44 protein-coding genes, 1 tRNA gene, 2 pseudogenes and 1 riboswitch (1 of these 48 running past the window's edge) are annotated in these 57,671 nt (G+C 61.9%); of the genes and pseudogenes, 17 read left to right on the top strand and 30 right to left on the bottom strand.

Going from position 1 to position 57,671, the window contains the following annotated elements; translation table 11 throughout:
- Nucleotides 1-1,305, top strand: partial view of an ABC transporter substrate-binding protein gene (locus AAFH49_RS12440; RefSeq protein WP_342298516.1) — the 3' portion only. It extends 456 nt beyond the left edge of the window; the window shows 1,305 of its 1,761 coding nt (coding positions 457-1,761); its start codon lies beyond the left edge, outside the window; the stop codon is at nt 1,303-1,305.
- Nucleotides 1,306-2,965: 1,660 nt separating this feature from the next.
- Here the strand turns inward: AAFH49_RS12440 and AAFH49_RS12435 are convergent.
- Nucleotides 2,966-3,172, bottom strand: a complete 207-nt coding sequence (locus AAFH49_RS12435) for a hypothetical protein (RefSeq protein WP_342298515.1) — start codon at nt 3,170-3,172, stop codon at nt 2,966-2,968.
- Nucleotides 3,173-3,541: 369 nt separating this feature from the next.
- Between AAFH49_RS12435 and AAFH49_RS12430 the strand changes: the two genes are divergently transcribed.
- Nucleotides 3,542-5,071: a hypothetical protein gene (locus AAFH49_RS12430; RefSeq protein ID WP_342298514.1), complete on the top strand. Its 1,530-nt coding sequence runs from the start codon at nt 3,542-3,544 to the stop codon at nt 5,069-5,071.
- An 813-nt stretch (nt 5,072-5,884) separates the two neighbouring features.
- Here the strand turns inward: AAFH49_RS12430 and AAFH49_RS12425 are convergent.
- The 6 genes from AAFH49_RS12425 to AAFH49_RS12400 all read right to left on the bottom strand — a co-directional run bounded on the left by AAFH49_RS12425 (nt 5,885) and on the right by AAFH49_RS12400 (nt 12,127).
- Nucleotides 5,885-7,555 carry a molybdopterin-dependent oxidoreductase gene (locus AAFH49_RS12425; protein WP_342298512.1) on the bottom strand — a complete coding sequence of 557 codons (1,671 nt, stop codon included), beginning with the start codon at nt 7,553-7,555 and terminating at the stop codon, nt 5,885-5,887.
- Nucleotides 7,556-7,598: 43 nt separating this feature from the next.
- Complete coding sequence (locus tag AAFH49_RS12420) at nt 7,599-7,982, bottom strand: cupin domain-containing protein (protein WP_342298511.1); 384 nt, start codon at nt 7,980-7,982, stop codon at nt 7,599-7,601.
- Between the two features lie 142 nt (nt 7,983-8,124).
- The gene (locus AAFH49_RS12415) at nt 8,125-9,171 is read right to left on the bottom strand and encodes a tellurite resistance/C4-dicarboxylate transporter family protein (RefSeq protein ID WP_342298510.1); all 1,047 of its coding nucleotides are present in this window, start codon (nt 9,169-9,171) and stop codon (nt 8,125-8,127) included.
- A gap of 101 nt (nt 9,172-9,272) precedes the next feature.
- The gene (hmpA, locus tag AAFH49_RS12410; RefSeq protein ID WP_342298509.1) at nt 9,273-10,478 is read right to left on the bottom strand and encodes an NO-inducible flavohemoprotein; all 1,206 of its coding nucleotides are present in this window, start codon (nt 10,476-10,478) and stop codon (nt 9,273-9,275) included.
- A 56-nt stretch (nt 10,479-10,534) separates the two neighbouring features.
- Nucleotides 10,535-10,978, bottom strand: coding sequence for an RrF2 family transcriptional regulator (locus AAFH49_RS12405; RefSeq protein WP_342298507.1), 444 nt, complete (start codon nt 10,976-10,978; stop codon nt 10,535-10,537).
- 288 nt (nt 10,979-11,266) lie between these two features.
- The gene (locus AAFH49_RS12400) at nt 11,267-12,127 is read right to left on the bottom strand and encodes a polysaccharide deacetylase family protein (RefSeq protein ID WP_342298505.1); all 861 of its coding nucleotides are present in this window, start codon (nt 12,125-12,127) and stop codon (nt 11,267-11,269) included.
- A 260-nt stretch (nt 12,128-12,387) separates the two neighbouring features.
- Between AAFH49_RS12400 and AAFH49_RS12395 the strand changes: the two genes are divergently transcribed.
- From AAFH49_RS12395 to AAFH49_RS12380, 4 genes are all read left to right on the top strand, one after another.
- Nucleotides 12,388-15,855, top strand: coding sequence for a trifunctional glycoside hydrolase family 18/polysaccharide deacetylase/glycosyltransferase family 2 protein (locus AAFH49_RS12395; protein ID WP_342298504.1), 3,468 nt, complete (start codon nt 12,388-12,390; stop codon nt 15,853-15,855).
- A gap of 184 nt (nt 15,856-16,039) precedes the next feature.
- Nucleotides 16,040-16,615, top strand: coding sequence for a TIGR03118 family protein (locus tag AAFH49_RS12390; RefSeq protein ID WP_342298503.1), 576 nt, complete (start codon nt 16,040-16,042; stop codon nt 16,613-16,615).
- Between the two features lie 433 nt (nt 16,616-17,048).
- Nucleotides 17,049-17,291, top strand: coding sequence for a hypothetical protein (locus AAFH49_RS12385; protein WP_342298501.1), 243 nt, complete (start codon nt 17,049-17,051; stop codon nt 17,289-17,291).
- A 36-nt stretch (nt 17,292-17,327) separates the two neighbouring features.
- Nucleotides 17,328-17,633, top strand: coding sequence for a hypothetical protein (locus AAFH49_RS12380; protein WP_342298499.1), 306 nt, complete (start codon nt 17,328-17,330; stop codon nt 17,631-17,633).
- A 179-nt stretch (nt 17,634-17,812) separates the two neighbouring features.
- Here AAFH49_RS12380 and AAFH49_RS12375 read toward each other — a convergent pair whose 3' ends face one another.
- Nucleotides 17,813-18,205 (bottom strand): hypothetical protein, encoded by a 393-nt coding sequence (locus tag AAFH49_RS12375; protein WP_342298497.1) that lies wholly within the window; start codon nt 18,203-18,205, stop codon nt 17,813-17,815.
- Nucleotides 18,206-18,299: 94 nt separating this feature from the next.
- On the opposite strand from AAFH49_RS12375, the gene AAFH49_RS12370 reads away from it, so the two are divergent.
- Together AAFH49_RS12370 and AAFH49_RS12365 are read left to right on the top strand one after the other, a co-directional pair.
- On the top strand, nt 18,300-18,620 hold the full coding sequence (locus AAFH49_RS12370) for a hypothetical protein (RefSeq protein WP_342298495.1): 321 nt from the start codon (nt 18,300-18,302) through the stop codon (nt 18,618-18,620).
- Between the two features lie 76 nt (nt 18,621-18,696).
- On the top strand, nt 18,697-19,185 hold the full coding sequence (locus AAFH49_RS12365; protein ID WP_342298494.1) for a hypothetical protein: 489 nt from the start codon (nt 18,697-18,699) through the stop codon (nt 19,183-19,185).
- A 168-nt stretch (nt 19,186-19,353) separates the two neighbouring features.
- On the opposite strand, the gene AAFH49_RS12360 is transcribed toward AAFH49_RS12365, so the two are convergent.
- The 7 genes and pseudogenes from AAFH49_RS12360 to AAFH49_RS12330 form a co-directional block, all read right to left on the bottom strand.
- A complete protein-coding gene (locus AAFH49_RS12360) occupies nt 19,354-20,631 on the bottom strand; it encodes a dihydroorotase (RefSeq protein WP_342298492.1) in 1,278 nt (425 codons plus the stop codon).
- A gap of 95 nt (nt 20,632-20,726) precedes the next feature.
- Nucleotides 20,727-21,707: an aspartate carbamoyltransferase catalytic subunit gene (locus AAFH49_RS12355; RefSeq protein ID WP_342298491.1), complete on the bottom strand. Its 981-nt coding sequence runs from the start codon at nt 21,705-21,707 to the stop codon at nt 20,727-20,729.
- Between the two features lie 56 nt (nt 21,708-21,763).
- Nucleotides 21,764-21,970: a hypothetical protein gene (locus tag AAFH49_RS12350; protein ID WP_342298489.1), complete on the bottom strand. Its 207-nt coding sequence runs from the start codon at nt 21,968-21,970 to the stop codon at nt 21,764-21,766.
- A 304-nt stretch (nt 21,971-22,274) separates the two neighbouring features.
- A pseudogene (locus tag AAFH49_RS12345) lies at nt 22,275-23,309 on the bottom strand (quinone-dependent dihydroorotate dehydrogenase).
- Between the two features lie 196 nt (nt 23,310-23,505).
- Nucleotides 23,506-23,916, bottom strand: a pseudogene (locus AAFH49_RS12340) (recombinase family protein); the annotation flags it as partial.
- Between the two features lie 12 nt (nt 23,917-23,928).
- Entirely contained in the window at nt 23,929-24,024 is a 96-nt protein-coding gene (locus AAFH49_RS12335; RefSeq protein WP_342298488.1) for a recombinase family protein, read from the bottom strand.
- Between the two features lie 205 nt (nt 24,025-24,229).
- Nucleotides 24,230-24,302: transfer RNA gene (locus AAFH49_RS12330), tRNA-Gly, on the bottom strand.
- A 103-nt stretch (nt 24,303-24,405) separates the two neighbouring features.
- Here AAFH49_RS12330 and AAFH49_RS12325 point away from each other — a divergent pair.
- The 3 genes from AAFH49_RS12325 to AAFH49_RS12315 are packed head-to-tail and all read left to right on the top strand — an operon-like array spanning nt 24,406 to nt 26,321.
- On the top strand, nt 24,406-24,675 hold the full coding sequence (locus AAFH49_RS12325; protein ID WP_342298487.1) for a hypothetical protein: 270 nt from the start codon (nt 24,406-24,408) through the stop codon (nt 24,673-24,675).
- 29 nt (nt 24,676-24,704) lie between these two features.
- Nucleotides 24,705-25,250, top strand: a complete 546-nt coding sequence (locus AAFH49_RS12320) for a GNAT family N-acetyltransferase (protein WP_342298485.1) — start codon at nt 24,705-24,707, stop codon at nt 25,248-25,250.
- Nucleotides 25,251-25,274: 24 nt separating this feature from the next.
- Nucleotides 25,275-26,321 (top strand): dienelactone hydrolase family protein, encoded by a 1,047-nt coding sequence (locus AAFH49_RS12315; protein ID WP_342298484.1) that lies wholly within the window; start codon nt 25,275-25,277, stop codon nt 26,319-26,321.
- 78 nt (nt 26,322-26,399) lie between these two features.
- On the opposite strand, the gene AAFH49_RS12310 is transcribed toward AAFH49_RS12315, so the two are convergent.
- A complete protein-coding gene (locus AAFH49_RS12310; protein ID WP_425293330.1) occupies nt 26,400-28,826 on the bottom strand; it encodes a B12-binding domain-containing radical SAM protein in 2,427 nt (808 codons plus the stop codon).
- Between the two features lie 137 nt (nt 28,827-28,963).
- On the opposite strand from AAFH49_RS12310, the gene AAFH49_RS12305 reads away from it, so the two are divergent.
- Nucleotides 28,964-29,479 carry a DUF1440 domain-containing protein gene (locus AAFH49_RS12305; protein ID WP_342298483.1) on the top strand — a complete coding sequence of 172 codons (516 nt, stop codon included), beginning with the start codon at nt 28,964-28,966 and terminating at the stop codon, nt 29,477-29,479.
- Here AAFH49_RS12305 and AAFH49_RS12300 read toward each other — a convergent pair.
- The 4 genes from AAFH49_RS12300 to AAFH49_RS12285 form a co-directional block, all read right to left on the bottom strand.
- Nucleotides 29,476-29,673 (bottom strand): hypothetical protein, encoded by a 198-nt coding sequence (locus AAFH49_RS12300; protein ID WP_342298481.1) that lies wholly within the window; start codon nt 29,671-29,673, stop codon nt 29,476-29,478. The genes AAFH49_RS12305 and AAFH49_RS12300 overlap by 4 nt on opposite strands.
- 94 nt (nt 29,674-29,767) lie before the next feature.
- Nucleotides 29,768-30,340: a helix-turn-helix domain-containing protein gene (locus AAFH49_RS12295; RefSeq protein ID WP_342298479.1), complete on the bottom strand. Its 573-nt coding sequence runs from the start codon at nt 30,338-30,340 to the stop codon at nt 29,768-29,770.
- Nucleotides 30,341-30,345: 5 nt separating this feature from the next.
- Nucleotides 30,346-30,705, bottom strand: coding sequence for a hypothetical protein (locus AAFH49_RS12290; protein ID WP_342298477.1), 360 nt, complete (start codon nt 30,703-30,705; stop codon nt 30,346-30,348).
- A 54-nt stretch (nt 30,706-30,759) separates the two neighbouring features.
- Complete coding sequence (locus tag AAFH49_RS12285; protein ID WP_342298475.1) at nt 30,760-31,368, bottom strand: thioredoxin family protein; 609 nt, start codon at nt 31,366-31,368, stop codon at nt 30,760-30,762.
- Nucleotides 31,369-31,535: 167 nt separating this feature from the next.
- Between AAFH49_RS12285 and AAFH49_RS12280 the strand changes: the two genes are divergently transcribed.
- Nucleotides 31,536-31,808, top strand: a complete 273-nt coding sequence (locus AAFH49_RS12280) for a hypothetical protein (protein ID WP_342298473.1) — start codon at nt 31,536-31,538, stop codon at nt 31,806-31,808.
- A gap of 98 nt (nt 31,809-31,906) precedes the next feature.
- Here AAFH49_RS12280 and AAFH49_RS12275 read toward each other — a convergent pair whose 3' ends face one another.
- The 5 genes from AAFH49_RS12275 to AAFH49_RS12255 form a co-directional block, all read right to left on the bottom strand.
- Nucleotides 31,907-32,962 carry a DUF5074 domain-containing protein gene (locus tag AAFH49_RS12275; RefSeq protein ID WP_342298471.1) on the bottom strand — a complete coding sequence of 352 codons (1,056 nt, stop codon included), beginning with the start codon at nt 32,960-32,962 and terminating at the stop codon, nt 31,907-31,909.
- A gap of 63 nt (nt 32,963-33,025) precedes the next feature.
- Nucleotides 33,026-34,990: a TonB-dependent receptor gene (locus tag AAFH49_RS12270; protein ID WP_342298470.1), complete on the bottom strand. Its 1,965-nt coding sequence runs from the start codon at nt 34,988-34,990 to the stop codon at nt 33,026-33,028.
- Between the two features lie 161 nt (nt 34,991-35,151).
- Nucleotides 35,152-35,366, bottom strand: a riboswitch (cobalamin riboswitch).
- A gap of 28 nt (nt 35,367-35,394) precedes the next feature.
- Nucleotides 35,395-36,258: a transporter gene (locus AAFH49_RS12265; protein ID WP_342298468.1), complete on the bottom strand. Its 864-nt coding sequence runs from the start codon at nt 36,256-36,258 to the stop codon at nt 35,395-35,397.
- Between the two features lie 68 nt (nt 36,259-36,326).
- The gene (locus AAFH49_RS12260) at nt 36,327-38,756 is read right to left on the bottom strand and encodes a TonB-dependent receptor (RefSeq protein WP_342298466.1); all 2,430 of its coding nucleotides are present in this window, start codon (nt 38,754-38,756) and stop codon (nt 36,327-36,329) included.
- A gap of 222 nt (nt 38,757-38,978) precedes the next feature.
- A complete protein-coding gene (locus AAFH49_RS12255) occupies nt 38,979-40,340 on the bottom strand; it encodes an Nramp family divalent metal transporter (protein ID WP_425293329.1) in 1,362 nt (453 codons plus the stop codon).
- 275 nt (nt 40,341-40,615) lie between these two features.
- On the opposite strand from AAFH49_RS12255, the gene AAFH49_RS12250 reads away from it, so the two are divergent.
- Nucleotides 40,616-41,611: a cation diffusion facilitator family transporter gene (locus tag AAFH49_RS12250; protein WP_342298465.1), complete on the top strand. Its 996-nt coding sequence runs from the start codon at nt 40,616-40,618 to the stop codon at nt 41,609-41,611.
- Between the two features lie 229 nt (nt 41,612-41,840).
- On the opposite strand, the gene AAFH49_RS12245 is transcribed toward AAFH49_RS12250, so the two are convergent.
- Nucleotides 41,841-45,914 carry a fibronectin type III domain-containing protein gene (locus AAFH49_RS12245; protein WP_342298464.1) on the bottom strand — a complete coding sequence of 1,358 codons (4,074 nt, stop codon included), beginning with the start codon at nt 45,912-45,914 and terminating at the stop codon, nt 41,841-41,843.
- Nucleotides 45,915-46,480: 566 nt separating this feature from the next.
- Here AAFH49_RS12245 and AAFH49_RS12240 point away from each other — a divergent pair.
- A complete protein-coding gene (locus AAFH49_RS12240; RefSeq protein WP_342298463.1) occupies nt 46,481-49,483 on the top strand; it encodes a T9SS type B sorting domain-containing protein in 3,003 nt (1,000 codons plus the stop codon).
- A 109-nt stretch (nt 49,484-49,592) separates the two neighbouring features.
- Here the strand turns inward: AAFH49_RS12240 and AAFH49_RS12235 are convergent, their stop codons facing one another.
- Entirely contained in the window at nt 49,593-50,990 is a 1,398-nt protein-coding gene (locus AAFH49_RS12235; RefSeq protein WP_342298462.1) for a PQQ-dependent sugar dehydrogenase, read from the bottom strand.
- Between the two features lie 134 nt (nt 50,991-51,124).
- Between AAFH49_RS12235 and AAFH49_RS12230 the strand changes: the two genes are divergently transcribed.
- On the top strand, nt 51,125-51,583 hold the full coding sequence (locus AAFH49_RS12230; RefSeq protein WP_342298461.1) for a GNAT family N-acetyltransferase: 459 nt from the start codon (nt 51,125-51,127) through the stop codon (nt 51,581-51,583).
- Between the two features lie 4 nt (nt 51,584-51,587).
- Here the strand turns inward: AAFH49_RS12230 and AAFH49_RS12225 are convergent, their stop codons facing one another.
- From AAFH49_RS12225 to AAFH49_RS12215, 3 genes are all read right to left on the bottom strand, one after another.
- Entirely contained in the window at nt 51,588-52,199 is a 612-nt protein-coding gene (locus tag AAFH49_RS12225) for a DNA-3-methyladenine glycosylase (RefSeq protein WP_342298459.1), read from the bottom strand.
- A 5-nt stretch (nt 52,200-52,204) separates the two neighbouring features.
- Complete coding sequence (locus tag AAFH49_RS12220) at nt 52,205-54,154, bottom strand: carboxypeptidase-like regulatory domain-containing protein (RefSeq protein ID WP_342298458.1); 1,950 nt, start codon at nt 54,152-54,154, stop codon at nt 52,205-52,207.
- Between the two features lie 119 nt (nt 54,155-54,273).
- Nucleotides 54,274-55,272, bottom strand: coding sequence for an aspartate-semialdehyde dehydrogenase (locus tag AAFH49_RS12215; protein ID WP_342298455.1), 999 nt, complete (start codon nt 55,270-55,272; stop codon nt 54,274-54,276).
- Between the two features lie 119 nt (nt 55,273-55,391).
- Here AAFH49_RS12215 and AAFH49_RS12210 point away from each other — a divergent pair.
- Nucleotides 55,392-57,671 (top strand): lamin tail domain-containing protein (locus AAFH49_RS12210; RefSeq protein WP_342298453.1); only part of this gene is annotated, 2,280 nt, incomplete at its 3' end.

Below are 57,671 nucleotides of genomic sequence, written 5' to 3'. Positions count from 1 at the left end.
GACGCACGCCGGTTCACACTCGTCTGCAAAGGCAAAGCCCCGGATTACGTGCAGGCCTCCGGCGATTTTCCCGTGGTCCCGGAGGCCGCCCTCGACCCGGAAGGCCGCCTGCGAAAGTATTCATTGGCCGAAATTCAGGGCCGGGCCAGTGCCAGCCGGCGCGCGGAGCTGGCCCAGGTGCAGCAGCTTATAGCCACGCGGTACACTGCCGCCAGCCCGGCGCAGCACCCGCAGGCCCTGGGCGGGTGCGGCCCCTATGCCCTAAAGGAATGGAGCCGGGACCGGCAGGCAATCTTCACGCGCAAGAAAAACTGGTGGGGCGACAAAGCCGGCAATTCCGTTTTGTTTCAAGCCAAAGCATCCCAGCTGGCGTACGTCATCATCCCGGACGAATCTGCGGCCGCGCTGGCGCTGCGTAGCGGGCAGCTCGACGTATTCCCCAACGTACCGGCCCGGGTATTCGAGCGCCTGAAAAATTCTTCGACAGCACAGCAGCAACTCGCCTTCTACACCTCCCCCACCTACGAAGTAATGACGGCGGGCTTCAACACCAGCCGGCCGGCCCTGCACGACGCGGCCACCCGGCAGGCCCTGAGCCGGCTCTTCGACGCCGAACAGCTGCGCCAGGCCAGCCAGCTGGGCAAAGGCTTCCGTACGGTCGGCCTCATCAGCCCGCAGGAGAAAGGCAAGTATAACGACAGCCTGAACCTGATACCCTATAGCCCAAGCGCGGCCGCCGAGCTGCTAACAAAAGCCGGGTGGCACCGCAGCCCGGCTGGGTGGAGCCGGCAGCTGGGCAAAAGCCCCGCGCAGCAGCTAAGCCTGCAGCTGCGCTACCGGGGCAGCGATACCAATTACGAGCTCGTGGCCCTGCAATTTGCCAGCGCCGCCAAGGCCCTGGGCATCCCGGTCGCCCTGGCCCCCACCGAGTCGGGCGTGCTGCGCGGCCTGCTGCAAAGCGGCGACTTCGATATGTACGTGCAGAGCATCAAAGGCAACCCCTTTCTATTCAACTTTTTGCCCATCCTCGGCACCGCTGGCATTGGCGAAGGCAACCTGACCCGGTTTGCCTCGCCGGCCGCCGACCAGCTCATGCAGCAGGTGGCCGCCGCCGAATCGTCGGCCGAGCGCGATGTGCTGCTGCGCCGGTTTCAGGCCCTGATGCAGCAGCAGCTGCCGCTGGTACCGCTGTACTTCGTCGCCAACCGTGTTATTGCCAGCAAAGACGTAGCCGGCGTAAACGTCATGAGCCTAAAGCCAGGCTACCTGGCCTCAACCATTTACCACGTAGTCCCGGCTAAATAACGGTCTACGGGGCACCCATGCAAAGGCCTGACTACTGCGCAGTAGTCAGGCCTTTGCATGGGTGCCTATCGGCTGTTGGGCCAGAAGCCCAGTTCATATGTCTTCCAGGCGAGCCTCCAGTTTAACTGATTTGAGTTGCGCACCGAAGCCAAGCTTCCTTACCCGAGAAATCAAACTGCCCAAAAACTCACTTATAATCAGCATTTTATAAACAACATAATACGAGCATTTTCTTCAGCTGCTGTTCAAATCATTGCCAGGTTTCTTTTTCGTTTAACGTCGGCAGAAAGCGTTTGATATGTCACAAAACATCGCATTCAGTGTAAAATCCATCGACCTATCTTTAATTTATTTTGTTGAAAACCAATTAATTATTAATTCATATCGCAATATTATCAATAAATTCATTGCCATATCAATAATAACAGCATCACAAACATATTCCTTTTACACGGATTATGCCCCGGGTATTTTTGCGATGAAAAGCAGCTCCTATATCAAAATTACTGGCTGTTTGCCAAAGAGTTATTCTAATACGCATAGCCCAATCAGGTGCTATGCATTTGACAATATAGCAAAATCACTCTTTCCACTTTTCAGCCTACCGAGCCGTATTGTGAACATGGACCCTTTCCGTCCAGTCAGGCCCTTCCAGTTTGACTAACAATGCGGCTCGCAATTTAAAAAAAGGCCCAACGCATGCGTTGGGCCTTTTTTTTTAAAGACAGTAAGTCATCGGGAGCGGGCAGGGTGCTATACCTACACAAAAAAGGCCGCTGCATTAATGCAACGGCCTTCTAAGTAGCAGGTTTAGCCTAGAGGTGTCTACCCCACCTGTTCAACTAAACCATGCGGCACGAGAAGGTCCTTCCTTTCCACATTTCCAGCCCGTGCGGGTTACTTATGGGTCAAAGATAGCAAAATGGTGAGCGGTACCACCGAATAATTTATGCAGATGGGGGCATTTACTCGCCTAACAGCCACCAATAAACGACGAACGCTGCTTCTGCCGGGGAAGGATATACCAACCCGGCGAGGCTTTTTATAGAATTGCCGCACCATTAGTCAGGGTGAGGAAGGAAAGATATGCCCCTGCCGAAGGGACTTAGGACGTTGCAAAAGTGTATAGCCCCAACAATGATGGTGTGTTTTCCGGGCTAAAATTCATTTTGCTGGCCTATAGCCACGCCAAACGCTTGAAGACCTTGCGAGGGCTAACTCCGCATGAATTTGTCTGTGCCCAGTAGCCAAACAACTCCTCTATTTTTATCCGTTATCCGTGCCCCGCTCCACTTTACACTGGAGCTATACAAGCGGTATAATCTGCACCCTGATAATAATTATGCATTCTGATAATCAGGCACTCTGCGCACCTTGCGGTGCTCAGAAACTACCGCCGCAGTGCTAATTCCCCCCAAACCTTGGTCATGCGTCAAGCACCTGCACTGTTGAGCCCAACAGCCGGGCCTCGGCCGATGCGGTGAGGGTACTGAGCGAGGTACCGCCCGCTTCGGACGCGGAGGCCCGTGAGGCCACCTCGCCTTCCCTTCCCAGACGGAGCACCGCCCATGGCCATGCCGGCCACCGTACAGCAGCCACCACGCGGGTTGCAGTGCTGCCCGTTTCGGCGCGCGCCGTGCGGCGAAGGGGCAGCAGCTTATTATTTACCAATAACGTCGTTGCCCCAGCCGCCGCTGCCGACAGTCGTATCGTTGCAGGTTACATCGTTGCCCCAGCCACCGCTACCCACCGTTCCATCTGCCGCTATTACGGAGGAAGTCGATTCGTTGGCATTCAGTTGGTCCGTGGGAGCGTAACCAAATACGGTGGCTAGCTGGAACAGGGCGATGGCGAAGAAGTCGAACATGGTCGATGGGGTGTAAGTGTTTGTGTATTAATTAAGAACACAACAAAATTAGGGCACCCCCCGAGGCTAAAAAAGGACACTCTCACCCTAAATCAGACCATGAATAATACAAGTAATTCTTTAATATTCTTAAGAAGATAGTAAACACACCCTCAAATGCATTAAGCCCACCGGGTTTTTATTTTCGTATTTCTACAAAATATCGTCAATTTGCGACATATCAGCCGATTATTGGCTGTAAAATCACGGTACAAAGGTGAGTGGTGCCCACGAATGAAAAAAGGAAACATTCCTCGTTTTTAAGACACGGGGTTTTGCAGATTACCAAGGCTGAAAATGCCAATTCCAGCCCGTTATGGCTGTTTTTACATGAATGATATTTCCAATCTTGCGCGAATTGTGACATCGCGGGCGCTGCATTCGGTGCCGGTGCTGGACCTGTCCGCCGAGCATAAAACCAAGGAATATCAATTGGTGCAAGCACTAATTGATGCACCCGACGCTACGCAAAACCAACTAGTTAAGGCCTTATACGGTAAGGCATCAGCGCCCAACGTTCGGGCATTGCAGAAGCTCCAATCGCGGGTACGCGGCAAATTGCTCAATCACCTTTACTTCCTCGACCACTCCGATTCGCGCCACCTGGTTTCGCGGCGGTACCAGAGCGAATGCCTCGATTTGCTGCATAAAATCAGCATTCTCTTCGCCGAGGGCGAATACGTGCTGACCGAGCAGTTGCTCAAGCGCTGCCTGAGCATGGCCCAAAAAGGGGAATTCACGCAGTACGTCGTGCAGTGCGCGCGGATGCTGAGCACGCTCTACGCGCAGATGCGCAAGGCCCACTTGTTTGAGAAAATGGATAAGGTGCTCCAGCAGGCTCAGCACATCCAGTCTCTGGAAGACGAGGCCGAACGGCTGCACGCCCAGACGCAACTAGCCCTGGCCAGCACGGTGAGCAGCCGGCGGGCCGTGCTGCCCCTGCTGCCGGCGCACCTGGAGAAACTGGAGGCGCTGCATCGGCGGGCCAAAACATTCAATACCTACAACTACCTCTACCGGCTGCGCCTGGCCATCCACGAGCTGCAGGGGAACTACGCGGAGATTATTCGCCTGACCGCGCTGGCCACCAAGCAGCTGCGCGAGGGCAAGCTCAATGAGCGCCGGTTCGACAAGCGCTACAATCATTTCATGACCGTTTTTGCGCACTTGCGCAGCCGCCAGCCTACCAAGGGCCTGAAATTAGCGCAACTGGCGATGTCGGACTTCCATCCGTCTTCCAGTAACTGGCTGTTTTTTCAGGAAAACCACGTGCTCCTGGCCCTGCACGCCCAGAACTACGAATACGCGCAGCAGCTATTCACCACGGTGATGAAAAACCCGGCTTTCTCCAAGCAGCGGCCGGCGGCTTTGGAACGCTGGGATTTGTACAAGGCTTACAACGACTTCGTGCATCCGACGCAGCGGATGGGCCCCGCGCGGCGGGTGCAAATGGCCCGGTGGGCGCTTATGCTGCCGGAGTTCAGCCGCGATAAGAGCGGGCTGAACGTTGCCATCCTGGTCCTGCAAATGCTGGTTTATATGCGTGAGCGCAATTTCGAGGAAATCATGGTGCGCCTGGAGCGCCTGCGCAAGTACCAACAGCGGCACATGGTGGGCAGCGGCATGATACGCAGCAAACTGTTTCTGCGCCTGCTGCGCATCATGGTGGACAAGGGATTCAATTCGAAACAGGCCGCAGAAGGCGGAAAGGCCATTTTGCAGCAGCTGCAAAGCACCAATCCTCCTGGTGAAGCCTACGCTGAAATTGAAATCATTCCGTACGAGCACCTGTGGGCGCTCATTTTGGAGATGCTACGCGACCAATTCCCCGTACCGACGGCCTTCGGAGCGCAGGGCTAGCCATAGTCCCCCATTCCCGGTTCGAATTTCGGCCTACCTCATCATGGAGCGGATAGAATTGCTCATACGATTCAGAAAGCCATGTCTCCTCCAGTGGAGCCAATAGCCAGGAGGTGTTAACAATGGCTATTACCCTGGAGCATGGGAACACGGCTCGCCGACGCGCAATGGGCGCGGTTGGTGCCACTGTTGACGGGTCGGGAAGGCACGAGTGGGGGTCGCGACTGCACCAAACCTGTTGAGGCACCGATGGAGTTGAAGCGGTGATGACTTTGCCAAGACATTCATTGAGCCAGGCCCTCACCACACACAGCATTGAGAGTAGCTATTTTAGGGTTACAACCCCTCCTGATTGTGCCGTGCGTTTGTTTGAACCAGCGCTTAAGCCAAAACAGCCACCCAGCTTATTAGTTAAATAACTGTTCATCAATGAGCAAGGAACGAGACTCGAACTCTCGACCCTCAGCTTGGGAAGACACGAGACGGGGGTTATCAGCAGTTACTAAAACTGCCTTAACGCTATCAAAAACACGGTTTTTACCTCTCTCAACTTATCGTCATTTATCGTTGTTACCCCCTTCTACTACATTGGTTTAAACAAACGATGGTGGCTGTTGCAGAAGCCATGGATTCGCTCCCCTATCGGCGGCCTTGCGCATTGGGTCGTCCAGAATAGCCTTTTCATCCTTTTTGGCGCTCAGGCCTGAGCCTTTCAGGTTCAAAAATCGTTTTGCGGGAGTTCTGCAACAGCCATGTTTAGTAGCGTTCGGCATCGGGCGGCTGTCCGAAGGCGATGCCCGGGCACCAGCCGGCTCAGGTATCGGCCAGTAGGTCGAAGTATTCGTCGTCCTCGTTTTTGCCCCCGAACCCTTTGCCAATGGCGGTATGGCTGGCAATAAACTCGACCCGGCAGACCCACTTCACCATCTTGTAGCCCAGTTGGTTTTCCACCCGCAGCCGCAGCGGCGCGCCATGGCCTTGGGAGAGCGGCGCGTAGTTCATTTCCCAGGCCAGGATGGAGGCGGGCTTGAGGCAGTTGGCCAGCGTGTGGGTGTCGTAGTACGCGCCGCCGTACAGGCCCTCACCGAAGGAGTAAAACGCCACGGTGGTCACGGAGGCGTGGGGCCGGACGAGCGCGGCCAGCTTGCTGATAGGCAGCCCGCCCCATTCGGCGATGGCCGACCAGCCCTGAATGCAGTGGTGCATGGTGATATTCTGCTCCAGGCCCAGCGCTTTCAGCTCGGCCAGCGACAGTTCCACGGGGTTCTCCACTAGCCCACCTACCACCAGCTTGAAGTCCTGGAAGTTGTTCGTCATCAGGGCGTGCCATTGCTCGGAATCCGGCAGTTTGCCGTTCAGCCAGAAATAGGGCGTGATGTCGGCTTTCGTGTAATAGGTCGTCGGGTGAAACGTGTCAATCGACCAGCGCCACAGATTGCCGTTGATGGCAGCGGCAGTTTTTTGCAGGGCGCGGGGCCGCTGCCACGATACCCAGTGCGCCCCGAGCGCGGCCGCCACGGTCAGCAGCAGCACGCTGGCCCCTATCCACAAGCCGGTATGGCTCCCCGAATCGTCCTGGCCGGTACCCATGTGGTTCATGTTGCGGGTGAGGCCAGTGGCGGCCACCATCGCAACGTGAATGATAGTGAACGCGACGTAGGCCACCATAACCAGAAAATGTACCGAGCGCGCCCCCTGCCGGTTGCCGAACAGCTTGGGAAACCAATGAAACCGGTTTTCGATGGCCGGCGACATGGCCATGCCGCTCAGCATCGAGATGGGTGCCAGCAGAAACACGACCGCGAAGTACGCGAGCTGCTGCAGGGCGTTGTAGTGGAAAAAGCCGTTGGGCTCTACTGGCAGGTGGAAAGTGGCGTAGTGGACGAAAATGCGCCAGGCATCGGGCAGCACCTGCCACGACGTGGGCACCAGTCGCTGCCACTGGTTGGTAAAAAAAAGCAGGACAATGAACACCGCCCCGTTGAGCAGGAAAAAGGGCACCGTGATAAAGTGCCAGTGCCGGGCCAGCCCGATGGTGTGCCGGTAGCCGGGCAGTCCCAGCACGGGGCTCAGGTAGCGGGCGTCCTCCTTGGCCGTCCACACCCGGTCGGTGGGCACGGCCACGGGCGTGAAGCGGAGCCAGTCGGTGCCCGGCGCGCAGCCATTATTCCAGTACAGGCGGGCATGGTCGGCCAGAATGGACAGCCCACTGCGGACGATGAGCACCAGGAAAAAGAAATTCACCCAGTGGCCGAGGCGCAGCCAGGCCGGAAAGCCCTGCGGGTCTGCCGCAGTGGGGGCCACCAGTAGGGCCGAGGGGTCGGCAGGCAGCCCAAAGGTCAGGTACTGTGCCCAGGCCAGTCCCACGGGCACCAGCACCAGCGCCGCGCATACGGCCAAGGCTCCCGGCTGGAAGCGGACCACCAGCCGGCGGTCGGCGGGGTAATGCACGGCCCGTTGGGCCGCAGTGTGGGTGGTAAACATGGGGATTTGCGGGAAGGTGAAACGGATTTACCAACGGCTGGCCCTACTTCGACACGGCCAGCGTGAGCAGGAATGCCGCCTCAGTGACGGCCCGCACGCTGTGCGGAATGCCGGCGTGCAGCGTCAGCAGCTGCCCTGGCGCTAATTCTGCCGCTTGCTCCGCCGTACAGAACGTCAATTGGCCGTCCAGCACCTGTACACTAATGGGGCCGGGGGCAGTGTGCGTTTTCAACTCGGCGCCGGCGTGCAGGGCCAGCAGCACGACGCGCAGGGCATCCGTCTTGAACACGGTCAGGGAATTGCGGTCGCCGGTCTGGTAGGCGGGCTCCTGCCGGACCTGGGCTAGCAGAGCAGGCAGGTCGAGCACCCGCAGCGGCACGTCGAGGGAGTGGCCGCCGGTCGGGCGCTGGGGGGTAGGGGTGTTCATTTGGGTTTCCATGGTTTTTTTAGGTTTTGACCGAATGGCCCCACGGGCCGAAGCCCCTGGGGCAGCGGGGAATATGCAATAGGCATCCCCGTTAAAAGTGGCGCTGTTTTCGGGGGCAGCGCCGCTGGGGCGGGCCGCGTCCCTACGCCCGCCCCAGCTCGGGGGTGGGCGCTGGTTTAGCGGGCACCAGCAAGTGGTGCAGCATGCCCGCCATCGTCGACAGCCAGGCCGCCAATGCAATGAAAATAAAATAGGTCGGGATGAGTTGAAGGGCCGGCAGGGGCAGGTCCTCGGCGAGCTGGCCGGTGGCGGCCGTGTACATGCCCAGCGGAAACACCATCGTCCAATAAGCCGGGGTGTAGACAAACGTCGGGCGCGTGGTCCAGTGGTTCCAGAGCCGCAGCCCAAACACCAGCGGGAGCCACCAGGTACTGACGGCCCAAAACAAGACGCAGTAGGCTTTCACAAAGGGCCGCAGGTCGGCCAGCGCCGGCGTGTGCTGCATGGCCCCCACTAAACTGGCGCCGGCCAGCACCGTAATGGCCCCCGCCCCGATGCTCACCCAGTACGCAGCCCCTACTTCCTCGCCCACCAGCCGCACGAAGGCCAGCCGGTAAAAGAGCAGCGTACTGAGCACTACGTATAGCCAGCTACCCAGCAAAAACAGCCCCAGCACCCCAAACACGCCCACGTCGGCGGGCAGGCGGCTACCGGGCAGCAGCTTCGCACCCAGCACGGCCAGCCCCTCGGTGGCCACCACCAGCAGCAGCCACCGCCCGCTAAAGCCCCGCTCCAGGGTCGGCTTTTTCGCCCCCGTGCTGATGCCCCACAAAAAGGCGTAGAGCAGCAGCGCCCAACCACCGGCCGCGCCTAGCCACAGTACGCTGCCCAGCCCCTGCTGGCCGCGCAACTGCACGAGCTGGCTGCCGAGCAGCGTGGTGGCCGGCACCAGGGCCAGGAAGCCGGCCCCGGTTTCGTGCGCGGTCAGGGCCCGCCAAAACGCCTTCGGGAACAGCACAAGGCGCAACAGCAGCAGCCCCACGAACAGCGGGTACAACCCCAGATTCAAATAAAAGAACCCTTCCGCTACCCACGTCAACTTGAGTGCGTGCGCCGCCAACGAAATAATGCCCGTGGACATCACCAGCGCAAAATAGGCGGGCGAAAACTGCTCGATGGCGGATTTCATCGGTGGGGGAAGGCATTAGGGTTTCTGTTCGCTGAGATGACCCGAACAGCCTCGGTTAGATGGCATGAAACCCTGCCCGGGCTTTCGGACGGACCAGCTGGCTATACGCTTAGCGTAGCCGGGCCGAACTCCTCGAAGTGAATGGCCGCGCGGGGCACCCCCAGGGCGGCCAGGTCCTGCACCTGCTTGCGGATGAAGGGGGCCGGGCCGCACACGTAGTAGTCGGCCTCCGGCATCAGGGTGCCGCCGTTGAGCTTGTTCAGGTCCACGAAGCCGGCGTGGTAGCCTTCCTGCTCCAGGCCGGGGGCCAGTGTGTCGTAAAAAATGTGCTGCTGCATGTTTTCGTGGTGGCCAGCCAACTGGGTCACCGTCTCGCGGAAGGCGTGCACCTGCGTATCGCGGCTGCCGTGCACCCACACTACCTCGCGGGGGCTGCCGGTGCTCATCAGGTAGTCGAGCATGCTCAACAGGGGCGTCTGGCCCACGCCGCCGCTCACCAGCACCACGGGGGTTTGCTTGGAAGTGTCCAGGGTGAAGTCGCCGGCCGGCGCGGCCAGCTCCACGATGCCGCCCTCGGCCACGAAGTCGTGCAGCCGGTTGCTAATCAGGCCATCCGGGGTGGGGCTGCCGGCTTCCTTCTTCACCGAGATGCGGTAATATTCGCCGTTCGGGGCGCTGGAGAGGCTGTACTGGCGCGGCTGAAACAGGTTCAGCTCAGGCAAAAACAGACGCAGGCTCACGTACTGGCCGGGCTGGTAGTCCGCTACTTTGCCGCCGTCGGTCGGGTAAAGGTAGAACGAGGTGATTTCATCGGATTCGGCCACTTTCTGCTTCACCGCAAACGGCCGCCAGCCCGTCCAGCCGCCTTCCTGGTTGGCGGCGTGCTGGTAGAGGCCGCTTTCCAGGCCACTCATCAGGCCGGCCAGCTCGCCGTAGGCCGTGGCCCAGGCCTCGAGCAATGCAGGCGTGGCGGCCTCGCCCAGCACCTCGCCGATGGAGGCAATCAGGTGCCGGCCCACGATGGCGTAGTGTTCGGGCCGGATGTCGAGGCTGACGTGCTTGTGGCCGATTTTGGTCACGGCGTGCACCAGCACCGAGGGGTCTTCGATGTTCTCGGCGTAGGCCAGCACGGCTATCGCCAGCGCCATCTGCTGCTTGCCGTTCTGCTGGTTGCTCATGTTGAAGACATTCTTCAGCTCGGGGTTGTGCTCGAACATGCGGCGGTAGAAATGGGTGGTCAGGGCCACGCCGTGCGCTTTGAGGGTGCTCACGGTCGCCGTAACGAGGGCTTTTTGGTCAGAATTCATAACGATAAAAGGGTTGTTAAAGGACATTTTTGTCCGGTATAGACGCAAAAAAAAGGTTAGCTGAATTGCTTCAAAAAGCCCAGGCCGTCGTGCACCTTGCCGGCGAGCTCGCCCAGGGTGTGGCTGCCCAGCACCTCGTTGAGCTGGTCGCGGATGGGCAGAAACTGGTAATGCATGGGGCAGGGCTGCTTGGCCGAGCACTGCGGCAGGCCCAGAGCACAGCCCTGCAGCATCGCGCCCCCGTCGATGGCCACCACAATCTGGCGCAGCGTGACGGTGCGCAGCTGCTCGGCCGTCAGCTCAAAGCCCCCGGTGGGACCTTTCACCGAAGTGATGAGTTGCGCGCGCACCAGCTGCTGGAGCACCTTGGCCGTGAAAGCCTCCGGCGACCCGATTTCGGCGGCAATGTCTTTCAAGCCCACGCGGCGGCCGGAGTCGGCTGACTGCTGCCCGAGGTAAATCGCGGCCCGAATCCCATACTCACACGCTTTGGAGAACATTCCCATTATGGGGCAAAGGTACGGCCATATTCTATACCGGACAAAATTATCCGCTAATTATGTGTTGTGCTTTTGAGCCTTGCTGCCTTAATATGTAAGCGTCCAAGAAAATGGTGAGGCCGTAGACGCGCTCCGTTCATTTAATGAATACTTTATTTATTAATAGTGGCGAAGGGATAAGCTTACTCTAAAGAGAGCATCAAAGAGTATGAGGCAACCCTGTCTTTCAGTCGGGTTAAGCGGAACCAGAGCCAACAGACGCTTAACCCGAAATGGCATTGCCCGCACTCAACGGCCCTTGAGGGGAAAATCCTGGAGGCGGGCAAACTGGTAGCCCTGCCCACGCAGCACGGGCACCGCCTGGCGCAGGGCCTCGTAGGTATTCCAGGCCGGCCGATTGAAGTGCATGATGACCAGGGCCCCCGGCCGCACGTGGCGCAGCACGTTGTCGCGGATGACGTCGGCCGGGGTGCCGGCCACGGCGTCGCCCGAGAGCACGTCGAAGCTGATGACGGTGGTGCGCAATTGGCCGGCCAGCTTGGCGCAGGCCTCGTCGAGGTACGCCGTGGCCGAGCGGAAGAACCGGGGCCGGCGGCCCGTCAGGCCTTCAATCTTGCGGGCGTTGGCCTCAATCTCATCGAAGGCATCGGAAGCGGTGGCCGTGCCGTGGATGCCGTACTCGCTCTCGCCGTCTACGGAGCAGGGCCGGTGGTTGAAGCCGTGGTTTTCGATTTCGAACAGCGGGTCGGCGGCCAGTTCGCGGAAGTGCGCCGGGTTTTCGTCAATCCAGCGGCCGGTCACGCACAGGGTGGCCGGGATGTGCTCGCGGCGCAAGTAGTCAATCAGCTCGGCGTCGTAGCCGCTGCCCCCGTGCGGGCCGCCGCAGGCGTCGAAGGTCAGGGCCAGGATTTTCTGGCTGGTGACCAAATCTTCGTCCACGCCCTTCACAAATTCGCCCCACTGCCCCGGCCGGGCGTGCGCAAACTCGCGGGCCACCCGCGCCTTGAGGGCCAGGTACTCCGGGTCGGCATAGAGCCGGGCCAGAAAGGCGGCGTTGGTGTAGTCAATGGGGGCCCTGGCCGAAGAACTGCTGAGTAATCCCAACCCCACCAAAGTGGCGTAGCGGCGCACGAAGGATGCTTTCGGCATACAGGACGAAGAAGAAAGAATAGATAAGCCCAATGATACACCAATACCCGGCTGGTCCGGCGGCCAGTGGCGAAAACGTCGGAACATGATGGGTATCTGGGCAAGGTATGATTTACATCAAGGCATTTGCCTGGCGATAATTCTACCTTTCACCACTACGTCCCAAGCCGTAGTCATTACTATTTTCTTATTGCAATAGATTGATTGCTATTAAGCTGTGTTTGTGAGTTGGCTGCCATCCGAAATTTTATTTTTCGTCCATGTCTACTGCCGCTGAGTCTAATCCCCAAGTTTTTCAGAGCTTTTCCCCCCGGCGCTGGCAATGCTTCGTCTGGGGCGCGCGCGCCGCGACGGTCCTCGTACTGCTGGCGCTGGCCGGGCTGGCCTGGGCCTTGTTCCAACAGTCGGCCACGCTGTTGCCGGGCTCGTTCGGGGCCAATGAGATGTACCGGCAAGTGCTCCGGCCCACGCCCCTGACCACGCTGGCTAACCGCCACAACCGCACCTTTCAGGCCCTGCGTCAGCAGCTGCCCCGGCACGCACACGGCTACCAGGACCGGCGCAGCCGTGCCCAGCCCATTAGCCCGGTAAATCATCGCCCGGCCCCGGCCTTCCGCAACGGCCTGCCCATCCGGGCGGGCTTCTACGTGAACTGGGACGCGCAGTCCATGAGCACCTTGCGGCGGCACGTGGACCAACTGAACATGGTGCTGCCCGAGTGGCTGTTCGTACCCGACCGGGCCGGCCAGCTCAGCCTCGACATCGACACGGCGGCCCTGGCGCTGCTGCGCCGCCACCCCGGCGTGGCCGTGGTGCCCATGATTTCGAACTACTATAAGGAGAAGTGGAACGGCGGCAACGTCCGCCGTATGCTGGCCACCGAGCGCACCCGCCAACTGTTCATCGCCAATGTACTGCAGGCCATCCGGCGCTACGGGTTTCAGGGCGTGAACATCGACTTCGAAAACCTGAACCTCGACGACCGCGCCCCGCTCGAAACCTTCCAGCGCGAGCTGTATGCCGCCCTGCACGCCGGCGGCTACCTCGTGACGCAGGACATCGCCCCGCTCAACGACGACTACGACCCCGCCACCCTGGCCCGCGCCAACGACTACCTCGTCCTGATGGCCTATGACCAGCACGAAACCGGCAGCGCCCCCGGCCCCGTGGCTGCCCACAAGTGGGTAGAAGACATTCTGACCAAGATGGAGGCGCAAGTGGACCCGCGCAAGCTGGTGCTCGGCCTGGCCGCCTACGGCTACGACTGGCGCACTGACGGCGGCAAAAAACACATCGAAGGCACCGACCTCACCTACCAGGAAGCCCTGACCACGGCCAAGGAGGCAAAGGCCCCCATTCACTTCGACAACGACACCTATAACCTCGATTTCCGCTACGCCGACGAGCACAACCACCCCCACCAGGTGTTTTTCACTGACGCGGCTACCAACTTCAACGCCCTGCGCGCCGCCGATGACCAAGGCCTGGCCGGAGTGGCCTTGTGGCGGCTGGGCTCCGAAGACCCGCGCCTGTGGGACTTTTTCCACCGCAACCTGCGGGCCGATAGTTTACAGAAATCCGGCCCCGTGCTCATGCGGCACCTGCGCCGGCCGGTGGGCGCTACCGATGTCGACTACATCGGCGAGGGCGAGGTGTTAAACATCCTCAGCGGCCCGCAGAACGGGCGCATCGGCCTCACGCTCGATGCAACTGACCAGCTCATCAGTGAGGAAAGCTACGCCGTGCTGCCCACCAGCTACGTGGTGCGCAAGCTGGGCCTGGCCCCCAAAACCGTGGTGCTGACCTTCGACGACGGCCCCGACGAAACCTACACGCCGCAGGTTATCAAAATTCTGCAGCGGGAGCAGGTGCCGGCCGCCTTCTTCGTGGTGGGCGAAAACGCCGAGAACAACGTGCCGCTGCTGCGCCAGCTCTACGACGACGGCTACGAAATCGGCAACCACACCTTCTCGCACCCCAACATCGCCGACGTGAGCGGCGCCCGGGCCCGGCTGGAGCTTAACGCCACCCGCCGCCTCATCGAGTGCGTGACCGGCCACAGCACCATCCTGTTTCGCCCGCCCTACAACGCCGACGCGGAGCCGCAGAACCTGCAGGAAATTGAGCCCATCTTCCGGGCCAAGCACGAGAACTACCTGACCGTGGGCGAAAGCATCGACCCGCAGGACTGGCGTCCGGGCGTCACGGCCGACCAGATTTTCAACCAAGTGGTGAAGGAGCAGGCCAACGGCAGCGTGATTCTGCTGCACGACGCGGGCGGCAACCGCGCCGCCACCGTGGCCGCCCTGCCGCGCATCATTCACTATTTCAAGCAACACGGCTACCGCTTCATCACCGTCTCGGAGCTGATGCACCGGCCCAAAGCCGAACTGATGCCCGCCCTGGCCAATGACCGCGACCGCGACCTGGCCGAAGCCAACTGGTTGACGGTGGAAGGCCTGTATTTCCTCGAGCACGGCCTCTACACGCTGCTGCTGCTGGGCATCGTCCTCACCCTGGGGCGGCAACTGGCCGTGGCCGTGCTGGCCGGGGTGCAGCACCGCCGCACCCGCGCCCGCGAGGCCGCCGCGCCCATGCCGCCCGCCGAAACCGGAGGCCAGTGGCCCCGCCTGAGCATCATCGTGCCGGCCTACAACGAGGAGGTGAACGCCGTGCGCAGCCTCGACAGCCTGCTGCGGCTCGATTACCCTGATTTTGAGGTGGTGTTTGTGGACGATGGCTCGCAGGATGCGACGTACGCGCTGGTGTCGGCCGCCTTCGCCGACCACCCGCAGGTGCGGGTGCTTACGAAGCCCAACGGCGGCAAAGCCTCGGCCCTGAACTACGGCATTGCCCGCACCGCCAGCGACTTCGTGGTGTGCATCGATGCCGATACCCAGCTCGACCCTGCCGCCCTGCGCCACCTGCTCAGCCACTTCGATTCGCCGCGGGTGGGGGCCGTGGCCGGCAACGTGAAGGTGGGCAACGAGCGCAACCTGCTCACCCGCTGGCAGGCCATCGAGTACATCACCAGCCAGAATTTCGACCGCCGCGCCTTCGCGCTGCTGGGCGGCATCACGGTGGTGCCGGGGGCCATCGGCGCGTTCCGCACGGCGGCGTTGCGGGCCGTGGGAGGCTTCACCACCGATACGTTGGCGGAGGACTGCGACCTCACCATCCGGCTGCAGCGGGCCGGCTACGGCGTCACCTACGCGCCCCGCGCCCTGGCCGTGACGGAGGCGCCCGAAACCGTGGCCATGTTCCTAAAGCAGCGCTTCCGCTGGTCGTTCGGCATCATGCAGGCGTTCTGTAAGCACCGCGCCGTGTGCCTCAACCCGCGCTACGGCGCGCTGGGGCTGGTAGCCTTCCCCAATCTGCTGGTGTTCCAGCTCATCCTGCCTTTCCTCAATCCCCTGGCCGATTTGCTGATGCTCTACTCGCTCGTTACCGGGCAGGGCGGCCCGGTGCTGGGCTACTACCTGGGCTTTTTGGGGGTCGATGCCGCGGCGGCGGCCCTGGCCTTCGGCTTCGAGGGCGAGCGCCGGAGCCGGCTGTGGGGCCTGTTGCCCCAGCGCTTCGCGTACCGCCAGCTGATGTACGTGGTGCTGCTGCGGTCGGTGCTGCGTGCCATCAAGGGCGAGCTGCAAAGCTGGGGCGTGCTCCAGCGCACCGGCAACGTGGTGGTGCCGGGCGAGGTAACCATCCCCGGCATGCGGTGGTCCGGTTAGGCCAACCATTTCGACCTCTAGTCCCGGCCGTCTCCCTCCCGTTCACACGCTCCCTTGGCAGGCCCCACCACGGAGGTTTGAGCCCCGCCCGCAGGCAACTTTGCGCGGGGCGGTTACAAGTTTGCTGGGTGGGGCCGCGTTCCTTTTTCGGCGCGCTCCCCAGCCCCGCCGCGGGGCGCTTGGCGTGCCTTGGGGCAACGGCGCGAATTTCCTGTACGTCGCCAATTTCAAAGGCCGGACCATCGACGTGTTTGATAAAAACTTTGCCCCGGTGACGGATAAGCCGTTTGCGGACCCGACGATTCCGGCCGGGTTCGGGCCGTTCAACATCCAGGCCCTTGAAGGCAAACTGTACGTGGCCTATGCCAAGCTGAAAGCTCCCGACAACGAGGACGACGAGGCCGGCCCGGGCAACGGCTACGTGGACGTGTTTACGCCGGCGGGCATCCTCGAGAAGCGCCTCGTGACGGGCGGGGCCCTCAATTCCCCGTGGGGACTGGTTCGGGCACCCGCCAGCTTCGGCGAGTTCAATAATGCCCTGCTGGTGGGCAATTTCGGGGACGAGCTCATCCATGCCTACGACGAACAGGGGCAGCTGCTGGGCACCCTGAAGGACCAACAGCAGCAACCCATTCACATCGACGGGCTGTGGACCCTGGTCTTCCCAACCACCGGCCTGAGCGCCGAGGACCAGCAGCACCTCTACTTTACGGCCGGGCCGCAAGGGGAAACCCACGGCCTCTTTGGCTACCTAAAATAGCCCCTCGGGCCAGCTTTCAGAGCGGGCCACGCCGGTCCAGGCAGCTCCTGCAGCGATGCTGCCTGAACAACTTGGCCCGGCGTGGCCCGACTTCCAGCCGCCTATAAGCCCCCGCGCGGCGTGCGGTTATCCGCAATTACCGGCCCCGCAGGGGATGTGCCGGCCTGGGGCAGCGGGGACTCAACGACGGGATGAGCGGCAATACGGTTTCGGGCGATGTGGTCCTGGTGAAGCGGCGAGATTACATCCCAGCCGGTGAGAAAGATAGGCACGCCCGGCTCCTGCAGCGCCCCGTACCGAGCCGCACCGCAGGAGCCGGGCGTACCCAAAATCCGTAGTAATCGGTCGGTATATCCGTATTTATGCATAGAAATTATTGGCAGAGTGCCAGCCAACTTTGTGATAGTAATTATATTCACATTTTAATTTTTCTATGCTCTTATTCCTCTTGACTCAGGCCGGTTTCTTTCCCATCAGCTGGACGCCCGTCGAGGGCACGTCTCCGGGCCGCACCTACGTACGGCCCAGCGCCAAGGGCATCGTGCGGGCCTTTGTGCCGGACGGCCACCAGGAGGTCGAACTCTACGCCGGCCGGGCTGCAGCGGGCGAATTGCGCTACCGCGGCCCGGTGGGCAGCGACGCCGAACTTCAGCGGTTGCTGACAACCGTTGGCTAACCGCCCCAATCCCCTTACCATCTTTTCGCGCCGCCGATGACACCCCCTCCGTTTGCCCTCCGCGCCCACGTAGCCCGGGCCCATGCGCCCGCCCGTCTCCACCTGGACGACCCCATTGCCGTGCAGCGCGCCCGCTGCGCCCCGCCCCGCGGGCCCCTGGTCATCGACTGCGGCCAGTTGCAGTGCCAGCGCCTGCGCGGGGTGGCCCACGTCGTCTCCCAGCTGTTGCTGCTGCGCCAGGCCGGCGCTACCGTGTGGCTGCGCAACGTCAACGCGCCCCTGCGCGCCTGCTTGCGGCGGTTGCAGTTGAGCCCGCTGTTTCCCCTGGACGAGGCCGGCTAGCACGCGGGGGCACTGCCGTGGGCCCGTCGGAAGGCGGTTCGCATCCGGGCAGCACCGCCGCCTCCCGGCGGGAAGCGGCCACGCTTGCCGGTCCGACAGGAAGCCCAAGCGCGGGCCTGGCAAGTTTCGCTTATCGTTCTGCCCAAACGTTGGAACGGTAAGAGGGGAATGAGGAGTGTTCAGCGTTGGTCCTTGGCCTGCCGCAGACTAAGGACGATGAAGAAGGCTCCGATGCCTTGCCCGGCGTACTTGAGAACGTAGGCCAGCACGTGGACGGGAGCATAGCCCACCGGGCCGAGCTCTGGCCGAAACCCCAGCAAAACCACGGGGATGCCGACCACCACCAGCCCCAAAAACAGCCACTGCGCCCAGCGGCGCCCCTGGCCGATGCAGTAGTAGTACGCCAGGATGGCGAGCAACGCCAGGAACATGCCCAGCTTGTACGCTGCGGGGCCGTCGGCGAAGACCCCGCGGTGGGTCAGGGCATCAAAGACGCGGTTGAGCACAAAGCTGAGTACCAAGGTCGCGCCCGCTAACGTGTCGTACTTCTGGGAAAGGGAATAAGGAGTCATGCGGCAAAGAACCGGCACCGGACGGTAATCGCGTTAAAAGTAAGGGGGAGAATGCTGATTCGTGCTGCGCTTGGTCAATCTACGTACAGCTCCCATGTCCAACGCCCTGCCCGTCCACCCCACCGAAGAGCGCCTGTTCCTGGGCGCGTGCCTGGCCCACCTCAAACGCGCCGATGGCAGCCAGGCCAACGACTGGTCCTTGGCTGAAACGGCCCGCCGCGGCGCAGCGGAATTGCTCACCACGTACCTGGCCTCGCCCCGGCTGCCCGACGCGCTCACCGAGCGGGCCCACGCCGCGCTGGAAGACTTGCGCTTGGGCACCCCTGAGGACCGAGACTGGCCGGCAACCCAAGCCCAAGCCGAGCGGGTGTTGCCCGTTGCCATGCAGCTGCTATATGTACTGGCGACTACCTAAACAGTCCGAATTGCCAAAGGCGGATTTTAATTTGGCAGACTCGCGGACCGGTGAGTTTGCGCGGACATACTTTTGGGTGACCATCGTTGGCTTCTGCCAAAGAGGTAAGGAACCTACGGCCGCATACGCGTTTGAAACCCCCGAATTTGGCCTCGATGAGCAGGGCCTGCACCGGCTGCGCAGTCGCTTTGCCTTCGAGCACGTGGCGTATGCGGACCTGACCGAGGCCACGGTCACCCGGGGGAAATCCGTGCAGCATTGGGCGTTACTCTTGCTCGTGGGCCTGTGCTGCCTTGGCTTTTCCGCCTTTACCGCCTACCGCTTATACCTGTTCTTAACCTACGGGCGGGGCCATTTTTATGTGCAGACCCTGGCCACTCCCTTCTTTCCCGGGGCCATTGGCCTGGCGGCGATTTGGCAGGCCCTGCGGGTGACCGACATTTTAGCCATTCGGGTGGGACGTCGCCGCTTGGTGTTTCCCTTGGAAACCTTGAAGGGTGGACAGAGCCCGATGGCGCTCGAAAGCTACCTGGCCAAACGGGTCGGTTCTAGAACATCTTCCTAAGCCCGTTCACCCAAAGGGTCGTGGCTGTTGCAGAACTATTGAACGCCTGTAACACAATTGTCTACGACGGCTCCTTGGAGCGAAGGTCCACTAAAACCTTCGGTTTTAGTTCTCGGCCACTAAAGGAAACCGAATCCTGAAAAATACAGGTCCGGGCTCAACTAGCTATCAGCGCTCCAGCAGGATTTCCGCACCTAAAATCACCAGGTCCACCCGGCCTTTCAGCGTCTGGTCGATGAAGGGCGTGTTCTGGGATTTGGATTTCATGAATTCCTTCGTGAAGGTCGTTTCCGCTTCGGTATCGAACAAAACGCAATTGGCTGGCTGGCCGACTTCGATGGCGGCTACCGGCAGGCCCATCAGGCGGCGGGGCTCCGCCGAATAGCGCTTCACCACCAGGTCCCACCCGAATTTTCCGGGCCCGACGAAGTAGTGATGGAGCGAAACAAGGGCCGTATCCAGGCCGGTGATGCCGTTGGGCGCGCTGATGAAATCCTGGGCTTTCTCAAACGGCGTGTGCGGCGCGTGGTCCGTGGCAATGATGTCGAAGATGCCTTCCTTGAGCCCTTCCAGCAGCGCATCACAATCGGCCTGCGTCCGCAGCGGTGGGTTCATCTTATAGTTCGTGTCGTAGTCGCCGATGTGCTCGTCGGTGAACAGCAGGTGGTGCGGCATCACTTCCGCCGTCACCTTCACGTCGCCACGCGATTTCCACCAACGGATGGTTTCCATGCCAAGCTTGCTGGACACGTGTTGGATGTGCACGTGCGCGCCCGCCGCGTGGGCCAGGCGGATGTCGCGGTCGATAATGATTTCTTCCGCGCACGCCGGCGAACCCTTGATGCCGAGCCGGTAGCTCATCACCCCTTCGTTGAGGGCGCGCGGCCCGGCCAACTCCGACACCTCGCAATGGCTGGCGAAAAACATCCCAAACTCGGTGGCGTACTGCATCGCCCGCAGCAGCACCGCCGGGTCGGCCGTGGTGTCCCCGTCGTCGGTCAGCATCTTCACCCCAAGGCCGCGCATGCCCTCGATTTCGGCCAGTTCCTTGCCCTCGCGGTTCTTGGTGACGCAGCCGGAAGTGTACACCGGAATGCGCGACCGGTGCTTGGCATTTTCCAGCACGGTGGCAATGGCGGTGGCCGAGTCGAGGGCCGGGCGGGTATTGGGCATCATTACCACGCCGGTAATACCGCCATTAATGGCCGCTTCGCTACCCGTGGTGATGGTTTCCTTGTTCTCAAAGCCGGGGGCGCGGAAATGGACGTGGGCATCAAACATACCGGGCATCAGAACGCGACCATGCGCGTCGATGACGCGGGCACCTTCGGGAATGGCCAGGCTTTCACCAATTGCCTGAATTCTTCCTTCGACAATCAGGACATCGCTCTCAACAAGCACGGATGAATTTTCGGAGGCGATGCGGGCGTTTTGAAGGAGAAGCATGGATGGAGGAGTACTGTAAACCGGCAAGGGATTGTGGGTGTTCTGGCTATTGAAAAAGAAAATAAACGGGCTGAACTAGCCGTCGCGTCCGGTATTTAGGGTATAATTACCGTTGAGCTGGCTCGCTGCGGTGCGGCATACGCTTCTTGCCGCGGAAATTCCCCGCCCGGGGTGAGCCAGTCGAGTACGGCCATGCGAACGGAAATGCCGTTTTCAACTTGGTTGGTGATGAGGCTGCGCTCGTAGTCCATCACGGCGTCGCACAGCTCCACCCCCCGGTTCACGGGGCCGGGGTGCATGATGTAAAGTCCCTTGTCGCTGATTTCGGCCAGCCGGTCGTTAGTGATGCCATAAACCCGGTGGTACTCGCGCACGCTGGGGAAAAACTGCACGTCCTGGCGTTCCATCTGCACGCGGAGCAGGTACACCACATCGGGCGCCCAGGCCATGGCCGCCTCGTAATCGGTGAAGCGACGGATGCTTTCCGGGACGTACTTGGGCACCAGTGAGCCCGGCCCGAGATACGCCACCTCAATGCCCAGCTTTTGCAGCAGCGTGCTGGTGGAGCGTGCGACGCGCGAGTGGAGAATGTCGCCGATGATGAGGACTTTTTTGCCCCGGGGGTCGGGAAACTTTTCCTTGATGGTGAAGGCATCCAGCAGGGCTTGGGTGGGGTGCTCGTGCGCCCCGTCGCCGGCATTGATAACCGATGCCGTGGTTTGGCGGGCAATCATGCCGGGCAGGCCGGGATGACTATGGCGGACGACGATGTAGTCGGTCCGCATGGCCTGGAGTGTCTCAATTGTCTCGCGTACCGACTCGCCCTTGGTGATAGAGGAGTGGGCGACGTCGAAATTCGTGACTTCCGCCGAGAGGCGTTTGGCCGCGACCTCGAAGGAGGAGTGCGTTCGGGTGCTGGCCTCGTAGAACAGCATGAGCACGGACTTGCCCTCTAGGGCAGGAATTTTTTTCACCGAGCGGGTGAACAGTTTTTTAAAGGACGTGGATTGGTCGAGCAGGAACTCGATTTCCTCACGGTGCAGGGATGCGATGTCGAGCAGGTCTTTACGTGCCATACCGGAGTTGGGAAAAAGAAGTACGTGGTCAGTACTTGTGAGTCGGAGGTTTTACCCTATTTGTTTAACAACGCCCAACTCATTGGACATAAAAAAACCGTTTCGGAATCCGAAACGGTGGCGGGGCAACACCCAGAAATAACAACGGAAATACCAAAGGCAAAATCGGAATAACCGATAGCAGAGAAGACCTCTCGGTCTACTCGCGGTTCCCGGCCGAGCAGGGTCCCGCGCTTCATCAACAGGTTTTTGGGTTGAAGCATGATGCAAAAATACGGCATTGTTACGCCCGGCCATTCATCGGTAAGGTTAACTTTATTTCGCACCGCTTTTCTCAAATTTTATTTTTGGCATAACAGGCTAAACGACGCGCTTCTGGTCATTCTTTTCGCCATTAAAAAAAAGATGGCTCGCGTAGTCAATTGCTTGGCAAGCACCATCTATCTTAACTTTAGCTCTTTATTCCGCTGCATCAGCTGGCGGGCCAATTAGTATCGAGGTGGTCTGGTTTGGTCGAACCCGGGTTGCTTACCCGCTATTGGCACCAGCGCGGGCGGGCACAGCGCATTAGCCCTGCACCAGGCTCCGATTTATCCGGCTCACCAGCGCCGGCCATTCATAGATAAAGCCGGTATAAAGCTGAATGAGCGAAGCGCCCGCCGCCAGCTTCTCCTACGCATCGGCCGCCGAATGAATGCCGCCCGCGCCAATAATCGGCAGCCCGCCGTCGGATTTCCGGTGCAGGTAGCGGATGACTTCGGTAGCCCGCGACCGCAGTGGTTTGCCGCTCAGGCAGCCCGCGCCTAGCGAGGCCACGTAGCCCGGCTCGGTGCTGAGTTTATCGCGGCTGATGGTGGTATTTGTAGCCACCAGCCCGCTCAGCTTGGTTTTGCGGGCAATTTCCAGAATGTCATCGAGCTGCGAATCCGTCAGGTCGGGCGCAATTTTGAGCAGCAGCGGGCGAGGTATGGCGCGGGCCTGGTTGCGGGCCTGCACCTGTTGGAGTAACTCAATCAGCGGCTTTTTCTCCTGAAGCTGGCGCAGGTTGGGCGTGTTGGGCGAACTCACGTTCACCACGAAGTAGTCGACCTCCTCGACCAGGGCCTCGAAACCGGCCACGTAGTCCTCGGCAGCGCGCTCGTTGGGGGTGTCCTTGTTTTTCCCAATGTTGCCACCAATGATGAGCCGGCGGTTGCGCCGCCGGGCCAGCCGCGCCGCCACCACGGCCGCCCCGTCGTTGTTGAAGCCCATGCGGTTCACCAGTGCCTCGTCCTGCGGCAGCCGAAACAGGCGCGGCGTGGGATTGCCGGGCTGCGGCCGGGGTGTCACCGTCCCGATTTCCACGAAGCCGAAGCCCAGCGTGGCCAGTTCATCCGTCAGTGCCGCGTTCTTGTCAAACCCCGCCGCCAGTCCTACCGGGTTCGGAAATTTCAACCCGAAAACCTCGCGCGCCAGACTGGGGTACTGGAAATCATACAGCGCCCGTAGCAGCGCTGGCGTGCCCGGCACCCGCGCCGCCCGGCGCAGATTATCGAAAACGAGGTGGTGGGCACGCTCGGCATCTAGGTTGAAGAGGAAGGGTTTGACGAGGGACTTATACACGGGCAGCGGGGCCAAATTGGCGGTTACGGTCGGTGAATAAGTCCTCCAAAACCAGTTGCAGGCCCGGAATAATGTCTTGTGGAATTTGCCACCGCCTTGCTAAGTCAACCCGGAAATATTCGTGTGCGATAAAGTTGCAAAAAACCCTCCCGCCGGGATTCCTCCCACGCCACGCTCTGCTGTTCCCGGGCGGCACTCATGGCTGCGGGAAAGGTGCCGGCACAGTTTGCACATACAAGGACGCGAGGCGGGGGGCCAGGGATACGGCCTGGCTCTCCAGCGCCATCGAGGCATGCACCGAGCGGATAACCATGGCTTTGACCACGTCCGGTTCCTGCAACAGGGGGTAGCGGTCGCGGATGAGTTCGCGCTCGCACTCGGCCAATGAGGCAAACAGGTTGAGCACGAGCCACCCTTGGGCGGAGGCCGTGTTGATGGCATCGGTCAGCGAAATCAAGCCAATGTCCCGGCGCTGCAGGTCAGCCACTAGGTCGAGCAGATGCTTGAGCGAACGGCCCAGCCGGGCGAGCTTGTAGATGTAGACCGTTTCGCCCGGGCACACCTGCAGCAAGAGCTTGTCAAGTTCGACCTGGGCGGCCAGCGCGCCGGAGGCTTTTTCCTAGTAGATGAGCTCGCACCAAGCCTGGGTCAGGGAGTCGAGCTGCAATGCTAAGTTCTGGTTACGGGTGGAAACGCGGGCGTAGCCAATCTTCATGAAGTCGAGTTTAAGAAACTCATCTCCTAACGCAGTTTCGTAAACTTTGAATGATAGACGAGTTTCTTAAACTCGGCACACGCAGCAGACCCCTATTCGGGCCACCTGTAGAATCAGCAATGCGACTAGATTAGCAGTTCACGGAGAGGAGCGTTTGAAGCAAAACAGCCACCTAGCAACGAAGCTAAATGGCTGTTCTGTAATGAGCGAGAAACGAGGTTCGAACTCGCGACCCTCAGCTTGGGAAGCTGATGCTCTACCAACTGAGCTACTCTCGCGGAGATGTTTGGTGGCCCGAAATTACGCTAAAGAACCGAAACGACAACGAACGAAAAGCAAACGGCCAACCTCACCTTTGCGAGCATCGTATGCACGACTGATATGGCAACTCCTCCCCTCCCTCCTGCTACCCAACGCCTCGTTGGCCTGCTGCTGATATTTAGCGGCGCGCTTTTGGGCATTGGTTTGTTGCTAAAAGTAGCTGTGGGGGCCTATTCCTGGAATGCGGGCAGCCCGGACAGCCCCTCGGCATTGATGCTATCAGTGAACCTAGTGGGCCTGCTGGCCAGCGGCTTGCTGATGCGTTGGGGCCTGCGGATGCGGCGCGGCACCAGCACCTATCGGAACCCCAACGCCGACGAAATCCTTTAAATCTGCGGCGGCAACGCGACCTTTGCGCCATGTCATCTCCTCTGCGCATCTCGCTGGCCAAGGCCAATACCGCCACCGCCGCCCAACTGGCCAATTTGGGCCGTCAAACTTTTCAGGAAACCTTCGCCGCCACCAATACACCGGCGGATATGGCCGCGTATCTGGCCGAAAATTTCGGACCGGATATTCAAATGGCCGAATTGCAGGACCGCGAAAACACGTTTTTGCTGGCGCATATGCAGAACGAGCTGGTGGGTTATGCCAAGCTGCGCGATAATTCGGCCTTGGGCCTGCCCGAAGGCCAGGACGAGGCCGGCCGCCTTGAAATTGAGCGCCTGTATGTGCGCGATGACTGGCAGGGCACCGGCTTGGGCGCGGCCCTGATGCGTGGCATCCTGGCCCTGGCCGAGCAGCTGCACTGCACGGCTGTGGTGCTGGGCGTGTGGGAGAAAAACGACAAGGCCCGGGCCTTCTACCAGCGATTTGGCTTTCGCGAAGTGGGCCAGCACGAGTTCCGGCTGGGGCAGGACGTGCAGACGGACCTGATTTTGCGCAAGGGCATGGCCGGCCGCTAAAGCGCCTACTTTTACCGAATGCCTATGTCAGTCCCGACGCGTCCGATGAGCAGCCATTTCCTTCGCAAAAGTGGCGCTTTGCTGGGCGTGTGCCTGGGCATTCTATTGACGGCCTGTCAGACCAAGCACGAGCAAACTGCCGAAGCCGCCACGCCACCAGTCGGCCATTACGAAGGCAGCCTCAGCGCCGCCGGACAGCCCGAAGCCCGGGCCACGCTCGACATTCGCCACCCCAGCCCCGGCCACTACGAAGCCGAATTCACGGCCCCCGGCACGCTCAGCTTCGTGGCCGACACCATCGTTTTCAGCAACAATCAGCTGCGCCTGACGCGGCCCGCCCGCCCCGGCCAAACCCTGGCCCTGACGCTGGACGGAGACTTTTGGCGCGGTACCCTCACCTTGGATTCCACCAAAGCCACCACCATTCTGGTGAAGCGGGGCGCGCCCACGCCCAGTACCTACCGCACCGAGGAAGTGCCGCAGACCACGGGCTCGGCCTGGCTGTTTGCGCCGGCTGATACGGGCACGCCCGGCGCGGCGCTAGCCCTGCTGCCCGATGCCGAAACGGCCCCCACCGCCGCTATCTGGGCCGATGCGCTGGCCCGCGAAGGCCTGATTGTGCTGCTACTCCCGCCCGCCGATTCGGCCACGGCTGCGGATGAAACGCCGCGCCTACAAGCCGCCCTGCGCCTGCTGCGCGGCACCGCCGGGGCCGACACGGCCAATATCGGGGCGTGGGCGGCGGGAGGCCGGGCGACGGCCCTGGCTTCGTTGCTGACCGGCCCGGGCGCACCCCGAGCGGCCTTTTTCATCGCCCAAAACCCGGCGGTGGATGCCAACGCCCGCGCCGCGTTTCGGGAGCTGCGCAACCGCAAAATGCCCTTGCTGGGCCTGTACGGCGGCGCGGGGGCCACTACCCGCGCCGTCGCTTTGCGCAACGCGCTAGGCGGGCGGCGCGGCGCGGCCGTGCGCGTGTACCGCACCACCGGCCCCGATTTGCTGCTGCCGGGCAGCGCTGCCTTTGGGCCGGGGCTGCCCGCCGACGTGGTGGAGTGGCTACAAGGGAAGTAGCAGGACGTCGTTGGTAGTTGAACGATACCCCAGACGTCATACTGAGCTTGTCGAAGCATGACGGGCTGTTCCGTTTCTTTACAGCAGCAGCAGGCTCTTCTCGCGCAGCAAGGTCCAGGACGGGCTTTGCAGGAACGCCTCGAATGAGCCTTCCGATTTCGGAAAGCTGGCGGCGGCGTCTTTCAGTAGCACTTTGGTGTCGAAATCCTGGCTGAGCTGGGTGAGGAGTTGGTGCAGCCAGCGGCCGGCGGCTTCGGTGGTTTTCACCTCGAAATCCTCGGCCTGCTCGTAGCAGGTGAGCACGGCGCGTGGGGCCTTTTTACCCGATTCAATACGGATTTCAGGGGCGTTGCCGAGCCAGAACAGGCGTTGGTTCTGGCGGGCGAAGTCGGGCTTATCGGGGGCTTGCAGGGCTTGCTGGATGAGGTGGCGCGGGGTGGTCGATTTCGGGGTTTTGAAATCGAACCAACGGGCCAGGGGCTCATCGAGGGCCACGCCGTGCAGGTAGTTGTAGAGCGACTTGGCCAGGCCGGGGCCGAAGGCTTCGTGGTCGGTGCCCAGCGGGTCGTCGTGCCAGAGGTCGTTCCAGGCAAAGCCGGCGGGCTCCGGGCCGATGGCCGCCACCTGATACTTCGCCGGATTCTTGCCCACGGGCGAGTGCGCGGTCATCGAAAAGCGGTGCCAATAGCCGCTCTGCACCACGCCGGCCGCGAAAAGCTGGCGCACCACTTCGAGGCTGTCCACCGTTTCCTGGGCGGTTTGGGTGGGGAAGCCGTACATCAGATAAGCATGCACCATGATGCCGGCTTGGGTAAAACCGTCCGTGACGCGCGCTACTTGGGCGATGGTCACGCCCTTTTCCATCAACGCCAACAGCCTATCCGAAGCCACTTCCAGCCCGCCCGAAATAGCGATGCAGCCCGAGGCGGCCAGCAGCCGGCAGAGGTCGGGCGAGAAGGTTTTTTCGAACCGGATATTGCCCCACCAGGTGATGGCCACGCGGCGCTTCAGCAGCTCGATGGCAAGGTCGCGCAGGGCCAGCGGCGGGGCGGCCTCGTCCACGAAATGGAAGCCGGTCTGGCCGGTTTGGTTGATGATTTGCTCGATTCTATCCACCAGGAGCGTGCTGGGGGCCGTTTCGTACCGGCTGATATAGTCCAGCGTCACGTCGCAGAACGAGCAGCGCTTCCAGTAGCAGCCGTGGGCCACGGTGAGCTTGTTCCAGCGGCCATCGCTCCAGAGGCGGTGCATGGGGTTCAGCACTTCCAGCACCGAGAGGTAATCGGTGAGGGGGAGGTCGGAGTAGTCGGGCGTGCCCACTTCGGCGTGCGGCACATCGGGGAAGGGCTGGTTGAGGTAGTGAATCCGGCCCGCCTCGTCGCGCAGGAAGGTGCGTTGTAGAGGCAGTTCGGTCACATCAGCCCCCAAGTAAGGCCGCAATCGCGCTAAGGAAGGCAACAATATGGCTGGGGGAGGCATTACTTGCCCTAACGCGGGCTGCAATACCACTAGGGAAGGCATTACTTGCTCTAAGACGGGCTGCGATAGTGCCGGGGGAGGCACTACTTGCCCTAATGCGGGCTGCATTAGCATCGGGGGAGGCATTACCTGTCCTGATGCGGGCTGCAATAGTGTCGGGGGAGGCTGCAATTTCTCCATCGAAGGCAGCGATTGCGCGGCGAACAAGTCCAGCAGGCGCAACCACGGCCCCTCGCCATCATCCAGCGTCAGGAAGTCGATGTAATCAAAAAAGCGGGGCTCTTTGATGTCGCGCAGTTCGGTATTGGGGTAGCCGCCGCCCATGATGGTCACGGTTTCGGGGCTGATTTGCTTGATGTGTTTGGCCAGCCGCAACGCGCCGTAGAGGTTGCCGGGGAAGGGCACGGTGAAGCCCACCACATCCGGCTGCACCCGCGCCAAAAGGGGCTCCAGCTCCTCCAGCAGCATTCTATCCAGCAAATTCGGCGCGGCTTCCAGTTCCTGGTGCAGGGGCTCGAAGCTGGTGGCGGAGAGGGCCAGCTTTTCGGCGTAGCGCGAGAAGCCGAAGTGCGGCCCCACGGTTTCCTTGATGAGGTCGGCGAGGTCTTCGAGGTAGAGCGTGGCCAGGTGGCGGGCCTGGTCGGTGAGGCCCATGGTGCCGAAGGCCGTTTCGAGGTCGGCCACGTTGTCGAAGCGGCTGGCTTCGGGTAGGAAACGGCCGTGGCAGATGCGCGGGGCCAGCGTTAAATCTTTGTTTTGGAGGAAGCGGATGACCGGGGTGATGGTGGCCAGGTAGCGGTTTTGGAGGCGCAGCATCCGCTTGGCGTTGTCGCTCAGCTCAAAATTTCCGGCTTCAACTTCCTGAAAAACCCGCCGCAAACCCGCTTCCGAAAACAGCCGCAGCACCAGCTGCAAGCCCATATCGGCCTGGGTCACGTCATACCCGCGCCCGCCCAGAAAGCCCTTAATGTAGGCCGTGGCCGGGTACGGGGTGTTGAGCTGCGTGAGCGGCGGCGTCAGGAGCAAGATGCGGGGAGAGTGGTTCGGCACAGTGGAGACTAACCCGGCGCGGCCGGCCGGGGTTCATTTCCGGCAAAGGTCGGGGCTGGCGGCCGGAGGGCCGAGTGGCGTAAGACTTTCGGCCAAAATCCTTATTTTACTGCATGGAAACCTCTCCCTCCCCCATCGCCGCCGAGCGCCCCGCCGGCTGGCTCCGCGCGGCCCTCGTTACCGGGTTGCTGGCGGGCACGCTCGACATCATCGCCGCCTGCACCCAATACGTGCTGACGACGCACAAGTCCCCGGTCAATGTGCTGCATTTTGTGGCCAGCGGGCTGGTGGGGCAGGCGGCGTTTGCGGGCGGCGCGGGCACGGCCGTGCTGGGTTTGGTGGCCCACTACGGCATTGCGGTGGCGTTTGCCGTGTTTTTGTATTGGCTGAGCCCGCGGCTGCCGGTGCTGCTGCGGTATCCGGTGCTGGCCGGCCTGGGCTATGGGCTGGTGGTTTGGCTGATAATGAACCTGGTGGTGCTGCCCAGCTCGCGGGTGGCGGCCCCGCCCCTCAAGCCGGAGCCGGCTGCCATCGGACTGGTGATTCTCATGCTGTGCATCGGGCTGCCCATTGCCCTGCGCGCCGCCCGCTTCTACGCCGGCCAGCGGCCCGGGGCAGTGCCCCGCTAGCGGCGGGCGCGCAGCACTTCCAGGGTTTCGCGGTGGCGCTTTTCGGCCAAATCCTGGCTACGCGACGCCACGCCCCAGATAGCCGCCGGAATCCAGCCAATCAGCGTTATCTGAAGCACGAAACAGAGAATCCCCTTCAGCAAATGGCCGTTGACCATCATGGAAAAGCCGGGCAGCAGAATAGCGAGCAACATCGAAAAAGCAGGAAATAATTGACCTGGCAAACCTAATTAAAAAAGGCGGCTCCCGAGTGGGAAGCCGCCTTTTTTGGTATTGAAAGATGGTGCCTTACGCCAGCGCGTCGAGCGACATGCGTTCGGGCAGCATCAGGCGGCGGAACTCGCTCACGGAGTAGCCCGTCACCTGGCGGAACTGGTTGCTCAGGTGCTGGCCCGAGCTGTAGCGCATCTGGTCGGCAATCTGGTTCAGGGTCAGCTCGCCGTAGCTGAGCATTTCCTTCACGCGCTCAATTTTGAGGCGGATGAGGTATTTCTCGATGGTGAGGTGGGCGGTGCGCGAAAACACCTTGCTCAGGTGCGAGTAGGTGGCCGCAAACCGGTCCGTGAGGAAAGCCGAGGTGGTGAGCGGCGAGCGCGCCGTGCGCAGGTGCTCCAGGTATTCGGCCAGGGTGCCTTTGATTTGTTCGGTGAGCTGCTCGGCGCGGCCGCGCAGCAGCTCGAAGCCGGCGGCGTGCAGCAGCGGGGCCAGTTCTTCGGGGTCGGCGGGGGTATTCTCGTCGAGCTCGGCCACGCCCAGCGTTACGGCTTTGGGGCTGTAACCAGCGCGCTCCAACAGGTTGTGCACGGCTTCTACGCACCGGGGGCACACCATATTTTTGATGTGCAGTAGGTTAGTTTTCAATGGCTTTAACGTGTTTGGGGCCGCCGCGAGGCAGCCGGTGGAGAAATAGAACGCGCTGCTGACGCGCCGGGGGCCGCCCGGCGGGGCCGTGGGGCCGGCGTCGAGACTTCGGCCCATCCGCGCCCGAACCAATGCGCGGTGGCCCAGGTCACGAAGGGCACCACGGCGAGGAACGTAACGGCCAGCAGCCAGACCAATACGAGAAACGCAAAAAAAAGTCGACCAAAGAAATGGTCACTTACGCCAAACAAATAACCCACCAGCATTAGTGCCAGCAACAGGCTGACGCCGGCCAGCACGCCCACCCGCCGCCAGGGCCAGGCAGCAACGTGTTTTTGAAGGCGAAGGCGCAGCGGCAAGGGCATATAATTCGGAATTGGGAAGGTGAAAATAGGGGAAAATTTGATTCAACCCCAATCTTAGCCCAACAGCGCCAGCAGCTCGTGCTGCACCGACTGGCCATTATCGGCCTCGTACCACATATTCATGCCCTTTACTACCTGGTTGGTATGCAAAGTTTTATCGGCGTGCAGCTGGTGGCTCAGCAGCTGGGCCTCGGCCGGGCGCGGGCCCCAGGTGCCCAGTTCGGCACCGGTAGCCGCATCGTAGCGAATGAGCTTGGGGATGCTGTTTTTGCCGTCGGTCTGGTGGGTGGCCATCAGCTCGGGATGCTCGGAGCGCAGCGCGACGTGCAGCGTGACATGGTCGTGGCTTTCATCGGCCAGGTGGGCCAGAATGGGCAAGGTGTGCGCGGTATCGCCGCACCAGGTTTCGCCCAGCACCAGCCAGCGCTCGGGGCGGGGCAGCTGCCGGAGCTTTTCGACCAGCGCGGCCAGCAAGGGCCGGGCATAGGCGGTATCTAGGTGCGCCTGGTTCTGGGCGGTGTAGCGGATGAGGCCCGGCAGCTGCTCGGGACCGGTGGTGCGGTTTTCGGCGGCCAGCGTAGTCATCAGCTCCCGGAACTCGGGGTAAGTGTAGGTCGGCACGAGCGCAGTAGCCGCCGAGGAAACGGAAAGCGGGTTAAACATCAGGCAAATAAGAAAAATGAAGTGGGAACGCGCAGCTTTGGGCAACCTTCGGCCGGTCCTCGTCGGTACAACCGTACCCGCGCCCGGTGGTTCGGGTTGCGTGCGGGCGGGTTATTTTTCTACCTTGCGGCATCGCTTATTATTTACCCCCTCACCTTCGCTCTTTCATGTCTCTGAAAAACTTCCTCCGCCCGCTTGCCGTGGCCTGCGCCCTCACCGCCACGTTTAGCGCCTGCAGCTCGGGCACCAAAGACGGCGACACCAACGTGGAGCGCGGCTACACCAAAAAAGGCCCCGCCGCCGGCACCGACGGCACCGCCAACGGCGACTCGGCCACCGCCGGCCTCACCCGCGACACCACGCGCCGCGTGACGGGCAAAGACCTTTACAAAGCCGCCGGCGACGCCAAAGACCGCAACCACGACGGCATCGCCGACTAGCTTTTAGCCATTCAGCGTCAAATCAAGGCCCACAAAAAAGGCCCGCTCCTTCCGGGGCGGGCCTTTTCCTTGTTTTGCAGAAAGAGGAGGTGGAAAATCTAGTTGAACACGAAGCCGTTGGGGTATTTCCCGACCTGGAAAGAGTCGATTTTGGTGCCGGTGCTGGTGTAGCGCGATGCGTAGCCGTTGGAAGCCCCACGGGAGGCACCACCGTAAATAACATTGTCTTTATCGATGCCCAGGCCGTAGAAATTACGGCGAATGAGCGGCGTGGCGGGCAACGTGGTTGCCGTCAGGGGCAGCTCGTAGATGCCGGCGGCCACCTTGCTGTCACCGCCCAACGACACGAATACTTTGTCGCCGGCGGGGTTCAGGCGCAGGTTGCCGTTGGAGTAGTTGCTGGGCACGGCAATGTTCACCTGGGTGGCTGGGGTGGCCGGATTGAAGCGGATGATGTGGTCGTTGGGGTCGACGTACTGGCCGCAAAGCACCCATATGTTGCCGGCATTGTCCTGCACAATGCCTTTCGGGCCGTCGGGCGTGGCGATGGGCGCCTGCACCGCATCAGTGGCCGGGTTGATGACGGTGAGGAAGTTACTGCTGCTGTTAGCCACGTACACCAGGCCGTTTTTGCCCAGCAGAATTTCCTCAGGCTGTACCCCCAGCCCCGTGCTGATGGTGCCCGTGATGCGATTGGTGGCCAGGTCCACAATGCTCACGGTGCCATTGGCTACATAGCCGTTCCACTGCGTCACGTAGGCTTTAGTAGCTGATACCGCCACCGCATAGCGCGGCTGCTTCAGGTGAATGCCCGCCGTGTGCCGGAAATCGGTGAGGTTGACGATGTTCAGCGAGTCGCTGGCCGTCACGGCCAGGTATGCCTTCGTACCGATAATGGTCATCGACTGCGGGTTGGAGCCTAAATCGCCTTGGTTGACGCTTTTATAGAGGCCGGTGCTGGTTACCGTCTTGGTAGTGGTGTTGAACAGACTGATATCGCCGTCGGGACTGGGGAAGTTGCCTTCGTTCACCACGTACACCCGCTCGCTGGGGCTGGGCAACTCGACCTTGGGGTCATCCTTTTTGGGGTCGCAGGCGGTGAGGAGCAGGCTGCCGGACAAAGCCAGCAGGGATAGTTTTTTGAGGGAAAACATGAAGCGTATAAAAGGTGGTTTAATTGAAAATGACACGTTGAGTTGCCCGCCGGGCCTGGCCGCTTACCGCCAGGCTACGCGCAGGCTGAGTTGCCCGGCGCGGGGCGGCATGAGGCGGTAAGCATAGCTTTGGTAGGCCTGGTTGGTGAGGTTGGTCCCTTGCAGCAGCAGCGTGAAGGCCCACGCCGAAACGGGCCGAAACGTATAGCCCAGGTTGGCATTGAGCAGCAGGTAAGACGGCAGAAACTCCTGGGCATCGGCGGTAGTGTAGCGGTAGCCGGTGAGCTGCAACGCGGCCCCGGCCTGCCAGCCCCGCCAGGTATGGTCGGTGCTGAGGGTGGCGGCGTGCAGGGGCACGTAGGGCAGCTGCACGCCCACGGGGTCGGGGTCCTGCGCGTAGCCTTCCAGCTTGCGGGCCTGGGTGAAGGTGTAGGCCGCCCGCACCCGCATGCCGTGGATGGGCCGCCGCCAGCGGATTTCGGCGCTGGTTTCGAGACCCTGGGTGCGTACCTGGCGCAGGTTCTGGGGCGAGTAGCTGCCGGCGTATTCGGCGGCGGGCAGCCACTGTATCCAGTTTTTCACCGTTTGGCGGTAGGCGGTGACTTCGGCCTCCCACTGCACTGGCGAGGGCTGGGCGGGCTGCCCTTTGTAGGCCAGGCCGGCTTCGTAGCCTTCGCCGCTTTCGGGCAGCAGGTTGGGGTTGCCGCCGGGGCTCCAGTAGCGCTCGTTGAGGGTGGGGGCGCGGTAGCTGCGGGCCGCGCTGGCCTTGGCAGTGAGGTGATGGGCCGGGCGCTCCAGCAGGGCCCACTCGGCCCCCAGGGCGGGCAGCAAGGGCGGGCGCTGCCCCGGCAGCAGGGCCTGACGCAGCTGGGCGCTGAGGTGCAGGCGGGCAAAAGGGTCGTAGCGGGCCAGCAGGAAACCGGCGCTACGGTACTCGCTCAGGTTGCGGCCGTAGTCGGAAATGCGGGCGTCGAAACGCTGGGTTTCCAGCCCGGCGTGCAGGCCGAGCTGGCTGGTTAGCTGGGCGGTGTATTCGGCCTGCGCCTGGGTGGTGTACACCCGCGACGGGCTGCTAAGGTCATCGTCCCAATAATCAAGGCCGTCGTCGAACCAAACCCCGCGCACGGCCCAGCTCTGGCGGGCCGAGATGGTGTGGCGGTAGCCCAGCAGCACGCGGCGGTTGCGGTCGCGCTGCATGGCGTGGCGGTTGGCCGTGCCCAGGCTGGGCTGAATTTCCCGCTCCGTATCGGTCAGCCAGACGGAGGCCAGCACTTCGCCGGATGTGCCCACCCGCCAGCCCAGGTCTTCGGCCACGCTCCACTGGTGGCGCAGGGCGGCATTTACCAGCCGCCGGGTGCGACCGGTGCCGAGCTCCGCGTAGGCAAAATCGTTTTGCGCGGTGCGGGCCGAAGCCGTTACCTGCGCGGCCACCCGCCCGTTGCTGAAACCGGCTTCCACACTGCCGCCCCACAGGCCAAAGCTACCCGCATCGGCCTGGGCACTGGCCCAGCCCTTACGGCCCCAGCGCAGGGGCGACGACAGCAGCACCGCCCCGCCCACCGCGCCGCTGCCAAAGGCCGCGCCGCCCGGCCCCAACTGCACTTCTACCCGGCTGCTGGCGCTGGCGGGCAGGGTGGCAAAATCGGATTCACCCAAAGAGGGCACGCTGATGTTGAACCCGTTCCAGAGGACGGCCGTGTGGCGCGATGCCGTGCCCCGGATGGTGATGGTGGTGAGCTGGCCCGGCCCGTAGGTCTTGAAATAGATGGAGTTGCGGGCGGCCAGCACGTCGGCCAGCGTGCCGCCGCGCTGCTGGCTGAGCGTGGTGGAATCAACCAAAAGCCGGCGGCTGCCGACGGCAAACCGGGCGGGTCGGCTGGCACGCACCTGCACATCGGACAGCGGATGCACTACGTCCGTCAGGCTGGTCCCGGCTGGGGCAGGCGCTATCTGCGCTGCCGCCAAATGGCTCAGCAGCAGCAAGCCCGGCAACGGGAAAACACGCCTGAACGATAAAAAAAGCTGCATCCGAATCAAATTTTCCAAAAGAAAATTCGATTCAAAATCTACCGTCAGTCGCCTTCAAATTAAAGAAAACCAGCGCCAGACCGAGGCCGAAAAACAGTTGTAAAGTGGGCCTGCCGAAACCGGCCCCTGTTCTCTTTCTCCATTCGTCCTCCGCGAATGCTGAACCTGTGAATGTCCGGGCAGGTCTCCTGGCTTGCTTCGCCGAGCGGGCCGCCTTCCCATTTAGTCGATTGAAAATCAATCAGCAAACAGTGGCATTCGTGGCCCGCCCCGATGTGAAGCGTACAGTTGCGGGGACAGCTCCGGCATTGAACCGGATTCCCTTTTCAGCCGCGCCCCGCGATTGGGGTCTGGCACCTTGACGGGGCAAAGGTACGGGAAGGACGGTTAGCAGGGCGCGCGCCTTAGCGCCGGAAGCTCATGCCGATGAAATATTCGCGGTCCACGGAATTGGTGATGGGCAGGTGGGTGCCAAAATCGAGCTGCACGTTGTCGCTCACGTCGAGCTGCGCCCCGGTGTTGATGGAGCTCAGCCATGAGGACTGGCGCACGTCGCGGTAGCCCACCAACTCCGCAAATACCTGAATGAGCTTGGTGAACTGATAATCAGTGGTGAACGTGGGCGTGAGCTGCAGGTAATGCGAGTGGGTTTCGCGGTCCCAGTACACCTGCGTGGCCACCTGCCCGCCAATGCTCCAGGGCTTGTTGAGTTGGTACACCACGGGCAGCACGGCTCCGTATTCCACGGCTCCATCGCCGCGCGGGCCGCCGGTGGGCAGGGTCACGTAGCCAATCAGACCCAGGGCCCAACGGCTATTGTCGTCGCCCACCAGCGTGTGCTTCAGGCGCAGATTCAGGTCGCCGAGGCCGCGAAAAACGGCCGTCTGGCCGGGGTCGGCATCATCGTAGTTGCGGGTATCGGTGTAGGAATCGAGGCCTACTTGTAAATCCGTCCGGTCGGTGAGGCCGATTTTGGCTAGGGCGTGGTTGATGTACCAGTCGTGCCCGTAGGCCGTGCCCTCGCGGCGCGTGAGCAGGCGCAGGGCATCAGTTTCGTACTGAAAATGGCCCGCATCGACCGAATACGGGCTTTCGGTGATGCCGGGGCGGTCGGGCACCATGGGGCGCATGTATTTGCGCGGCGTAGGATTGAACAGGTTAAATTGATGTTTATCAACTTTAATCGTGTCATTTTTAACGCCCTGCTGTGCGACGGCCGGGTGCATCAACACCGTTAAAAACAAGCAAAGCGTACCGAAACGAAGCATAGCGCGAAGAGAAAGAGAGCCCCGCATACGCAGTTTCCAGCTGAACAGTCGACTTCCGGCAGGTTAGTTTAGAACGGCACCACCACTTTCACCGCCACATTCCGGCCGGGGTTGTAGATACCCAAGCGGCCATTGGGCGCGGCGGCGTAGTATTCGAAGTATTTCAAACGGTTGAGGTGGGCTTGGTAAGCGGTGTCGAACACGTTATCAACCTGCACGATGAGCTGCACCACCGGCCGGCCGCCCGGGCTCGCCAAAGTAGTGCCCGCCCCCAGGCCCAGCAGGGCATAGCCGGCGGTGGCGGTTTCGGTGTTGTCGAGGGCGTAGAAGTGATTTTGGCTGGCGCTGCCCTCCACCGTGGCCCGGAAATAGGTGCCCGTGAGGCGGCCTTTGCCAGTGGGCAGCGTGGCGCGCACCTCGGAGCGGGCCCGCAGTGGCGGGATGAGCGGCAGGTAGCGGGCGGCTTCGCCTTGGCGTTCGAGCAGGTTGGCGTCGGCGTTCTGGCCGTTCACGAAGGCTACGCTGTTGTTGAGCGCCAGCCACGGCAGGGCGGCGGGCCGCCAGTTCAGGCTGGCTTCCAGGCCGTAGAGACGGGCGGCGGATTGCTGGAACTGGTAGGTGGTGTTGCCGGGCACGATGACGACCGGCTGCCCGGCCTCGTTCAGCAAGCGGCCCTGGTAAATGAAGTTCTGCACGTAGTTGTGGAACACCTCCACTGAGGCATCGAGCGTGGCTTGGTGCCAGAGCACGCCCACGTCCTGCTGCCAGCTGAACTCGGGCCGGAAGCTGCGGTTGCCAAGATACACGATGTGCGCGCCGGGGTCGAGGCCGTTGGAGCCAATTTCGGGGATGTTGGGGGCGCGGTAGCCGCGGGCCAGGTTGGCGCGTAGCGTGAGCTGCTCCGTGGCCACACAGCTCGCCCCCGCACTGGCCGACACGCCCTGATAGCGCTGCCGAAACGCCGGAAACGGCAGTTCCGCTCCCACCGCGCCGGGGCCGGCCGCGCCCGCAAACCCAGTGGCCGGGTTGGGGGCCAGGTAGAAATCATTCCAAGTCACGAGGCGGGTATCGTAGCGCAGGCCGCCGCTCAGCTCCAGCTTGCCCAGGGGCTTTTTTAGAAGCAGAAAGCCGCCCGCGTCCAGCAGGTTGTAGTCGGGAATGGGGAAATCGGTGGCGTTCTGGTGGCGGTTGAGCTGGCCCATGCCGTTGCTGCCGAGGCTGATTTGCAGGCCCTGCCAGTCGGGCAGGTGGTAGCGCACATCGTAGGTGTAGGTGGTGAGGCGCAGGGCCAGGCCGGGCTGGCCGGGCGCGGTGGGGTGGTTGAATTCCTCCCGCGTGTTCTGCTGCGCGCCCAGCAGCAGGTGCAGCTCGCCGCCCCCCAGGTGCAGCTGCGTTTTGGTGAATACCCGGTAGTGCTGAATGCGCTGATGCAGCGGGCTGATGGCATAGGAGCTCAGCTCATCATCACTCACCAGCGGCCGTTTTTTGATGTCATCCAGCCCGCTCTCGGCCACCTGACGGGTGAAACGGCGGCTTAGCGAGTCGCGGCTGCCATCCGGGATTTCCTGTTGATTGTCGTACAGCGTGAGGTACCAGTGCGAGCTGCCCCAGTGCTTGCTCACGCCGGCCATCCCCGTCAGGGTCAGCTCTCGAAAACCGGTGTTGTACACGCGACCATCCACACTGTTCCGGTAGTCGCGCGCCAAGCGGTGGCTGGCCCGGAAGCTGGTCTGGAACCCATTTTTCTGGTAATTCAGCCCCAGCGAATTTCCCACTAAGCCGTTGGCCGACTGGTACTCATTGAGGACTTCGCCACGCAGCCGGCCTTCGGGGCCGCTGGGCAAGGCGGGCAGTAGATTCACCACGCCGGCCACGGCATCGGAGCCATAGAGCAGGCTGGCGGGGCCTTTCACCACTTCCACGCGCTCGATGTCGTAGCCATCCACCTCCACGCCGTGCTCATCGCCCCACTGCTGGCCTTCCTGCCGCAGGCCGTTGTAGAGGGTCAGCACGCGGTTGTAGCCCAGCCCCCGAATGAAGGGTTTCGACACGTTGGGGCCGGTGGTAACGGCGCTCAGGCCCGGAATGCCCCGCACGGCCGCGTCGATGACGTTGGTGTTGGCATTGAGGTTGATTTCGCGGCGGCTGAGGGTGGCAATGGGTACGGGGCTGCGCCGGATTTCGGTGGCCCGGCTCACGCCCGTCACCACCACTTCGCCTAGGTCAGCGGCGGTGGCTTGCAGCAGGAAATCAACCGTTTGGGATTGGCCGGCGGTTACCTCGGCGCGCTGCTCTATGGGCGCGAAGCCCACGGCGCTGGCCCGCAGGCGCACTGCCCCGGCCGGCACGCCGGCTAGCTCGTAGTGGCCCGCCGCGTCGGCCACGGCCCCCAGCGTGGTGCCCAACACCGCCACGCTGGCAAACGGCACCGGCTGGCGGGCGGCACCGCGCACTACCCCGCCAATAGTAGGCAACTGAGCGAAAGCCAGTTGCGGCACCAAAATAAATAGTATCAACAGTATTTTCACAGCTATTTTATTGGATATAAAAGGACATGGGGATTCTGCGCCGCAAAATGTGCGGGTGCTAACCTTGAAACCCAGAGTTGATTGGGAAATGGAAAAAAGTCCAGAGCGGCGAGTTACAATCTCGCCTCACCCGTTGGCTCGCAGCTCACGCCTTCACGCGCAAACTGCGGCCAGCGGGACCAGAAGAAATTATTAGCCGAAGAAGGTTTGCCAGAGCAAAAACACGTTGAGGCTGATGATGATACCCGACACTACCCAAGCCACGATTTTTACCCACGGCCGATTCACAAACACGCCCATTTTGGCCTTGCTGCTAGTGAAAAGCACCAGCGGCACCACCGCGAAACTGAGCTGCAATGAGAGAATTACCTGGCTGAGCACCAGCAGCTGCCCTGTCCCCTTCTCGCCGTAGAGGATGGCCACTATCAAGGCCGGTATCACGGCAATGAGGCGCGTAATGAGTCGGCGCACCCAGGGCTTCAGCTTCAAATCGAGGAAGCCTTCCATCACAATCTGGCCGGCCAGCGTGCCGGTCAGCGTCGAATTCTGGCCCGAGGCGAGCAGGGCAATTGCAAACAGCGCACTGGCCGCACCCGCACCCAGCACCGGCGTGAGCAATTTGTGGGCATCGGCAATATCGGCCACGTCCTCATGACCCTTGCCGTGGAAGGCCGCCGCCGCCGTCACCAGAATGGCCGCATTCACAAAAAACGCCAGAAACAGCGCCAGCGTCGAGTCGATGGTGGCGAACTTGATGGCCGAGCGTTTGCCCGGCTCGTCCTGCGGAAAGGCCCGCGTTTGCACGATGCTGGAGTGCAGGTAGAGGTTGTGCGGCATCACCGTAGCCCCCAGAATGCCGATGGCCACGTACAGCATTTGCGGGTTAGTCACCACTTCGAGGCGTGGGACCAACCCCTTGCTCAGCGCCAGCCAGTCGGGGTGCGAGGCGATGATTTCATAGAGAAAACAGCCGAAAATCAGCACGATAAGGCCGGCCACGATGTTTTCGATGATGCGAAAGCCCTTGTTCTGAAAGTATAGCACCACCAGCACATCCAGCGTGGTGAAGACCACGCCCCAGGCCAGCGGCAGGCCAAACAGCAGCTTGAGCGCAATGGCCGAGCCGATGACTTCGGCCAAGTCGCAGGCCGCGATGGCAATTTCGCACAGCACCCACAGCATCAGGCTGATGGGGCGCGAGTAGTGGTCGCGGCAGGCCTGGGCCAGGTCGCGCCCGGTCACGATGCCCAGCTTAGCCGCCAGGTGCTGGAGCAGCATGGCGAACAGGTTGGAAATCAGCACCACCGACAGCAGCGTATAGCCGTAGCGGGCCCCGCCAGCCAGGTCGGTGGCCCAGTTGCCGGGGTCCATGTATCCCACGGCCACCAGCAGGCCCGGCCCCCAGAAGGCCATCAGCTTGCGCCAGAATGGGGCATCAGCCGGTGGCACCTTGATGGTGGCGAAAACCTCGCTCAGCGAGTTGCCCCGCCGGGCGTGGCGCCAGCCGGTTTCGACGGCCGGTTGCTTGGGTTCAGTAATAATGGATGGAGGCACGTTGGAGGACTGATTCACTTCAAATTTACACATTTTTAGGTTAACCTAAAAATTATTTTCGACCGACTTAAATACATGATTGCGCGAAAAAAGTTGTGTCCGCCAGGCAATTATTCGCCGCGCCAGAAAAGCCCGGCACTGGCGCAGGTATCGGCGGCCGAACCATTTAGGTATAATCAGGCATTAGCAGCGATGCCAGCCGGCAAAGCCCCGCTCGTAATACGCCGCCCTGCTTGCGGCCGGTGCCCGACCTTTGCACCGAAAAATCCCGCCGCATGACGCCCTCCCAAACCAAGTACCGCCTCGGCCTGCTGTCCCTCGTGGTCAGCATCGGGCTCGTGGCCATCAAGTTCTACGCCTACCACCTCACCCGCTCCCAGGCAGTGCTCACCGATGCCCTGGAAAGCATCATCAACGTGGCTACCAGCGGCTTTGCGCTCTACAGCCTCTACCTGTCCAGCCTGCCCAAGGACGAAAACCACCCCTACGGCCACGGCAAAATCGAGAACCTGTCGCTCGGGTTTGAAGGGGGGCTGATTTTCATGGCCGGCGCATTCATTCTCTACAGCGCCAGCGGGCACTTCTGGCACCCCCACCCCGTGGCCCGGCCCGACTGGGGCGTGCTGCTTCTGGCCAGCACTGCCGTGGTGAACCTAGGTGTGGGCCTGCTGCTGGTGCGCAACGGCAAGCGCCTGAAATCGGTGGCGCTGGTGGGCGACGGGCAACACCTTTACATTGATGCACTCACGTCCATCGTGTCGTCGGGGGCGCTGGTGCTGGTGGCGGCCACCGGCATCGTGCGGTTCGACTCGGGCGCGGCACTGCTGCTAGGCGGCTTCATACTGGTGAATGGCGGGCGGATGCTGCGCCGGGCCGTATCGGGCCTGATGGACGAAACCGATACCGCCGTGGTGGCCGAGGTCATTGCCGAGCTTCAGGCCCAGCGCCGCGCGCCCTGGATTGACGTGCACAACCTGCGCGTACAGCGCTACGGGTCCAACCTCCACATCGACTGCCACATGCAGATGCCCTACTACTTCACCCTCGACCAGGTACACACCGAGCTGCACGATATTGAGGAGCTCATCCGGGCGCGCTTTGCCGTGGAAGTCGAAATGTTCGTACACGCCGACCCCTGCACCTTTGCCGCCTGCTCGCTGTGCCTGATGCCGGAGTGCCCGGTGCGCCAGTTTGCCCTGCGCCACGAGGTAACCTGGACCGTGCAGAACGCCGTGAAGAACGAGCGGCACCACCTCGGGCAGCCCGCTTAATTAACCCAAGTTGCGGAGCAGCCGCACAGCGGTGAAAGGCTTGTAGCACTGAGCCACCCTGAACGATAAAGCCGCCTAGCGGTGATAGAAAGGGCCAAAGAAAGAACTGAATACTTCCTGAACACGGCACCTTAATAACACCTTCACACTTCGGCCTATCCCTGGGGTTCGGGCACAAAAAAAGGGCCGGCAAATTGCCGGCCCTTTTCGTTGCGGTTAGTGCGGAGGGTTATTCCAGCACCACTTTGCGGGTCAGTACCTGGCCGCCTACCATCACGCGGAGCGTGTAGAGGCCCGTGGCCAGACCGCGGGTGCTCATGGTTTGCTCGGCGGTGCCGCTCAGGGCTTTGGTAGCCACTACCTGGCCCAGGGCGTTCAGCAGCGTAGCCTGGCCGGCTGCGCTCAGGCCACTCAGGCGCAGCGTGAGCTGGCCGGTGTTGCTCGGGTTGGGGTACACCTGCAGCGCGTCGGTGTTGGACTGAGCGCTGGTGGCAGTAACGGTACCCAGCGTGCTCACCGACATCGTGAACGAACCCGTGGCGTTGCCGGTAGCATAGTTGGAAACGGCCATGTAGTACGTGGTACCAGCGGTGAGGCCCGTTACCGAGACAGGTCCCGAAAAGCCGGTAGAACCACCCGCGCTCCGGCAGAACACCTGCGTGAAGGGGCCGGTTGCACAGTTTGGCGACGTAAACACGCGTACCGCGCCAGCGGCTGCACCTTGCAGGGTAACCGAAACCGAGGTGCTACCTGCGGCCGGGGTGAATTTGTACCATACATCGTTGGGCTGCTGGGTAGGTGCGCACGAGGGCACACTGTTCAGGCCAGTCTGGGTGCTGGTGGTGGCACCCACCGTAGTACCCGTCACCGAAGGCGTACCGGCCGTCAGCGTTACGCTACCGCAGGGGTTGTCGTTGGCCGGCGGAGTCAGAGCCGTGGTGAAGCAGAAGGGGCCGGACTGGATGCTGGTGCCGTTGAAGCTGTTGCAGACCCGCGTCACATAGAAGCAGTAGTTCGTGTTCGGTGCCAGGCCCGTGGGCTTGTAGCTCTGCGTAGTCAGGTTGGCAACCACCGTGCCGCCGGTGGGCGACAAGTTGGGACCGAGGCCGAAGCGCACCGTGTAAGTGTTGCCGGGCGTGTTGCCACCAGCCCACGTGAGGCGGGCCGTCGTGCTGGCGATGCTGTCTGCACCCAGCGCCACGGGCTCGTTGCAGTTGGGCACTGCCGACGCGCAAATGGTAAAGCTGCCCAGCGCAACGGTTGAGCTGTAGCCGAATACCCGTGCGTAGTAAGTAGTGCTGGGGGTCAGGCCCGCCAAATCAAGGTCAGGAGCCGATGCCGTTGCCGACGTGCCCGAGCAGCCCAGGGATGCAAACGTACCCGTGCAGCTTGTAGCCGAAAACACCTGTACCTGGCTGGCGGCCACGCCCGTTACCGAGAGGCGTACTGCCGTGCTGGTCGGGCCGACGGCGGCAGTGGTGAACGAGTACCACACATCGCGCGGAGCGGTGTTGGAGCCGGCGCAAGCGCTGGTGGTGATACCGGTACCCGTGGTGGCAGTAGCGCCAACAGTGGTAGTCGAGAGCGGGGAGCAGGAAGACGTCACCGGCAGCACCGTGGCGCCGCAAGGGTTGTCGTTGGTGATGGCCGTTGCGAAAGTGCCCGGACCACCTGGGGTGGAATTGGTACCACCGCCGCAGTTCAGCGTCACATAAAAATCGTAGGACGTGCCCGAGTTCAGGCCTGTAGCCGTGTACGGCGGAGCCGTCAGGTTCGGAACAACGGTGCCCGTGCCACGCACGAAGCCGGCGGGGCCGTACTCCAACGTGTAGGTGCCCGTGCCGCCGGTCAGCCACGTGAGGGTGGCAGTGGTGGTCGTGCTGGCAGTGGCGGCGAGGCCGGTCGGCCGGATACAGCCGGTAGCCGATTCCAGGACGATGTTGTCTAGGCCAATGTCCGTGCTACCGTAGTCACTCTTGCCCAGGAAACGGACGACCGACGTAGCAGACGTGCTGTTGATGGTGAACACCTGATTGGTAAAAGCAGTCGTGCTGCTGAGCTTGACCCCGCCTACGCGGCTGAAAGAGAGGCCGCCATTGGTGGAAAGCTGCACCACCAGCGAGTCGGAACCGCTGGTATTGATGAAATCAAAGGTCAGGCGTTTGGCTCCGGCCTGGCTTAGGTTCGCATACAGGTCTAAAGAGCCAAGCGTTCCGCTAGTAGCATAAGAGCTGTGGAAGCGGGCTGAATGCGCCCCCAGGCTGCCGGCCGGCGTGTAGGCTCCGTAAGTGGGGCTGGTCCAGGCAGCGATGGCCCCGTCGTCTTCGCGGCGCCAGGAGCCGTTGCCCGTGAGCGGAGTATTGCTCCAGTTGTTGTTGGGCACGTCGCGGGTATCGCAACGGCTAATCCAGGTGTTCTCAAAGCTTTCCACAATGGGCAGGGCCGCGTAGAGCGGGGCGCTGCAGCTTGTGGTGAAAGAGCCGGGGGCCGAGATTGGGCTGTTGCCCAGCGTGCCGCCGCAGTTTTGCACCACGTAGAAATCGTAAGCAGTGCTGGGAGTCAGGCCGGTGATGGTAGCCGGTGAGGTGGTAGCAGTGACGCTCTGGCCTCCGGTAGCCGGGTTGAAGCCCGTGGGGCCGTAGATGATGGTGTAGGGGCTCGTGCCGCTGGTCAGCCACGTAATAGTGGCGGCGGTAGCGGTAACGGCGGTAGCGGCGAGGCTAGCAGGCCGGAGGCAACCGGTAGCCGATTCCAGCACGATGTTGTCGAGGCCAATGTCCGTGGTGCCGTAGTCGCTCTTGCCCAAGAAACGGATTACCGACGTAGCCGAAGTGCTGTTAATATTCAGCGCCTGACCGGAGAAACCGGTTGCACTGCTGAGCTTGAATCCCCCTACACGGGTGAAAGAGGTGCCGCCATTGGTGGAAAGCTGCACCACCAGCGAGTCGGCACCGCTGGTATTAATAAAATCAAAGCTCAGACGCTTGGCTCCGGTCTGGCTTAGGTTAACATACAGGTCGAAAGCACCAGTCGAGCCGCTGGTAGCAGAATAGCTATGGAAACGGGCAGAGTGCGTGCCCAGGCTGCCGGTCGGGGTGTAAGCGCCCGAGGTGATGCTGGTCCAGGCGGCGGCAGCACCGTCGTCGTCGCGGCGCCAGGAGTTATTGCCCGTAAGTGGGTCATTGCTCCAGTTATTGCTGGGCACATCGCGGGTGTCGCAACGGTTAATCCAAGTATTCTCAAAGTTTTCCGTAACGGGGAGGGACGCGTAGAGCGGGGCGCTGCAGTTCGTGGTGAAAGAGCCGGGGGCCGAGTTTCCGCTGTTGCCGAGCGTGCCGCCGCAGTTTTGCACCACGTAAAACTGGTAAGCAGTGCTGGGGGTCAGGCCGGTGATGTTAGTCAGGGCAGTGGTGGCAGTGATGCGCTGGCCGCCGGTAGCCGGGTTGAAGCCCGTGGGGCCATAGATGATGGTGTACGGACCCGTGCCGCTGGGCACACTCCACGTAACTGTGGCGCTAGTGGACGACTGTGCCAGTACCGCCAGGTTGCGCGGGGTGGGGCAGGCGGTTACTACGGGCGGCGTGAAAGTGTATACTTGGCCGCTGGCCGGGAAAGTGGCGATGTTCTTGTTCTCCGTAGTAGTGCTGGTAGCGGGAGTAGCCGATGCATCCTGCAGCGACAGGAACGAAGAAGCTGGGCCAGTGCCCGTCGAAAGAGCACCACCCAGGCCGATGGATGCCGTGACCGCGCCCAGAGCCGCCGCTTCCGGCCGGTAAACGAGCTGCACCACGTTGGTGGTTTCATACAGCTTCACTTGCATCGACAGGCTGGCACCGGTGCCGTTGTAGCGCTTCCAGTTCAGCCACTCAAACGTAAACACCCGGTTCGGAGCCGTGCCCGTAACCAGATAGCTTGCGCGCGCGGTAGTCTCGCGCCCGTCCAGGTCATCCCAATACACCCCAATTACCGGGTGGTTGGTGGCGTTGGCAGTTGACGTGTGGGCCAGGTCATTAGAATCTGAACCCGTAGCGCCCGTGTTGAACGACAAAAAGCCGTTTGAAGAGGCGACTACACTTTGGTAGGATGTGCCATCAAAAACAAACGTAAAAGGCAGGGCAATGCTGCCCGATACAGCCACATCTGCCTGCACTGCCGCCACGTTGGTGGAAGTGGAGGCCAGTGGCGTGAAAGTGCCGGAGGAGGGCACCATGGTGTAGGTGTCTACTTGGGCCCAGGCTGGCAGGTGGAAAAGGAGCAGCAGGCTCGCTAGACGGAACCAACTGTTACGTATTGGTAACTTCATAGGGGGTGGTTAAAAAAGTGAAAGAAAAAGAGGGGGTATTGAAAAAGTGGGTGACTAAGCAGCATAGAAGAGGCTCTAAATCTACAACGCAGAGATGAATTATATTGCATCTTTCTTTTGAAAGCCTGTTTATCAGTGGTTTTACGGCAGTATAGGTATTAGCACTAAGGCGCTAAAAAGCCCGCAAGAGGCCGTGTTCCCGTCGGGGTCGGGCAGTTGCCGCCCGGGTTTGGGCTGTTGCCAGCCTGCAAAGTCCTGCTCTTCCTCCGGATTGCAATATCAGGGAGAGGGGTGAAATTTTGATGCAAGAAGAGTCAAAAAAGTTCCTGTTTTGCTCTGAAAAACATTGGCTTGGCATCTTTTTTGCTGTGCATTATTACACTTGGGCTTGTGGATAAAGGCAGTAGCTAACGCACCTGCTTCTATATATGGCCTTCGCTAACTAACCCGGGCTTCTACCAAAAAAACAGTTGGCAATAGGCATTGTAGCGCTTATTGCGTTTCTTAGCATTTCATTTTCCCTCACCCCCCTCTTAATTTTTTCACCTTAGTTCATTCATTTAAATATGAAACAAACACTACATTCACTGCCAATCCGGTGGTTAGCGATTGTTTTGCTCCTGCTGGGCGGCTTCGTGCCAGCCTTTGCCTCCCACATTCAGGGGGGCCAGATAAGCTACCGGTACCTCGGGCCGGGTGCTGGCGGAAATACCGACCGCTACGAAGTAACCGTTAGCTTTTACCGGGACTGTACCGGCATCGACCTGCCGACGACTGCCATTACCCTCGAAGCCCGTCGGGGTGGTTGCAACACGGTTGCTCAAACGGCCTCCCTGGCTCCGGTAGGGGTTGCGCAGGTGGGCCAGCCCTACTGCCCCCGCGTACAGGCTGGGGTGACGTGCTCGTCGACCTCTACTCGCCCCCTCTACGAGTTTCGCAACTACGTGGGGACCATTGACCTGCTGCCCGCAGCTGAGTGGGTGCTGAGCTACGATGACTCGGCCCGCCCCAATACCGCCAACCTCACCGGCCAGGGCTCGTTCCGCTTCGAGGCCCGCCTGAACTCGCTGGTGACGCCTGCTGGCAGCACCACGCCAATGTTCCTGCACAACACGTCGGCCCAGTTCTCTGACCAGGACAAGCCGGTACCGTACGTATCCGTGAACCAGCCCGCCTCGATACTGTTTGCCGGTTCCGAGCCCGACGGTGACTCCGTTGTTTATACCCTCGATTCGCCGCTGGCAAGCTGCGGCACGCCCAACGCTTACAAAACCCGCCCCGGAACTTGCGTACCGCCCACGCCGGTGCCCGGCTGTACGTTCACCTGCCCCACCAGCAACGGCCCTGGCCAGATATACACGCCTCAGGTTCCGATTGATGTGGTTTATGACGTAACCGGCCCTTGCCCCGGTGCCCGTACCCTCACACCACGCCTCACATTCAATGCGCAAACCGGCCTGATGCAGTTCACGCCCCGCATCTTGTATAGCACGGCTCCTGTTCAGGGCGACAACAAGTACGTGGTGGTATGTAAGATTTCGGAATACCGCCTGATACCGGGCACGCGCCAGCGGGTGCTGGTGGGCTCGGTTCGCCGCGACTTCCTGGTAACGGTAGTAGATGGCCTGGGCAACTCGTCGCCCGCTACGCCTACGGCTTCGCTCGACCCCACCCAAATCGGTGGTGCCGTAGTAAACACGCCGCAGGTGACCCGGATTTCGGTGGCTTCGTGCAACTACTCTACTGCCCGGGTAGTATTTACCGACCCCGACAACGCGGCTACCCCCGGTTCGCCCAACGGTGCCGGCCAGTTCCTCACCGTGAGCTATACCGGCGCGGGCGGCATCACGGCCCTCAACAACCTGCTGCAAAACGGCGAGATTGGCACTGCTACCCTCACGCAGAACGGCAGCTTCAGCCCGGTTATCGTGTTCAACTTCCAGCCGAACCCCGCCTTTATTGGCACGACGCTGCGCTTGCCCTTCCGGGTAGAAGATGATGCCTGCCCCATCAAAGGCGTGCAGGAGCGCATCGTTGAAATCACAGTAACCGACGGCCGCCGCGTGCGGGTGCAGTCGCAGATTACAAGCCAGGGCCTGGGCAACGTGACGCCGGTTTCCATCTGCCCCGGTGGTTCGGTGAACCTGAGCGGCCTGGTTACGCGCGTTGACTCGGTGCGCCAGCTGGTGAGCGGCGTGGTAAGAACGGTAGCTCAGAGCTACGAGCTGCGCTGGACGGCCCCCAACAACAACGGCCTGCCCGCCGTGAACAGCACCCGCCTGACGGGTCCGTTCAACATCACGGTTAACCCCACGGTGACTACGCGCTACACCCTGCAAGCCAACCCGCTGGGCAGCTCGGCCTTCCCCAACACCTTCCCCATTGACAACAACGGCCAGAGCGTTTGCGGCGATACCATGTCGGTACTCGTGCGCGTTGTGCCCGAGCCTACGGTCGCCATCACCGCATCGGCCACGCAGATATGCGCCAATTCCAACACGGTTGTGACCTTGCAGGCTTTGGCCACCCGCCCCTCGGGCGTGGGTAGCACCTTGCCCGATACCTATACCTACCGCTGGTCGGGTCCGGGCGTTGCGGCCAACACTACCGGGGCTACGCTCACGGTACAGCCCACGACTCTGGGATTTAATACGTACACGGTGGTTGCCACGGGAGCTACTGCTTTTGGCTGCGATGGAACGCAGACCGTTCGAATTGAAGTAGTGCCCTTGCCAACGGCCCGCTTGGTGGCTACGCCCGCGCTGATATGCCCCGGCAGCACGGCCAGCTTGCTGGCTTCGGCTGTCAACAACGGTGGTACCAGCACTTTTACCTACCGCTTCGCTCCGGCCAACGGCTTGGCCACTGCCGACGAAACCAAAGCCAACCCCACCGTGAACCCCACCGTAACCACCCGGTACCGGGTAACGATTACGGGCGACCCCCGCAGCGGCTGCTCCGATACCACTTCGGTGCTGGTGCGCGTGCTGCCGAGTGTTGTTGCCAACTTCACGGCTTCGGCACCGCAAGACCAAGCTGGTAATTCCGTCAGCCGCCCGCCCGTATACTTCAAGCTGACCAACCAGACGGTGACCACGGGTAACACCACGGGCGCTGCCATCGCCTACGTTTGGACCTACCAGCGCACGAGCGACCCCACCGGCCTCGCTATCAACGATGCTCCGGTTACGTTCGCCAACACCGCTGCTCCGGGCCCTTTGAAACTCGAAATCGCGGGTACCTACACCATCAAACTGGCGGTTACCGTTTCTTCCGGCAACACCAACTGTACGACTTCGACTAAACTGCAAACCGTGGTAGTGCCCGACTACCAGATACCCAACGTGATTACGCCAAATGGTGACAACCAGAACGACGTGTTCAAGGTATCGACGGCTGGTACGGCCAGCAAAATGGAGATTTACAACCGCTGGGGCCGCAAGGTGTATGAGCAGGCCAACTACCAGAACAACTGGGGCGGCGACAACCAGCCCGCTGGTGTGTACTACTACCTGCTCACCGACCGCAACGGGGTGCAGACCAAAGGCTGGGTTGAAGTAGTGCGCTAGGCATTCACTTCTCACCAGATGCATCGAAAAAGGGTGCCGCGATAATCGCGGCACCCTTTTTTATTGTGGTTGACTGCAGGCCAAACCTGTTGAATAGCTGATGGGTTACTTATTCCACCACCAGCTTGCGGGTGCTGCGGCCGGCCGCGCCATCGGCCTGCACCAAGTAGGTGCCGGGGCGCAGAGCAGCAAGGTCCAGCATGGCCGTGGTGCCCGTGGGCTGCACCGAATACACGGGGCGGCCCAACAAGTCGCTCACCGTGAGCCGGCCGCCTGGCGTGGGCAACTGCACAGTAGCCTGCCGATGGGCGGGGTTGGGAAAGATATCAAAGGATAAGCCAGTGGCCGGGCGCGTGGCCGTGGGCACGTAGGCCCGGTTTTCGAGGGTCAGAATCCGGTCGTCGGTGGCGGCAGGGTTGCCCCGGCCGTCGCGGTTGCTGGTGCCGATGTACACCTTGCCAGCCGGCGACACGCAGATGGCCCGCAGCCGACCAAAGCCAGTGAAGAAATCGGTGCGGGTAGGGATGGTGAGGCCGGCGGCATCCAGGGTGAGCTGGGTGAGCTTGTGGTCTTTGAGCACGGCCAGCAGCAGGCTGCCCCGCCAGCCGGGAATGGCCGGGTGGTCGTAGTACGTGAGGCCGGCCGGGGCAATGGTGGGCGTCCAGACGGTGAGGGGCTCGCGAACGTTGTTGGCGGTGCAGAAGTTGGCTTCGCCGAGCTGGTCGCAGAGGCCCTCCACGTTGGGCCAGCCGTAGTTACGGCCCGCTTCTATCTTGTTTATTTCGTCGTCGTTATTCGGGCCATGCTCCGAACTGTAGATGCGGCCATTGGGCAGCTGCACCAAGCCCTGCGGGTTGCGGTGGCCGAAGGTGTAGAGGCGGCTGCCGGCAATGGGATTATTGGCCGGCGTAGTACCGTCCAAGTTCAGGCGCAGGATTTTACCATTAAGCGAAGCCGTGCTTTGGGCCTGCGACTGTTGCTGAGCATCGCCGGTGCTCATCAGGAGCGTGCCGTCGGCGAGGATAAGCAGGCGGGAGCCGCTGTGCGTGGTGGCGGCGTCGATGCTGCCCAGCAGCACCAGCGGGGCCGTGAGCGTGCCCGCCGTAGCCGAATACGTGTAGCGCACCAGCTTTTCTTTGAGCCCGCCCGCGTCGGTGTAGTTATACACCACGAATACATAGGGCGAGGTGGCAAATTGCGGATGCAGCACCATGCCCAGCAGGCCGCTCTCGCCGGTTTCGGTCACGTCGGCGATGGTGAGCAGCGGCAGCACCTGCCCGGTGGACGGGTTCACACGGCTGATGCGGCCGCCGCGCTCGGTCATCCAGATAAAATTATCGGGGCCCCACACCAGCTCCCAGATGGTGTTCAGGTTGGAGGCCAGGGCCGAGACCGTGACTGTGGTGGTGCCCACCGAAAACGTGGTGAGGGCCGGTGCCTGGGCACAGGCGACGAGCGGCAGCCCCGTGGCGCACACGGCCAGCAACGCATTACGTAGAGATTTCATGGCAATAGGCAGTAGGTGATGGAATGAAAAACCGCTGTTTATCAAAAGATAACGAAACTCTGCCGCTGCCGGATGAGGCTTGCGCTCTCAAAAGCCATTTTTGTAGCTTGCAGCAACCTTACGCTATTTCCGACATGGCTGACTTTTTCACCGCCGCCCACCCCGCTGGCTACACCCTCAGCACCGACCCGGCCCGGCTCGACCTCACCGCCATTCACCGCTGGCTGAGCGAAGAATCGTACTGGGCGAAGCACATTCCGCGCGCCACCGTGGAGCGCGCCGTGGCCAACTCCCTCAATTTCGGCCTCTATGCGCCCGATGGCCGCCAGGCCGGCTTCGCCCGCGTGGTGACGGACCGGGCCACGTTTGCTTGGCTCTGCGACGTGTTTGTGCTGCCCGAATTCCGGGGCCACGGCCTCTCCAAGTGGCTGGTGAAGCAGATGCTGGCCCACCCCGACCTGCAAAACCTGCGCCGCCACCTGCTCGCCACCTTCGATGCCCATACCCTCTACCAGCGCTTCGGCTACGAGCCGCTGGACCGACCCGAGCGCTGGCTCGAAATCAAAAAGGCTAATCCGTACCCGGCACCGTAGCCCGTTACTTCGCCGGACTGGTCCACTTGCTGTCTTTCAGCCGAAACCGCCACGGCAACCCGGAGGCCTCTTCGCCGGCGTACGCCAAACCCACCCGCGCACTGGCCATTACGTCGGCATCGGCCACCCTTTCGCCGTGGTCTTCAATCCAGATGATGTCACCGGTAACCGGCTGGCCGGTGAGGGCGGGCGTGATGCCCAGCGCCTGACTCAGCACGCCCGGGCCGGCGGTGAGGGCGCGCACGGGCCGGGCCAGCCCGCGCCGGCGCAGCATCTCTTCCACGCCAATGGTTGGTTCGATGGCCCGAATGAGCACTGCATCGGGGTGCTGCGCATCGTGCGTGGCAATGTTGAATAGAGCGTGGCGGTTGTACACGGTATAGATGTAGGCGTGGCCGCCGGGCACGTGCAGGCCCTGGGCCTGGTGCCGCTTGCGCTGCAGGTGCATCGTGAGCGAGTTGTCGCCCTCATGTCGGTAGGCCTCGGTTTCGACGATACGGCCGGCAGTTATCACGCCATCGATGTGGGTGTAGAGGTGCTTGCCCAGCAGGTCGCAGGCAATGGCCAGCACATTGGGGCGCTGGAAGAAAGCGGCGGGGAGTTTGGGTTGCGGCATAAGTCTCAGCGGACGCGGTAGCGCAGCCCGATGCTCAGCAACCAGTACTGCTGCTGCCACGGCAGGCGCGTGGTGGGCTGGTCGTTCACGCGCAGGTCTACGTCGGCGGCCGGCAAATCGACGGTGGCGGAGCTGCGGAAAAGGAAGAAGCCGCTCTCCTCATCCAGCTGCAGCTGCGTTTTGCTGCGCAATGGCACCAGATAGCTGGCATCGGCCACCAGCTCGAACTTATGGCTCAGTTCCAGCCCCAGGCCCAGGGAAGGGCGCAGAGCGTCGCTCACGGTTTGCACGCGGGCGCTTAGCTCATCGGCCCCCAGGTGGGTACCATTCACGCGCAAACCAGCGTCGGGATTATCGAAAGAGCCCAGAGGGAGGCCCACAGTTTGGCGGATATAGCCCAGGCCGGCGCGGCCGTAGAGCGGCCGGTGGCGCGGGTTGAAGTTGTGCTCGTAACTCAGGCCCGCTTCCCAGCCGTCGCCCTTGAACTGCCGATACAGGCGCTGCGTGCCCAGGCTTAATGCCAACGCCGGCGTCAGGGCATACTGGTACTCAAACTGCGTGATGATGGTCAAATCCTGCGCACTCACCTGCGCCGTGCGCTGCATCTGCAGGCCGTAGCCGGCCGGCGCATACGCCACCATCAGGCCGGCTGCGGGCACGGCCAGCGGCCAGGCCCCGGCGTGCGAGCCGTAGCTAAAGCGTTTCAGAAAGCGGTCGAAGCCACTCAACTGCTTCTGCTGCGGGGCCGTCCCGGCCTCGGCGGGCTTGAACAAGGAATCCGTCTGCTGCTGGCGCTGCTGGTCGAACAGGCTTTTTTGCAGGGCCGTGGGCGGCAGCAGCGTGGTATGGCCCTGCCAGAACGCCGAGTCGTAGGCCACGGCGTTGCGCAGGAACACATCATTGTACTGGGCCCGCTCTATGTAACCGGGCCGGGGCGTTTGAGCGGTGTCGATGGCCGTGGTCAGGAATTCGCCAAAATAGTTGAGTGGCGGGCCGATGGGCAGCTTCAGCTTGGTTTGCCACCACACGGTTTTCAGATGCCAGCGGCCGGCGTAGAATTGATAAGCCACGCGCAGGCTGCGCGAGTCGGCGGCATGCGGCGAGTTGTTGAGGCCGGCGGGCGTGTAGTGCCACTCGGCCCCGAGGAAGGCGTAGCTGTCTTGGTCGATGTACATGCGGCCTTCGAAGTCGGCGCGGCGGTTGCCGGCCTTCGGCGCGAAGGTGATGACGTACACCGGGCGGTCCTGGAAGGTAGTGCCCGGCGCGAGGCGGTAGTCGTAGTCCTTGAAATGAGCGGGGTCGATGAACTGCGAGCGCCGGTGCACAAAATCGCCCATGTGCACGATGAACGGCCCGCCCGCCCAGTCGATGCGAATGGGCTGCCGGTCCGGCCGCAAATCAACCTTGCGCGACTGCTTTATCTGCACCTCCCCCTCCGCCGTGCGCCGCTGATACGGCTCCTTAAACGCCAGCAGCAGCCCCTCGGCCAAATAGCGCGGCTGCCCGGCCAGGTCGTTGTCCGACTCCCGATAGAAGCCCGTGAGCTGGGTGGGCCGCGTGGGGTAGTTGCGCGGAATGCGCGCCACCGCCTCGCGCACAATGCCCAGCACCGAGCCTGTTACCTGCACCTCGCCCAGCGCCGCCGGGCTGATTTTTAGTTCGATAAGCAGCTCCGGCCCCGGCAGCGGCGGCAGCGGCCGGCTGTAGCTGCGGTAACCCAGCAGGGCCACCGTCAGCCGTTCCCGGGCATAGGCCGGCGGGATGCTCAAAGCAAAGCGGCCGTCGTCATTCGTACTGGTGCCAATGCGGTTATCGGCCACGCCCACCTGGGCGTTGGGGATGGGCTGGTGGGTTTCGGCATCCAGCACCCGGCCTCGTAGCACCAATTGCGCCCGGGCCGGGCCGGCCAGCAGCACCAGCCACAGCAATAAAAAACGGCCCTTCAGAGCTGGCATAGGCTGAAAGCTATAGAGGCGCATAGTTGCGTCTCGGCGTTGAACGATTCCGCCCGCGCCTTTAGCGTTGGCCGTTCAATGACGAGACGCAAATATGCGCCTCCACAGCATTTTTTCAGCTATTTCGCTGGCACCTGCTGGCTCAGCAGGTACTCGGCAATCTGCACGGCGTTGGTGGCGGCACCTTTGCGCAGGTTGTCGGCCACCACCCACATATTCAGGGTTTTGGGTTGGGTTTCGTCGCGACGCAGGCGGCCTACCAGCACGGCATCTTTGCCGTGGCTGTCTTTGGGCATGGGGTAGGTGTTGGTTGAGGGGTCATCTACCAGCTCCACGCCGGGCGTGTGGGCGAGGATTTCGCGCACTTCGGCCAGGTCAAATTCCTCGGCAAACTCCACGTTGATGGACTCCGAATGCCCGCCCATCACCGGAATCCGCACGCAGGTGGCCGTCACGCGGATGCTGTCGTCGCCCATGATTTTCTTCGTTTCGTTCACCATTTTCAGCTCCTCCTTGGTGTAGCCGTTGGGCTCGAACACGTCGATGTGGGGCAGCACGTTCAGGTCGATGGGGTGCGGGTAGGCGGGGTTGCTGGCCGTTTGGCCGGCACGCTCTTCGAGGAGCTGGTCCACGGCTTTTTTGCCGGTGCCGGTCACGCTCTGGTAGGTGCTCACCACGATGCGGCGCACGCGGTATTTCTTGTGCAAATCATTCAATGCCACCACCATCTGAATGGTCGAGCAGTTGGGATTGGCAATGATTTTATCTTCCGGCGTGAGGGTGTCGGCGTTCAGCTCGGGCACCACCAGCTTCTTGGTGGGGTCCATGCGCCAGGCCGAGGAGTTGTCGATAACGGTGGTGCCCACGGCGGCGAAGCGCGGCGCGTGCTCCTTGCTCACGGAGCCGCCAGCCGAGAAAATGGCAATGTCGGGCCGGGCCGCGATGGCATCGTCCATGCTCACCACGGGGTACTTTTTGCCTTGGAACTCGATAAACTGGCCCACCGATTTGGCCGAAGCCACGGGCAGCAGCTCGGTGAGGGGAAACTGACGCTCGGCCAATACTTTCAATAGCTCGGTGCCCACCAGGCCGGTGGCACCCACAACAGCAATTTTCATGGAAAAAGCAGAAAAATAAACAGGCGCACTAACGGGCACGCGCCCGCAAATGTCGCCAGAAATGGATTACTTTAGACGCCGCGTCCGCATTTTGCCGGCTTCACCTTCTTCTGCGTCCCTTGCTGAAACACCTTTACTTCCTGCTTCTGTTCCTGCCTGGCTTCGCGCACGCCCAGCTGGCCGATAATTTCACCGACGGCAACTTCACCGCCAACCCCGCCTGGACCGGCGACGCGGCCAGCTTCCAGGTGAATACCCAGGTGCTGCAAAGTAACGGCCCGGCCGTCACCACCACCCAGATTGCCCTCAGCACGCCCTGCCAGGCTAACATCGGCACGGTCTGGGAATTCTGGGCCAACCTGAAGGTGGTTACCACTTCGGGCAACTACGCCGACGTGTGGCTCATCGCCTCGCAGACCGACCTGAAGCTCACCAGCAACTCCGGCTACTTTGTGCGCCTAGGCGGCACCGGCGGCAAAGTCAGCCTTTTTCGCAAAGACTCCACCCGCACCGCCGTCCCGCTCATCGACGGCGCGACTGGTAGCCTGTCTACCACCAACAATCTGGTGCGCGTGCGCGTGACCCGCACTACGGCCAACCAATGGACCCTAGAGCGCGACCTTACCGGCGGGCGCACCTTCGTGCCTGAGGCCGCCCAGCCCTTCGATGCCACCTACCAGCGCAGCGTGGCCATGGGCGTGTTCCTGAATTATTCGTCCACCAACAACCGCAATTTCTACTTCGACGACTTTGTGGTGACCGATGCCACGGCCCCGCTCCTGACCCGCGCCGTGCCCGCCGATGCCCGGCAGGTCGACGTGGTTTTCAACGAAGCCGTGGCCGCCGCCAGCGCCGGCCTGCCCGCCAACTACCGCCTGCAAAGCGGCGCGGGGCCGGTTTCGGCACAGCCCTCGGCCACCAACCCGGCCCTGGTGCGCCTGACTTTTGCCGCCGATTTTCCGGCCCAGAGCGTGCTGGAAGTTCGCAACGTGGCCGACATTTACGGCAACGTGGCCGCCGGACCGCTCACGGCCACCTTCACGGCCCTGCCCGCTACACCGGCTTTTGGCGAGCTTATTATCAGCGAGATTTTTGCCGATGAAACCCCACAAGTGGGCCTGCCGCTCTCCGAATACGTGGAGATTTACAACCGCAGCCTCACCAAAACCCTGAGCCTCCGCGGCGTGCGCCTGGGCAAAACCGGCAGCACCACCTTCGCCGCCTTTGCCGATACAGCCAAGCTGCTGCCCGGCCAGTATGCCATCGTCTGCGGCAGCACGCGCATCAGCCAGTTTGCCACGCCCGGCGTGAAGGTGTACGGCCCAACCAACTTCCCCTCGCTCACCAATGCCGGCGACCAACTCATTCTGCGCGGGCGCGACGGCCGCACGCTGTTTGAGGTGAGCTACTCCGACACCTGGTACCGCGACCCGCTAAAAAAGGACGGCGGCTGGAGCCTGGAAATGATTGATACCAACAACTTTTGCGCCGGGGCCGGCAACTGGATTGCCAGCACCGACCCCATTGGCGGCACGCCCGGCCGCACCAACTCGGTACGCGCCACCAATGCCGACGCCCTGGCCCCCGCCCTGCTCCGCGCCGAGCTGCCCGCGACCACCACGCTGCGCCTCACCTTCTCCGAAAAGCTGGACAGCGCCTCGGTGAGCAACGTGGCCCGCTACACCCTCGCCCCGGCCAATACCATCACCCGCGTCACGCCCATCGGGCCCGATTTCCGACAGGTCGACCTCACACTGGGCACGGCGGTTTCGACCTCGGCCATCATTAATGTCACCGTGCAAACGGCTTCCGACTGCGTGGGCAACGTGAGCGGCAGCCTGCAAACGGCCACCGTGGCTCCTCCCTCCACGCCCGTGGTAGGCGACTTGATTATCAGCGAAATATTTGCCGATGAAACCCCGCAGGTGGGCCTGCCAATGTTTGAGTATCTGGAGATTTACAATCGCAACGCTACCAAAACCATCAGTTTGCGCGGCGTGCGTTTGGGCAAGGGCGGTACTGCCACGGTAGCCGTTTTTGCTGATACTGCCCGCCTGGCCCCCGGCCAGTACGCCATTGTGTGCGGCAGCACCCACACCACCGATTTTGCAACCTACGGCAAGGTGTACGGCCCCACCAATTTCCCCTCTCTCAGCAACGGCGGCGACCAGCTCATTTTGCGCGGCGCGGACGGCCGCACGCTGTTTGAAGTGACGTATTCCGATGCCTGGTACCGCGATGCCACGAAGAAGGACGGCGGCTGGAGCCTGGAAATGATTGACGCGAATAACTACTGCGGCGGGGCCGGAAACTGGACCGCCAGCACCAACCCCAGCGGCGGCACGCCCGGCCGCGCCAACTCGGTGCGCGCCAATAATGCCGATGCCTTGGCCCCCGCC

The organism is Hymenobacter segetis (assembly GCF_038448715.1).
Taxonomy (GTDB): domain Bacteria; phylum Bacteroidota; class Bacteroidia; order Cytophagales; family Hymenobacteraceae; genus Hymenobacter; species Hymenobacter segetis.
Note: the sequence above shows the minus strand (reverse complement) of the source record. Positions and strands in the feature narration are given on the sequence as shown.

Bases quoted from the DNA above. Each gene is read 5' to 3' on its own strand.
- AAFH49_RS12435 (WP_342298515.1), bottom strand. From the start codon at position 3,172: ATGTTCGACTTCTTCGCCATCGCCCTGTTCCAGCTAGCCACCGTATTT.
- AAFH49_RS12430 (WP_342298514.1), top strand. From the start codon at position 3,542: ATGAATGATATTTCCAATCTTGCGCGAATTGTGACATCGCGGGCGCTG.
- AAFH49_RS12425 (WP_342298512.1), bottom strand. From the start codon at position 7,555: ATGTTTACCACCCACACTGCGGCCCAACGGGCCGTGCATTACCCCGCC.
- AAFH49_RS12420 (WP_342298511.1), bottom strand. From the start codon at position 7,982: ATGAACACCCCTACCCCCCAGCGCCCGACCGGCGGCCACTCCCTCGAC.
- AAFH49_RS12415 (WP_342298510.1), bottom strand. From the start codon at position 9,171: ATGAAATCCGCCATCGAGCAGTTTTCGCCCGCCTATTTTGCGCTGGTG.
- hmpA (WP_342298509.1), bottom strand. From the start codon at position 10,478: ATGAATTCTGACCAAAAAGCCCTCGTTACGGCGACCGTGAGCACCCTC.
- AAFH49_RS12405 (WP_342298507.1), bottom strand. From the start codon at position 10,978: ATGTTCTCCAAAGCGTGTGAGTATGGGATTCGGGCCGCGATTTACCTC.
- AAFH49_RS12400 (WP_342298505.1), bottom strand. From the start codon at position 12,127: ATGCCGAAAGCATCCTTCGTGCGCCGCTACGCCACTTTGGTGGGGTTG.
- AAFH49_RS12395 (WP_342298504.1), top strand. From the start codon at position 12,388: ATGTCTACTGCCGCTGAGTCTAATCCCCAAGTTTTTCAGAGCTTTTCC.
- AAFH49_RS12385 (WP_342298501.1), top strand. From the start codon at position 17,049: ATGCTCTTATTCCTCTTGACTCAGGCCGGTTTCTTTCCCATCAGCTGG.
- AAFH49_RS12380 (WP_342298499.1), top strand. From the start codon at position 17,328: ATGACACCCCCTCCGTTTGCCCTCCGCGCCCACGTAGCCCGGGCCCAT.
- AAFH49_RS12375 (WP_342298497.1), bottom strand. From the start codon at position 18,205: ATGACTCCTTATTCCCTTTCCCAGAAGTACGACACGTTAGCGGGCGCG.
- AAFH49_RS12370 (WP_342298495.1), top strand. From the start codon at position 18,300: ATGTCCAACGCCCTGCCCGTCCACCCCACCGAAGAGCGCCTGTTCCTG.
- AAFH49_RS12360 (WP_342298492.1), bottom strand. From the start codon at position 20,631: ATGCTTCTCCTTCAAAACGCCCGCATCGCCTCCGAAAATTCATCCGTG.
- AAFH49_RS12355 (WP_342298491.1), bottom strand. From the start codon at position 21,707: ATGGCACGTAAAGACCTGCTCGACATCGCATCCCTGCACCGTGAGGAA.
- AAFH49_RS12350 (WP_342298489.1), bottom strand. From the start codon at position 21,970: ATGCTTCAACCCAAAAACCTGTTGATGAAGCGCGGGACCCTGCTCGGC.
- AAFH49_RS12335 (WP_342298488.1), bottom strand. From the start codon at position 24,024: ATGAAGATTGGCTACGCCCGCGTTTCCACCCGTAACCAGAACTTAGCA.
- AAFH49_RS12325 (WP_342298487.1), top strand. From the start codon at position 24,406: ATGGCAACTCCTCCCCTCCCTCCTGCTACCCAACGCCTCGTTGGCCTG.
- AAFH49_RS12320 (WP_342298485.1), top strand. From the start codon at position 24,705: ATGTCATCTCCTCTGCGCATCTCGCTGGCCAAGGCCAATACCGCCACC.
- AAFH49_RS12315 (WP_342298484.1), top strand. From the start codon at position 25,275: ATGTCAGTCCCGACGCGTCCGATGAGCAGCCATTTCCTTCGCAAAAGT.
- AAFH49_RS12305 (WP_342298483.1), top strand. From the start codon at position 28,964: ATGGAAACCTCTCCCTCCCCCATCGCCGCCGAGCGCCCCGCCGGCTGG.
- AAFH49_RS12300 (WP_342298481.1), bottom strand. From the start codon at position 29,673: ATGTTGCTCGCTATTCTGCTGCCCGGCTTTTCCATGATGGTCAACGGC.
- AAFH49_RS12290 (WP_342298477.1), bottom strand. From the start codon at position 30,705: ATGCCCTTGCCGCTGCGCCTTCGCCTTCAAAAACACGTTGCTGCCTGG.
- AAFH49_RS12285 (WP_342298475.1), bottom strand. From the start codon at position 31,368: ATGTTTAACCCGCTTTCCGTTTCCTCGGCGGCTACTGCGCTCGTGCCG.
- AAFH49_RS12280 (WP_342298473.1), top strand. From the start codon at position 31,536: ATGTCTCTGAAAAACTTCCTCCGCCCGCTTGCCGTGGCCTGCGCCCTC.
- AAFH49_RS12275 (WP_342298471.1), bottom strand. From the start codon at position 32,962: ATGTTTTCCCTCAAAAAACTATCCCTGCTGGCTTTGTCCGGCAGCCTG.
- AAFH49_RS12270 (WP_342298470.1), bottom strand. From the start codon at position 34,990: ATGCAGCTTTTTTTATCGTTCAGGCGTGTTTTCCCGTTGCCGGGCTTG.
- AAFH49_RS12265 (WP_342298468.1), bottom strand. From the start codon at position 36,258: ATGCTTCGTTTCGGTACGCTTTGCTTGTTTTTAACGGTGTTGATGCAC.
- AAFH49_RS12250 (WP_342298465.1), top strand. From the start codon at position 40,616: ATGACGCCCTCCCAAACCAAGTACCGCCTCGGCCTGCTGTCCCTCGTG.
- AAFH49_RS12245 (WP_342298464.1), bottom strand. From the start codon at position 45,914: ATGAAGTTACCAATACGTAACAGTTGGTTCCGTCTAGCGAGCCTGCTG.
- AAFH49_RS12240 (WP_342298463.1), top strand. From the start codon at position 46,481: ATGAAACAAACACTACATTCACTGCCAATCCGGTGGTTAGCGATTGTT.
- AAFH49_RS12235 (WP_342298462.1), bottom strand. From the start codon at position 50,990: ATGAAATCTCTACGTAATGCGTTGCTGGCCGTGTGCGCCACGGGGCTG.
- AAFH49_RS12230 (WP_342298461.1), top strand. From the start codon at position 51,125: ATGGCTGACTTTTTCACCGCCGCCCACCCCGCTGGCTACACCCTCAGC.
- AAFH49_RS12225 (WP_342298459.1), bottom strand. From the start codon at position 52,199: ATGCCGCAACCCAAACTCCCCGCCGCTTTCTTCCAGCGCCCCAATGTG.
- AAFH49_RS12220 (WP_342298458.1), bottom strand. From the start codon at position 54,154: ATGCCAGCTCTGAAGGGCCGTTTTTTATTGCTGTGGCTGGTGCTGCTG.
- AAFH49_RS12215 (WP_342298455.1), bottom strand. From the start codon at position 55,272: ATGAAAATTGCTGTTGTGGGTGCCACCGGCCTGGTGGGCACCGAGCTA.